50 protein-coding genes (1 of these 50 running past the window's edge) are annotated in these 57,671 nt (G+C 41.1%); 23 read left to right on the top strand and 27 right to left on the bottom strand.

What is annotated here, in order from left to right:
• From CXF95_RS30110 to ltrA (CXF95_RS25275), 5 genes are all read right to left on the bottom strand, one after another.
• Positions 1–142 carry the start of a hypothetical protein gene (locus tag CXF95_RS30110; RefSeq protein WP_198556704.1) on the bottom strand. The gene continues 323 nt to the left of window position 1, outside the view, so the window shows 142 of its 465 coding nt (coding positions 1–142); its start codon is at positions 140–142; the stop codon falls past the left edge of the window.
• Between the two features lie 200 nt (positions 143–342).
• Positions 343–2,988 carry a DUF3560 domain-containing protein gene (locus CXF95_RS25290; protein ID WP_101201266.1) on the bottom strand — a complete coding sequence of 882 codons (2,646 nt, stop codon included), beginning with the start codon at positions 2,986–2,988 and terminating at the stop codon, positions 343–345.
• Between the two features lie 842 nt (positions 2,989–3,830).
• Positions 3,831–4,529 carry a hypothetical protein gene (locus CXF95_RS25285; RefSeq protein ID WP_101201265.1) on the bottom strand — a complete coding sequence of 233 codons (699 nt, stop codon included), beginning with the start codon at positions 4,527–4,529 and terminating at the stop codon, positions 3,831–3,833.
• A 412-nt stretch (positions 4,530–4,941) separates the two neighbouring features.
• Entirely contained in the window at positions 4,942–5,931 is a 990-nt protein-coding gene (locus tag CXF95_RS25280; RefSeq protein ID WP_157828242.1) for a DUF4062 domain-containing protein, read from the bottom strand.
• Between the two features lie 151 nt (positions 5,932–6,082).
• Entirely contained in the window at positions 6,083–7,417 is a 1,335-nt protein-coding gene (gene ltrA, locus CXF95_RS25275) for a group II intron reverse transcriptase/maturase (RefSeq protein ID WP_101197890.1), read from the bottom strand.
• Positions 7,418–8,283: 866 nt separating this feature from the next.
• Here ltrA (CXF95_RS25275) and CXF95_RS25270 point away from each other — a divergent pair.
• From CXF95_RS25270 to CXF95_RS25255, 4 genes are all read left to right on the top strand, one after another.
• A complete protein-coding gene (locus tag CXF95_RS25270; protein ID WP_101201263.1) occupies positions 8,284–8,988 on the top strand; it encodes a tetratricopeptide repeat protein in 705 nt (234 codons plus the stop codon).
• Positions 8,989–9,832: 844 nt separating this feature from the next.
• Positions 9,833–10,792, top strand: a complete 960-nt coding sequence (locus CXF95_RS25265; protein ID WP_101201262.1) for a PHB depolymerase family esterase — start codon at positions 9,833–9,835, stop codon at positions 10,790–10,792.
• Positions 10,793–10,836: 44 nt separating this feature from the next.
• Positions 10,837–11,862, top strand: a complete 1,026-nt coding sequence (locus tag CXF95_RS25260) for an IS630 family transposase (protein WP_198556590.1) — start codon at positions 10,837–10,839, stop codon at positions 11,860–11,862.
• Positions 11,852–12,451: an SGNH/GDSL hydrolase family protein gene (locus CXF95_RS25255; protein WP_101201261.1), complete on the top strand. Its 600-nt coding sequence runs from the start codon at positions 11,852–11,854 to the stop codon at positions 12,449–12,451. Before CXF95_RS25260 ends, CXF95_RS25255 begins: the two co-directional genes overlap by 11 nt.
• Positions 12,452–12,618: 167 nt before the next feature.
• On the opposite strand, the gene CXF95_RS25250 is transcribed toward CXF95_RS25255, so the two are convergent.
• The 10 genes from CXF95_RS25250 to CXF95_RS29740 all read right to left on the bottom strand — a co-directional run bounded on the left by CXF95_RS25250 (position 12,619) and on the right by CXF95_RS29740 (position 20,070).
• Positions 12,619–14,220 (bottom strand): transposase, encoded by a 1,602-nt coding sequence (locus tag CXF95_RS25250; RefSeq protein ID WP_101199142.1) that lies wholly within the window; start codon positions 14,218–14,220, stop codon positions 12,619–12,621.
• Between the two features lie 92 nt (positions 14,221–14,312).
• On the bottom strand, positions 14,313–14,651 hold the full coding sequence (tnpB, locus tag CXF95_RS25245; protein ID WP_101199143.1) for an IS66 family insertion sequence element accessory protein TnpB: 339 nt from the start codon (positions 14,649–14,651) through the stop codon (positions 14,313–14,315).
• Positions 14,648–15,022: a hypothetical protein gene (locus CXF95_RS25240; protein WP_101200367.1), complete on the bottom strand. Its 375-nt coding sequence runs from the start codon at positions 15,020–15,022 to the stop codon at positions 14,648–14,650. Before CXF95_RS25240 ends, tnpB begins: the two co-directional genes overlap by 4 nt.
• A gap of 156 nt (positions 15,023–15,178) precedes the next feature.
• Positions 15,179–15,394, bottom strand: a complete 216-nt coding sequence (locus tag CXF95_RS25235) for a hypothetical protein (RefSeq protein ID WP_101201260.1) — start codon at positions 15,392–15,394, stop codon at positions 15,179–15,181.
• 6 nt (positions 15,395–15,400) lie between these two features.
• Complete coding sequence (locus CXF95_RS25230; RefSeq protein ID WP_157828241.1) at positions 15,401–15,616, bottom strand: hypothetical protein; 216 nt, start codon at positions 15,614–15,616, stop codon at positions 15,401–15,403.
• 314 nt (positions 15,617–15,930) lie between these two features.
• Complete coding sequence (locus tag CXF95_RS25220) at positions 15,931–16,239, bottom strand: hypothetical protein (RefSeq protein WP_101201257.1); 309 nt, start codon at positions 16,237–16,239, stop codon at positions 15,931–15,933.
• Positions 16,240–16,447: 208 nt separating this feature from the next.
• The gene (locus CXF95_RS25215) at positions 16,448–16,843 is read right to left on the bottom strand and encodes a hypothetical protein (RefSeq protein WP_101201256.1); all 396 of its coding nucleotides are present in this window, start codon (positions 16,841–16,843) and stop codon (positions 16,448–16,450) included.
• Positions 16,840–17,142: a hypothetical protein gene (locus CXF95_RS25210; RefSeq protein ID WP_101201255.1), complete on the bottom strand. Its 303-nt coding sequence runs from the start codon at positions 17,140–17,142 to the stop codon at positions 16,840–16,842. The genes CXF95_RS25215 and CXF95_RS25210 overlap by 4 nt, the downstream gene beginning before the upstream one ends.
• Positions 17,143–17,217: 75 nt before the next feature.
• Positions 17,218–17,436, bottom strand: a complete 219-nt coding sequence (locus tag CXF95_RS25205) for a hypothetical protein (protein WP_101201254.1) — start codon at positions 17,434–17,436, stop codon at positions 17,218–17,220.
• A gap of 2,472 nt (positions 17,437–19,908) precedes the next feature.
• The gene (locus CXF95_RS29740; protein ID WP_157828240.1) at positions 19,909–20,070 is read right to left on the bottom strand and encodes a hypothetical protein; all 162 of its coding nucleotides are present in this window, start codon (positions 20,068–20,070) and stop codon (positions 19,909–19,911) included.
• A 453-nt stretch (positions 20,071–20,523) separates the two neighbouring features.
• Between CXF95_RS29740 and CXF95_RS25200 the strand changes: the two genes are divergently transcribed.
• The 4 genes from CXF95_RS25200 to CXF95_RS25185 all read left to right on the top strand — a co-directional run bounded on the left by CXF95_RS25200 (position 20,524) and on the right by CXF95_RS25185 (position 22,642).
• Complete coding sequence (locus CXF95_RS25200) at positions 20,524–20,784, top strand: CopG family ribbon-helix-helix protein (protein ID WP_101201253.1); 261 nt, start codon at positions 20,524–20,526, stop codon at positions 20,782–20,784.
• Entirely contained in the window at positions 20,784–21,059 is a 276-nt protein-coding gene (locus tag CXF95_RS25195) for a type II toxin-antitoxin system RelE/ParE family toxin (RefSeq protein ID WP_101201252.1), read from the top strand. Before CXF95_RS25200 ends, CXF95_RS25195 begins: the two co-directional genes overlap by 1 nt.
• Positions 21,060–21,524: 465 nt before the next feature.
• A complete protein-coding gene (locus CXF95_RS25190; protein WP_101201251.1) occupies positions 21,525–22,037 on the top strand; it encodes a mobile mystery protein A in 513 nt (170 codons plus the stop codon).
• Positions 22,034–22,642 carry a mobile mystery protein B gene (locus tag CXF95_RS25185; RefSeq protein WP_101201250.1) on the top strand — a complete coding sequence of 203 codons (609 nt, stop codon included), beginning with the start codon at positions 22,034–22,036 and terminating at the stop codon, positions 22,640–22,642. The genes CXF95_RS25190 and CXF95_RS25185 overlap by 4 nt, the downstream gene beginning before the upstream one ends.
• A gap of 402 nt (positions 22,643–23,044) precedes the next feature.
• On the opposite strand, the gene CXF95_RS25180 is transcribed toward CXF95_RS25185, so the two are convergent.
• Together CXF95_RS25180 and CXF95_RS25175 are read right to left on the bottom strand one after the other, a co-directional pair.
• Positions 23,045–23,929 carry an IS1595 family transposase gene (locus CXF95_RS25180; protein WP_101197018.1) on the bottom strand — a complete coding sequence of 295 codons (885 nt, stop codon included), beginning with the start codon at positions 23,927–23,929 and terminating at the stop codon, positions 23,045–23,047.
• Positions 23,930–24,119: 190 nt separating this feature from the next.
• Positions 24,120–25,079 (bottom strand): integron integrase, encoded by a 960-nt coding sequence (locus CXF95_RS25175; protein WP_101201249.1) that lies wholly within the window; start codon positions 25,077–25,079, stop codon positions 24,120–24,122.
• Positions 25,080–25,318: 239 nt separating this feature from the next.
• Between CXF95_RS25175 and CXF95_RS25170 the strand changes: the two genes are divergently transcribed.
• The 3 genes from CXF95_RS25170 (at position 25,319) to CXF95_RS30105 (ending at position 28,176) form a co-directional block, all read left to right on the top strand.
• The gene (locus CXF95_RS25170; protein ID WP_101201248.1) at positions 25,319–25,975 is read left to right on the top strand and encodes a reverse transcriptase domain-containing protein; all 657 of its coding nucleotides are present in this window, start codon (positions 25,319–25,321) and stop codon (positions 25,973–25,975) included.
• A 492-nt stretch (positions 25,976–26,467) separates the two neighbouring features.
• Positions 26,468–27,709: a group II intron reverse transcriptase/maturase gene (gene ltrA, locus CXF95_RS25165; protein WP_232787564.1), complete on the top strand. Its 1,242-nt coding sequence runs from the start codon at positions 26,468–26,470 to the stop codon at positions 27,707–27,709.
• Positions 27,710–27,723: 14 nt separating this feature from the next.
• Positions 27,724–28,176: a hypothetical protein gene (locus CXF95_RS30105; protein ID WP_198556703.1), complete on the top strand. Its 453-nt coding sequence runs from the start codon at positions 27,724–27,726 to the stop codon at positions 28,174–28,176.
• On the opposite strand, the gene CXF95_RS25155 is transcribed toward CXF95_RS30105, so the two are convergent.
• On the bottom strand, positions 28,106–28,651 hold the full coding sequence (locus CXF95_RS25155; RefSeq protein WP_101201247.1) for a PEP-CTERM sorting domain-containing protein: 546 nt from the start codon (positions 28,649–28,651) through the stop codon (positions 28,106–28,108). The genes CXF95_RS30105 and CXF95_RS25155 overlap by 71 nt on opposite strands.
• 723 nt (positions 28,652–29,374) lie before the next feature.
• Between CXF95_RS25155 and CXF95_RS25150 the strand changes: the two genes are divergently transcribed.
• Both CXF95_RS25150 and CXF95_RS25145 read left to right on the top strand, forming a co-directional pair.
• A complete protein-coding gene (locus tag CXF95_RS25150; RefSeq protein WP_101201246.1) occupies positions 29,375–30,529 on the top strand; it encodes a transposase in 1,155 nt (384 codons plus the stop codon).
• Positions 30,530–30,820: 291 nt separating this feature from the next.
• Positions 30,821–31,312 carry a GNAT family N-acetyltransferase gene (locus CXF95_RS25145; RefSeq protein WP_101201245.1) on the top strand — a complete coding sequence of 164 codons (492 nt, stop codon included), beginning with the start codon at positions 30,821–30,823 and terminating at the stop codon, positions 31,310–31,312.
• Positions 31,313–31,826: 514 nt separating this feature from the next.
• Here the strand turns inward: CXF95_RS25145 and CXF95_RS30100 are convergent.
• The 3 genes from CXF95_RS30100 to CXF95_RS25130 all read right to left on the bottom strand — a co-directional run bounded on the left by CXF95_RS30100 (position 31,827) and on the right by CXF95_RS25130 (position 35,284).
• Complete coding sequence (locus CXF95_RS30100; protein WP_198556702.1) at positions 31,827–32,291, bottom strand: hypothetical protein; 465 nt, start codon at positions 32,289–32,291, stop codon at positions 31,827–31,829.
• A gap of 348 nt (positions 32,292–32,639) precedes the next feature.
• Positions 32,640–33,617 (bottom strand): DUF3560 domain-containing protein, encoded by a 978-nt coding sequence (locus CXF95_RS25135; protein ID WP_369809347.1) that lies wholly within the window; start codon positions 33,615–33,617, stop codon positions 32,640–32,642.
• An 89-nt stretch (positions 33,618–33,706) separates the two neighbouring features.
• Positions 33,707–35,284 carry an ArdC family protein gene (locus CXF95_RS25130; RefSeq protein WP_101201243.1) on the bottom strand — a complete coding sequence of 526 codons (1,578 nt, stop codon included), beginning with the start codon at positions 35,282–35,284 and terminating at the stop codon, positions 33,707–33,709.
• Positions 35,285–36,559: 1,275 nt separating this feature from the next.
• On the opposite strand from CXF95_RS25130, the gene CXF95_RS25125 reads away from it, so the two are divergent.
• Together CXF95_RS25125 and CXF95_RS25120 are read left to right on the top strand one after the other, a co-directional pair.
• Positions 36,560–37,024, top strand: coding sequence for a GNAT family N-acetyltransferase (locus CXF95_RS25125; RefSeq protein WP_101201242.1), 465 nt, complete (start codon positions 36,560–36,562; stop codon positions 37,022–37,024).
• A 72-nt stretch (positions 37,025–37,096) separates the two neighbouring features.
• Complete coding sequence (locus CXF95_RS25120) at positions 37,097–37,933, top strand: SDR family NAD(P)-dependent oxidoreductase (protein WP_101201241.1); 837 nt, start codon at positions 37,097–37,099, stop codon at positions 37,931–37,933.
• A gap of 330 nt (positions 37,934–38,263) precedes the next feature.
• Here CXF95_RS25120 and CXF95_RS30935 read toward each other — a convergent pair whose 3' ends face one another.
• The 3 genes from CXF95_RS30935 to CXF95_RS25110 all read right to left on the bottom strand — a co-directional run bounded on the left by CXF95_RS30935 (position 38,264) and on the right by CXF95_RS25110 (position 41,490).
• On the bottom strand, positions 38,264–38,737 hold the full coding sequence (locus CXF95_RS30935) for a hypothetical protein (protein WP_232788037.1): 474 nt from the start codon (positions 38,735–38,737) through the stop codon (positions 38,264–38,266).
• On the bottom strand, positions 38,734–39,072 hold the full coding sequence (locus CXF95_RS30930) for a MerR family transcriptional regulator (protein ID WP_232788036.1): 339 nt from the start codon (positions 39,070–39,072) through the stop codon (positions 38,734–38,736). The genes CXF95_RS30935 and CXF95_RS30930 overlap by 4 nt, the downstream gene beginning before the upstream one ends.
• A 573-nt stretch (positions 39,073–39,645) precedes the next feature.
• The gene (locus CXF95_RS25110; protein ID WP_101201240.1) at positions 39,646–41,490 is read right to left on the bottom strand and encodes a hypothetical protein; all 1,845 of its coding nucleotides are present in this window, start codon (positions 41,488–41,490) and stop codon (positions 39,646–39,648) included.
• Between the two features lie 723 nt (positions 41,491–42,213).
• Between CXF95_RS25110 and CXF95_RS25105 the strand changes: the two genes are divergently transcribed.
• From CXF95_RS25105 to CXF95_RS25090, 4 genes are all read left to right on the top strand, one after another.
• On the top strand, positions 42,214–42,732 hold the full coding sequence (locus CXF95_RS25105; RefSeq protein ID WP_101201239.1) for a hypothetical protein: 519 nt from the start codon (positions 42,214–42,216) through the stop codon (positions 42,730–42,732).
• A 99-nt stretch (positions 42,733–42,831) separates the two neighbouring features.
• Positions 42,832–43,194, top strand: coding sequence for a hypothetical protein (locus CXF95_RS25100; protein ID WP_101201238.1), 363 nt, complete (start codon positions 42,832–42,834; stop codon positions 43,192–43,194).
• A gap of 100 nt (positions 43,195–43,294) precedes the next feature.
• On the top strand, positions 43,295–43,762 hold the full coding sequence (locus CXF95_RS25095; protein WP_101201237.1) for a hypothetical protein: 468 nt from the start codon (positions 43,295–43,297) through the stop codon (positions 43,760–43,762).
• Between the two features lie 568 nt (positions 43,763–44,330).
• On the top strand, positions 44,331–44,639 hold the full coding sequence (locus CXF95_RS25090) for a hypothetical protein (protein ID WP_101201236.1): 309 nt from the start codon (positions 44,331–44,333) through the stop codon (positions 44,637–44,639).
• Between the two features lie 106 nt (positions 44,640–44,745).
• Here CXF95_RS25090 and CXF95_RS25085 read toward each other — a convergent pair whose 3' ends face one another.
• Both CXF95_RS25085 and CXF95_RS29735 read right to left on the bottom strand, forming a co-directional pair.
• Positions 44,746–46,383: an IS1634 family transposase gene (locus tag CXF95_RS25085; protein WP_101197715.1), complete on the bottom strand. Its 1,638-nt coding sequence runs from the start codon at positions 46,381–46,383 to the stop codon at positions 44,746–44,748.
• 419 nt (positions 46,384–46,802) lie between these two features.
• Positions 46,803–46,979, bottom strand: coding sequence for a hypothetical protein (locus CXF95_RS29735; RefSeq protein ID WP_157828239.1), 177 nt, complete (start codon positions 46,977–46,979; stop codon positions 46,803–46,805).
• A gap of 948 nt (positions 46,980–47,927) precedes the next feature.
• On the opposite strand from CXF95_RS29735, the gene CXF95_RS25080 reads away from it, so the two are divergent.
• From CXF95_RS25080 to CXF95_RS25070, 3 genes are all read left to right on the top strand, one after another.
• Positions 47,928–48,494 (top strand): PEP-CTERM sorting domain-containing protein, encoded by a 567-nt coding sequence (locus CXF95_RS25080; RefSeq protein ID WP_101201235.1) that lies wholly within the window; start codon positions 47,928–47,930, stop codon positions 48,492–48,494.
• A gap of 380 nt (positions 48,495–48,874) precedes the next feature.
• On the top strand, positions 48,875–52,531 hold the full coding sequence (locus CXF95_RS25075; protein WP_198556701.1) for a MopE-related protein: 3,657 nt from the start codon (positions 48,875–48,877) through the stop codon (positions 52,529–52,531).
• Positions 52,532–52,555: 24 nt separating this feature from the next.
• Complete coding sequence (locus CXF95_RS25070) at positions 52,556–53,740, top strand: hypothetical protein (protein WP_101201233.1); 1,185 nt, start codon at positions 52,556–52,558, stop codon at positions 53,738–53,740.
• Here CXF95_RS25070 and CXF95_RS25065 read toward each other — a convergent pair.
• Positions 53,737–54,012 carry a hypothetical protein gene (locus CXF95_RS25065; RefSeq protein WP_101201232.1) on the bottom strand — a complete coding sequence of 92 codons (276 nt, stop codon included), beginning with the start codon at positions 54,010–54,012 and terminating at the stop codon, positions 53,737–53,739. The two genes, CXF95_RS25070 and CXF95_RS25065, sit on opposite strands and share 4 nt — an antisense overlap.
• Positions 54,013–54,053: 41 nt before the next feature.
• On the opposite strand from CXF95_RS25065, the gene CXF95_RS25060 reads away from it, so the two are divergent.
• The coding region (locus CXF95_RS25060) for an Ig-like domain-containing protein (RefSeq protein WP_198556700.1) at positions 54,054–57,671 on the top strand (3,618 nt) is incomplete at its 3' end.

Genomic DNA, 57,671 nt, shown 5'->3' with positions numbered 1-57,671 from the left:
CTTTTCCGTTAATTTTATCTGCGTTTTTCTCGTAAAAATCGAGTAATGCTTCTGGCGCTTCTTCTATCATTATTATCGCGTGAAAATCAGCTAACAACATATTAGGTTGGTTAATAAGGGTTTTAATATCGTTTAAGTTCATGTTCAAAATCTCTCAAATTAGTTAAAAGGGGTATGTGTTTTTAGCGCCTAAGTGCGAGTGCACATGACTCTTGGCGACTAGGCCGACTAGGAGTAGGTGAATAATGCAACAAGAATAGTTGTGCTTAAGCGGCCTGCAACGAAGTGAAGCCACGAACAAAAATTGGTGTTGAATTAGAGGGCGCGATAGCCCTCCCGCGCTCATTCCTTGAGCGTATTTTCTATTTCTTCGATAACGATAGGCGCAATATTTAAAGCGCTGCCTGTGGCTTTTCTTACCCATGTATATGAGTAACGCGAAAACTTGAAAGAATAACGTTTAATTTTGGCCCTAACTGCCTCGGCTGGCTTACCATTTTTAAAATCAAAATGAATACGACCATCTTCGATAAAAACTTTTAGCTCGTCACTTTCGTGGTTAATTGGATCTCTATCTCGTAAGCGTTCTATACTTTCAATCCGTTTTTTTAACCGCCTTATTTCTGCACCATTATTGGTTAACTGATAACTAGCAAAACCGGTACGCCCTGCAAAGTCTCCTGTGTTTAGCGCCTCGATGGTTTTATCATTAAACCCAAGGCGTGTAAGTGCTTCATTATCGTTTTGCTTGATTGCTTTGTTAGCGGATTTCATGCGAATTTGTGTTGCTTCAAGCTCAATTAATTTTGCTCTCAACTTTTTAATAGCTTGCGGATCATCACTGGCAATCCCGCCAGTACCAACGCTCGCGGCTTTATCGCTAAGTTGGCCGGCCTTTGTGCTTTCTTCCATAGACTTATCAAATTTAGCGCAAAATTTAGCGCGATAATTACGATCTCTTTTTTCGCTATGATGACCGATTAAAATCGGTTGCCCAAAAGGTATAACCTCGGCCATTTTATGGCCTTGCTCCCAAAGTGCTGTACTTTTTTGGCTGGCATTCGCCGCCCGTTCTTCTAAACGGCCACGGCGGCTGTCTTGCTTATCGTCAAAGTTTACACACACAAACGGGTTTTCGTCGGTGTGCTTATCTTCTGCGCTTTCTGGCTTATCGATAACAATGATTTTAGTGTTAACACCTGTACCTGATCCTTTAAAAGAATTATCAGGTAAATCGTGTATTTCTGCGTTTAACTCGGTTAAGCACTCTCTAAACTGCACCGCTTTTTTATCTTTTCTAAAAAAAGGACTCGCTGACATAACCGCCACTAACCGACCGTTTGACTTTAAAAAATCATATGAATGTTGAACATGATCAATATCAGCTAGATTTTCAAACGGTGGGTTAATTAAAATTCTATCGTAGGCTTTAGTGTTAGTAATCTGTAACGAATCACCTTGAATAACCGAATAGTTTTTAGCGGTTAATATCTCGCAAAGTGTATGATTAACCTCATACGCTTCAAGGCTTAACGTGCTGTTATGCGCCTTGGCTGCGTCCAAAATATTACCGCTACCGGCGCTAGTATCAGCAAGGCTTTGATAGTCTTCAATCTGGGCTAGCTCTAACATAAAATCAGTAACCGGCTTAGGTGTTGGGAAATAACCGGCGATGTGGGTAAATTGTAAACCATCAATTTTAACTTTTAACGCTTCGCTGGCTTTTTCTTCAGGGCTTTTACCTGTTAGCAAATCCCAAATTGCTATGGCTTCGGCGCTATCGTGCAAACGTTCGCCGGTATCTCTGTAATAAGTATGATACCCGTTATTAACTAGCTCAGATTTGGCAGGCATCAAATCAAACACCGCTTTTTTTGTTTTAACGGTTTTCAATACATCGGGAACGTTACCGACTCGATGACATTGCGCCAGAGCAATGAGGGCTTTTTGTGTTCTTAATAGCTTCTCGCCCTGGCACCTTGCCCGATTAGCTTCAGCCAATCGCTTAGGCGTATTGGTTTGACGATCTGCAAAAAAACCATCAAGCACTTTTTGTTGTTTTTCTGCTAAAACGTCTAATTTTTCAGCTAATAAAACATCAACAACCGGCGCGGGTGCTTCTACTTTTACCGGCGCTTTGGTTTTGATTGTGGCTTGCTGCTTAGGTTGACTTGGCAACCGCATATAGTGGGTTATTGGCTTAACTGGCTGCGCTGCTTCTCTAACCGCAAACACTAAACCATCAGTGTCTTTTGTGGTGGCTGTTTTGCCTGTGTCAACATTGACGACTTTGAAAAAATAGTCACTTTCGATCTCAACATTACGAAAAATATCAAAGGTAAATCCATGACTAAAAACCCTGTCTGCACCTTCAAAATATCCTAAATAATCGCCATAATTACCGCTTGTTGTATTCGCTCTACAGTTAAAAATAGTCTCTACTTTTTCACCGATACATAAACCAGAATCATCCGCTTTGATCTTGTCTTCAGGGCTATCAATTAAACTCACTTGATGCTCACAAAACAAAGAACACATGGCGAACATTGAAAATTGTGCTTCTAGTGTTTTATCTTGGCCGGTTGATACGTCAGTCACTTCAACTTCACGCTTGCCTTTGATCGGAGCCGACCATACTTTGTATGAGGTTTCGCCCTTGTTAACGCTATAACCTTTTTCTTTCCACTGGTTAAACGTCATAAACAATTCAGCGTTTGCCGTTTCTTTATGTTCTGCGATCAAAATATCATTTACGCGCAAGCTAGCCGCCGCAAGTAATTCGTCTTGTGTTTTTGCTGTATCCATTGCCAACTTGATTTTTTGTTTAGCCAACACACTGCGACGGATCAATTCAGACTTTGCCGCTTTGGTTTTTGCTGAAGGTGCTTTTTTTCTTTTAACAAATTGCGATACTTGAGCTTCGCCTCGCAGAGATTTGCTTTTAGTGTTTGAATGGATGTTTGTTTCTAGTGAGGTAGTTGCAGGCATGATAGTTTTCCTTTGTTATTAATTTGTTTTGCTCTCTGTCGCTTCGTGATTTTTTTCACCTGGCCTACGATTAAATCCATTGCGGGAAGGAGGCCGCACGCGCCACGGCTTCATCGTGGGGAACGGGGGATTGACCGGCGCAGCTTTACAATTGAATTAATCGTAGGTTGGGTGACTCTCACTGAAAAAAGCGACAGAAAAGGAAATTAATAACAAAGGTAGAATAGCCTCAATACTTCACGGAACATCAATTCAAACATGCACTTTGCCCTTATCGGTTTAGCCCTGACCCAACCCGAAAGGGGGAAAACGCGCAGTTTTTTGCGTGATTTCATTGATTAAATTGGTGGCATGGTTCCTGGCTTAAGATACTCACTTTTAAGCAACTAACGCCCTACGGTTGTTGATTAACAGACGGTGTGCAAACGAGTTACAAATCCGTTTCGCTAATTTCGGATAACCATGACAAGCACATATAAACAGGAATTTAATTCATTAATAGGTGAGGGATATCATCCGAAGTCTTGAAAAGCAGACACAAAAAAACCTGCTTGGATGGCAGGTTTTTTGTATTTAGATAAACGTACATATCTACAGACAAGGTACTGTAAGAGAGTAATAATATTTTATATTCAACGGCTCAAATGTGCCATTTGGAGTCATTCGACATTAGATGCATTCCCAATTCGTGACTCAGTGCGTCACGAATTGAGCTGGACACACAAAGAGAAAATTTCAAGCAGAACACGCTATGTCTGCTGAACGCTCTTAGACGACAGAAGGCTTCAAGAGAATTTCTGACACCGCTTACTCTAAATTATATTTGGTCACTAAAAATTGAATTAGTTAAATCTAAAAAGCTGTTTCCGCTCGAACATGAGTTGCTTTTGGAGGACACTATAAGGAGGTTTGTTATGAAGTACTTTTATAAATGTCCCTCCAAAATTTGTTTCCTCATATTTTGTGACTCCAATTTCATCTATTCTTCCATCTCGTTTTAGGTCTTCTTGATTGATGTTTTGAACTTTGATGAGAGGAGTTCCAATAAGACTGACTAAGTCCATACTTTCAAGTTCCTCGCTTGTTATAAAGGAACTTATCCATCCCACTCTAACTAGATTGTTCAAATCTCCAATGTACATTTTCTGAATTAGGTCTAAAGATCGAAGAAAATCACTTTTTGTTAATTCAACATTGCTATACAGATATAGTGCCTGTGCTATGTATTTGGATTTATCTGCTTCATTTAGATTATCAATTGTAAGTAATAATTTCTCAGCCAGCTCTTCATTTGGTTCATATTTTAAAGCGTTCGTAATAGTAGTTAATTCTTGATTTGAAACTTTATTTACATCTTCAATAAACTTTGAGAGTTTGAACATAAAAAGTTGATCAGACACAGATTTCGTTGCTTGAGCGATTTTACAAAAGTGACCAAAAATCGGAATCTCTTTGATTAGCCCTTGCTTTTCACTGGTAATCAGGATTGCTTCATAAACTGCATTCCATTTTTGTAGCTCACCATATTGTTTAAACTTCATTTTAGCAATCTCCTAACCATTAACGATGATAGTGAGCTTAGAGACTTAAAAGAATATGGACAATAGCTAACTTATTTTGGTCAAAAAGACTTGAAGACGAACGACCAAGATTGGCTGTGAGATCAGCAGACATAGGATTGATTGAAACGCCACTGACTCCTGCAAGTTCTTAGCTATCGTTCAGTCTTAGATGGCTATTTGCTTTTTAATAAGAATTTTTCATCCAAAGGGGTCGTTCGAGTCTATTTTCAGTTTAGTGTTTATCCGGAATAGCGGTTTCCACAAACAAGATGCTGCCATGAAATTGCTTTTAAACATGGTAAGAGTATGAAATTATGGAAAAATTTCATACTAGCTGGAACGATTAAGTTGGAGCCTATCCGGACTTAACACGAGTTCCAACTAATACACTTTAGCCTACTAATGTATCTGTACGGAGTAGTTTCGGCTTGGATAAAAACTCTCGAATAATGTTTATGTCATCGAGTATCTCTTCATTACCACGCCAATGTTTCATAAGATCTTCTTCGTCAAACTCATCTGAAAGTATACTTAAATCATGAACAAGACCTTCCAATGAATCATTATCAGAAAAGCAATTTTTAGCATCCTCAAATTTAACATCATAATCTTCAACCAATGAACTAAATAGAGATTGATCCATTAATTTCCTGAATAATTTGTCGTTTGAAATGTTCTGGTGCTCCTTCTCAATAATATCATGGGCAGAATCGCCACCGACACGTTGGATTACCTCTTCTAGATATCTCTGTAAAGAATTATTAATACTACTAAGTTCACCAACCTGCTTTGATAGTGAATTCAATTGCTTATTTTGTGACTTATTTTCTAGCAATGTTCGAAAGTATCCAGACCATTGGGATTTGAGCCAGTTTTCTATTTCTTGTGGTTGTTCAAATTGGAAAAGTGGATTGTTTTTTCCTCTATTCAATATGTCATCAAGAAAATTAAATATATTTACCGAATCAACATGAGCGTAGTCTATAGTGGTGTTTATTCTATTTTTTTTAAATGTTTCGTATTCAGACATAACTGACTTTTCAACCAATATATATGTTGGTATGTCATGGCTATTTGCTGTTTCAAACTCTTTTCGAGTTACACTTTCATATCGTTGATAAAAATCTGAAGTAATACGAGAACTATCCGTTTCACTAGTAGCGGAACCATATCGACCGCCAATAATTAGTACAAGTATATCTGTTGATTCAGCATCTTTATAACATGATTGATCTAATGGCATTGATGGATCATAAGCAATTTTACCTTTTTCAGATAATGTAGCTTCATATCCCATTTTTGTGATAAAACTTGATACATATGATCTAATATGTTTTAAATCATAATATGTTGAACTGATGAAAACTCTTAACTTTGCCATATGCCAAGTCCTTAAAATAGCAGATGTTTTATATAATATTATCATCAAGTTAAACAACTAGGTGATTTAAAATCGCAGGCTAATCGGGTAGCCAAGGGTCTCTAACCCTCAGCCCCCACAACACCCTGCATGCGGCTCCGCACAGGGCGTTTCATTTAGGATAGTGAAGCGCAATCCAACCATCACGTAACGAATAAAGCCCTTCGGATTTTAAGTAATCAAGCGATAAGGCTTGATTGATCCCCGGAGTTTTCGCACTACGCCATGGCCCTTTACTGGTAATGCCACACGCAACCGCAGCTTGTACATGCACACCTAATCTCATTAAACTTCTGACTTTGGTACGTGGTCTTCGCCACTGCCGCCAATACGCCATTCTCACTCTGCGCCTGATCCAATGATCTAAGTCTACACATCGTTGATAGCTATTAGCGATACCAAAGTAGTTTATCCAGCCTCGTAAATATTGACTGATTTTAAAGAGTTGATAATGCATAGACACGCCCCAGTTACGGTTCGTTAACCGCCGAACTTGCTGTTTAAACTTCAGCAAAGTCTTCGGATGCCATTGAATGCGTCCTCTGTTGAATGTGAATCCAAGGAATTTGCTTTCACTGGTTTTAACGACGTGGCTTTTGGTCGTATTAACGACCAGTTTCAAACGGTGACACAGGAACCTGCTGATACTACTCAGCACACGCTTGCCCGAACGCGGCGTCTTTACCAAAATGGTAAAGTCGTCCGCGTATCGGGCAAACTGATGGCCTCGTTTCTCAAGCTCTTTGTCCAGAGGGTCGAGCATGATGTTGGACAGCAAGGGTGACAACGGCCCGCCTTGTGGTACTCCTTCTCGGCTCTCCACGTAAAGCTGGTTATCGATAACCCCAGCTCGCAGATAACGTTTAATCAATTTAAGTAGACGTTTGTCCTTCACTTTGTAGCCAAGGAGCGTCATAAGTAAATCATGATTAACGCGGTCAAAGAACTTAGACAGATCAACATCGACTGTAAAACGGCGACCCGTTTTAATGATGCTTTGTACCTGTTTCACCGCTTGTTGCCCATTTCGATTTGGCCTGAACCCAAAACTGTTGTCTGAGAAGGTCGGGTCGAAAATAGGCGTAAGGACTTGAGCAATGGCTTGTTGGATCACTCGGTCAACGATGGTCGGGATACCTAGCTGACGTTTACCGCCATCTGGTTTATCTATTTCCACACGCCGAACGGGTGAAGGTTGGTATTGACCTGAGCAAAGCTCAGACATAATACGTTTCCAGTTTCCATCCTTTGCCCAAGCGGGGAAGTCATCAATGGACATCCCATCAATGCCAGCGGCCCCTTTGTTGGCTCGAACTCGTTTCCATGCAGCCAAGATATTGGCTGGACGAAGAATAAGCCCAAGTAGATCTGCACTAAAGGCTGGCTGCTTGTCGGTACGCTGAGTCACGTCACTACCGGACGGCATTCGTGTATTCAAGTCTGACAAGGCTCCTCCTTTGTTCTAAATGTTCGGACCTTCACCGTGTCCCAACCATTACGATGGGCATTTGGCTAATATGTCGTCTGCTGACTTCTGCTTAATCACATGACGGCTTACACCGTTATGCGCTATCGGTTTTCATCTATTTGCTCTTTCCAGTCGATGACACTGAAAAGCCAAGGCACTTGTATACCAGAGCCTCACTGGTTAGTTACCGATCGCTTGTTAAGCAGATCTCCCCAGATAAAAGCATGAACTTTCTTTGCACTGCTGCATCATTTACGGTGGCCATTAGATCACGTGGTTTCGTCGTCTTGTGCCAACTCACCTCTAGCCTACGCCTCATATGATGTTCTTGTTCATCAGCTCGCAAATTTGCGTCCGGCTTCCTCCAGACCAAGCCTCGCGGCTAAGCCCTTGCCATTCGCTAGTAGTTAACGTTTAATAACGGTAAGTTATATAAACGGTGATCTTCCTACAGAGGACTTTCACCTCATTAGTTCGTGCCCATGCTGGGCGTACACAAGACGTTCAAACGGACAAAAAACAGTTGGCTGTTTCACTCCGTTCACAATTTTAGCCAACAATTTTTTGCCGCTTAACTTGGCATTAATGTCTGCTTTAGAGCTATAGCTCAATCATAAACCGAATGTCCCCATGTCCGCAATTCGCTCAAACCAGTCTAATCTAGGATGAATGTTTATTACTCACCCACAGGTACGTAGATCGAGCTTTAGATAAGGCGGCTATCCGTGAAGCTACTTGTAATAAAAGAGTAAATAAAATACCGAAAAGCCACTTGTAATGCAACGGTAAATAAAATACCTTATTATCTGAAAATCAATAATATTAACCTTGGAAGCTGTATTGTTATGGATAGCCCCTGCAAATTTACCAATCTAAACACCCCGATAATTAACCTCATAAAATACCTGATAGTTACCGCGTTATTTACATTAGCCGCTCCTGTTCTTGCTGATGATTGCAGATTTAACCCAAAGGAAAAAGAGAAGTCTTTAGCTATTTGTCGCAAAGCCGCTGAGAAAGGATCAGCTTATGCACAATACATTATGGCCATTTTGGGGTCGAGGGATGATGATAAGCAGGCCACTTACTGGTATACCAAAGCTGCGGAGCAGGATTATTCGAACGCTCAATACAAACTGGCTTTTAGGTATAGCAATGGTGAAGGTACGGCAAAGGATGATAAGCAGGCGCTTTACTGGTTTATCAAATCTGCGGAACAGGGTAATTCGCGAGCTCAAAACCAACTGGCCCTTATGTATAGCAATGGTGAAGGTACGCCAAAGGATGATAAGCAGGCGTTTTACTGGTACACCAAAGCCGCTGAGCAGGGACATGCTAGCGCGCAATTGAATCTGGGTTTTAAGCATGCATTTGGTAAAGGCACGCTTAAAGACAGTATATTGGCTTATGCTTGGTATAATGTTTCGGCTTCACAAGGAAATGAGCAAGCTACTAAAAATAGAGGCCTCATCGAAAAAGACATGACGCCCGACCAAATAGCCGAAGCTCAAAAGTTATCCAGAGAGTATTACGCCAAATACGTAAAGTAGTGCCTTTGTTATTGTTATTCGTCTAATGTGACAAACAACACGTAATTGAGGCAAATAGGGTCCTATTTAACATAATCACCCTTACACGAATAGGTGCTATTGGCTTCGACCCTTTATGCCATTGTAACCATCAAAAGTAATAGTTTTACGGAGTGAAATAGGCTGGTATATGGTTATGAAATAATTGGTCAATATAACCACTTTCCTGTTTTAAGCAGTTCAATGTCTATTGTTCATATTGAGGGGAAGATCAGTTTTAGGTGAAGGTATTACCGTTTACGCCGGTCACGTAAAATTTTATTCCTCACGTTTAGGAAGTGAGCTTACGGGAGCATAGCTTGACTTAGGCTCACCTTTAATCTGTGGGCTACAGGCATCTTTTGCTGATGCCGAAAAAGCACAGACCAACATTATAATGTATATGTAATGGATATTGCTCACGCATCAGGAGCGTTATCGCGCTATGCCAGTTGTTTTAGAGGTCAGTGCTTAATATGAAACAGTTTACGTTATCCCAGTTTTGCTCAATTCCGTCAGAGACAAAGGCGCTTAGCCTGTGTGGGTGTTGTGGAAGGCAAGACACGGGATATACCTGAACATCTTCAAATGCAGATACTAATCATCTATTAAAAAATTACAACTGATGGTTATTTATAAACTATTTTAGCTGTATATCGAACTTATCCATAAAGTGTCTCTCTATTATTACACTTGCATGAGCCACAAGTGATGTATTTAGGAGTAGCGGCTCGAATGAGCGAGCAGAAAATCGAGCTAGATAAAAAATAGTCAGGCAGTAATAAAACAAAGCCAAATACACTGGCTTTTTTGATAAGGATTAAATATGAGATTGTTGGCTTTAGTGTTGTTCTTTGTATTAAGTGCCTGTGGGGGGGGCGGTTCTTCAGAATCAATATTGCCAGCTCCTCAGATGGGTACTATGCCGGTGGTGCCAGAAGTCCCCCTATCTGAACAAAGGTCCATCACACAAACTATTAACGGCCAATTAGTCGATCGTACCTACCTTGTCAGCTACCCAGAGGGTGTATCAGAAGACGAGTACCCCGTGGTGTTCTTTTTTCATGGTTCTGGCGGCACAGGTGAGGGCTGGTTGGATAATAATAGTGATGTTTCTAGATTAATTGATGAGGGCAAATTTATTGGAATTTTTCCTGATGGTTACGATAAGCGCTGGAATGTAAGTGGCGAAACTAATGCAGATGATGTTGAATTCGTTAGTCTAATTATTGGTGAACTCGACGGTTCGGAATTATTTGATGTGAATAAAATCTATGGCGTCGGCATCTCTAACGGTGCAGGGCTAGTTAATAGAATCGCTAAAGAGACCACTCTTTTCAAGGCAATTGCGCCAATCATTAGTCAACAAACAGTGACTATTGGCGAAACTTTTCCGTCCAGGGCTGTATCGGTTTTTCAAGTCAATGGTACCGAAGATGATTTAATTCCTGTGAATGGGGGCAGTGGTGTTGGCGATAGTATTTTTATGTCTGCGCAAGCCAGTGCAGAGAATTGGGCGTTAAATTTTAATTGCAATATGACCCCGACCATTCAAAATAAAACGTGGGGAAGTCTAGCGGTTAAGCAATACACCTTCGGATCATGCCTAGATAATCAAAAGGTTAGATATTCAATAGTTGAGGGGGCGGGACACACCTCGGAGTTTGGTAAAAATGTTGATTTATATAGTCTTATTTGGAGTTTTTTCACTGCGACTGATAATGACCGAGCGGCACGTAACTATAAAATTCTAGCATTGGGTGACAGTTATACCCGTGATCAATGAAAATGCTTGATTTTGTCTGATTTGAGGATCAGGCTGTACCTATGATTGATATTTCCCTTACACCCGACCAAAAAACCGCGCTAGAAGCGAGACATACGAAAGCCCGTGATGGAAGGGAGCGTGACCGTATTAAAGCGGTGTTGTTACGCAGTGAAGGGTGGACCGTCGCTAGAATTGCACAAGCCTTGCGTAAGAGTGAAGCCAGCATTACACGCCATATCGGTGATTACGCCAAACGTCTGAAGCTCAAGCCTGCGGGTGGTGGCTCTGCCAGTCATTTAAATACTGAGCAAACCCAGCAATTGGTTGCACACCTGTCAGATATCACTTACTTACACACCCATCAAATAGTGGCCTACATTCAAAAGACGTGGAAGATTACCTATTCAGTGTCTGGGTTAAATAAATGGCTCCACCAAAACGGCTTTAGTTACAAACAGCCTAAAGGTGTGCCTCATAAATTTGATGAGCAAAAGCAAGCTGCGTTTATCGAAGAATATGAAACGTTACGGGATAGCGTATCGGATGATGAGCCTATTTTATTCATGGATGCAGTGCATCCTACTCAAGCGACCAAGGTGACATCTGGATGGATACGTAAAGGGGTAGATAAACCCATTGAAACCACAGGCAGTCGCACCCGAATGAATGTTGTAGGCGCGATCCGGTTAAATCATTTAGCTGAAGCGGTAGTGCATGATTACGAGACTGTAAATGGCAGCACCATCATGGATTTTATGGAGCACCTAAAGCAGAGGTACTTAGCAAATAATACGCTTCATTTAGTGCTGGATGGGGCGGGTTATCATCGTTCCAAGGAGGTGAAAGACAAAGCGGCTGAATTAGGAATTACACTGCATTATCTGCCCCCATACAGCCCTAATCTGAACCCCATAGAGCGATTATGGAAAGTCATGAATGAATATGCTCGCAATAATCGATATTTCTCTAGCGCAAAGGAATTTCGACAACACATTCGGCATTTTTTTAACGTCACCCTTCCGGATATTGCTGACATATTAAACAGTCGGATAAATGATAACTTTCAGGTACTAAAACCTGCAAGTTGAAGTAACTTGGGTATATACTATTGGGGAAAGTGTTTGTGACACTTGCCGTTTTCCAGAGCAGTTAAAAGAGAGATTAATATCAGAGTATGCAGATAGAGATGAGTTTAGTTTGCAGATTATTGCTCAGACTGGTTGGAACACGACGGATTTAAAAAATGCGATTACGACTGTAGACCCTGCCAGTAATTTTGACTTGGTAACGCTACTTATTGGCGTCAAAAATCAATTTCAAGGTAAGCCCTTTGAAGTGTACGAGACAGAGTTTGCCGAGCTTGTTGATTCGGCAATCTCTTTAGTCGGGGATGATGCTAGTAAATTAATTGTGGTTTCAATACCTGACTATGCATTTACCCCCTTTGGGCAGAATTTTAATCCGACCGCTACAAGCGCTGAGTTAGTCCTATATAATGACTTTGCGAAGGAATACTGTGAGTCAGTTGGACTATCATACGTCTACATAACAGATATAACGCAGCAAGGATTAGAGACCCCTTCATTAGTGGCAAGTGACGGCCTGCATCCGTCAGAGCTCGCATATACTAAATTTGTAGAGCGTATTCTGCCGCTCGCCTTAGCCAAAGTGGACTAAGTTATTTTGTAATTTAATGACCAATGTGCGATGTAAATATTGTTTTCATCGTTTTTTCCTTATGCCGCTTTAGATTTAATTTTAGCGTTAAATATGTAGTGAGCTACGGGAGCATAGATTGACCTAGGCAAAAAGCCTACGTCAGCCGATGTTTATTGGGATCGTGCTTAGCTATTTTCCTGATAATTCCAGGGTAAGTATTTTTCGGGATGGGCCTTAGCTTGTGCTTGCTCCCGTTGCAGTAGCGTAAAGTAATCCATAACGTTGACGCCCGCTTCCATACCGGTTGCTATCATCGAGGTGATGACATCTCCGATTGTCGCGCCCAGTAATGTTTTATGGAACATCGCGTTTTTTCTGTCTCTCACTACAATTTTCAGCATCGCTTCGATGCCGTTATTGTCGATTTTTGCACCGGGCACGCTGCAAAACAGGCTCAGTCCTGCATAGTGTTTGATAAAGTATTTTATCGCTTTGCCTAAGCCACTGTTTTCTTCTACTGTCTCGTTTGCCAAATGGGTTTCACCCCACAATTTAATTTCTGCCATGACGGGCAACGAATGCGTTTGGTGATATTCAAGCCGTTTGGCTACGCTCAGTTGTTGCTCTTCTACGTGATGTTCGTGTGACCAGATCTCGCCATAGCGCGTTAAAATATGTTCAACTTCTTCCGGGAAATGGTTGATCACATCAACAAACTGCCGCCTTGCATGGCTGTTACATAACGATCCCATGGTTTCCCTCACCGTCGGGCGGTTGCTGGCAAGTGCGTCACTCATAATAATGGGCTGTGCACTGGATTGACTGCGGTTTTGTAAGATGCTGTCAATAAATTCACCGGCATGGCCGATATTGGTTTCGAATAACACGATGTGTTGATTGTTCTTCGTGGTAGCGATAACACCCGAGGTATACACACCACTGCGTAGCTGCGTTTTATCACTGTTACGTATTTTTTTCTCAATGGGCTTAGCATCCAGAATTCGGTGTGTGGTGTCATCAATGGCGTAATGCACGGCATCCGCAGACAGATTTAAAAGGTGGTGAAAGACCGGATAAATGGCATTGCACACCAGCTCAATCTGGTCAAACACCGTTGATGCGCTGATCTTCACGCCCAACAGCTTTTGAATACTGCTCTGGCGGTAAAAAGGTAACCCCGCGAAGTACTTGTAGATCGCCATCAAGGCGCACGCGGAATAACCGTATTTTCGGGTCCCCGGGCCCTCTTGCAGTACGTCCGGTGGCAGCTCCGCCGTGAAATAAGCCCCACATGTATTGCAGCGAACTCGCTCCATCACATGCTGCTCGGGCGTAAACGGACTGTGGCCGGTGATCCGCAAGAAACTGCCTGGCTCGGTTTTATATACCTTACCGGTGAGGCATTCTGGGCAATTATCCCCTTTACTGATGGTGGTTAACGGGTGAATAACCACGGTGGGTTTGACCGGCGTAAATCCCTTATCTGAAGAGGCGCTGGTCTGGCGCTTGTTACCAGGCTTTTGAGGCTTGGCGGGCTTTTGCTTTTTTGGCGTGACATCCGATTGTTTCTCAGATGATTTCTCTATTCCCAGCAATTTTCGTAACTTATGAATAGTAACGTTATGATGCGTTAAACGGTCCTGCATACTCGCCAACGTCAGCAACGCATCCAATAACAACTGGCTGTCTTGCTCACTTAACGCCAGGGTGTTTTCCTTGGCCTCAGTCACGCGGGCTATCAGCGCTTCCAGCGCCTGACCATCAATATCTGTAAAAGGTTTACTCACTGTTTCGCTTAGCCGTTTGTTGTGTGTGGATAGGAGATTGGCAGGCAGTATGATCTCATTAATTGAAAATACAACCCGCTCATGACGCTCATTTATGTTGCCGTAAATGATCGCTTAAGATCAGGCTTGACGGGGCTTAGAAGTTGACGCAACTGCCTGGCCTCAAACGGATGAACAGGTGAATTAACGGTGGGCCAGCATTGAAATTTACCCTTAGATAAACGCTTGGTCATCAACCAAAATCCTGTGCCATCATAGGCGAGCGTGCGGATCATGGTTTTATTGCGATTAATAAACACAAATAAGATCCCGCAACGAGGCTCGTGCGTCAGCCTGCTACGGCAAAGCGCCGCTAAACCATCAATCCCCATGCGAAAGTCAGCAGGCTCAGTGGCGATCAGGATAGGCGTTTGGGCCGTTAAATGGATCACGATCTAACTTCCTGGATCATGGCGACGAGGAAGGCTTGGGAAATATCACCCGAAAGGGTTAATGCTGCACCATTACACAACCGAAGCTCGACACTGAGATGCTCGTTAGCAACAGGCTCCCTCGCGCCTTGCCCAGGTAAGCGAATAAAATCAGAGGATGTTGGGCTTGGTTCAACGGCTTCACGCCATTGTTTCAATTGTGTGCCACTGATCCGCAGCATCGCGGTGACTTTACTGGACGAGCAGTGTTCGAGTAGATCAACTGCTTGTTGGCGCAGTGCTTGTGGGGTTGCAGAACGGCGACTAACCCGGTTTTTTCGCCACAGCTCAAATGCTTCAACGATCTGATTTATTTTTTTAGCGATTGCCATATTTTCATCTTCAATGAATAAGTTGCAAACATTAAACCAGATCAAATTTACGAAGTTGCGCTATGAAGTGGTAAGCTCACTATCACTGGCAAACGCTATACTTGGCAGTAGTAATGCCAAGGCAAGAATTAAGGTTGTTTTAGTCATTTTTGTTCATTACTCTTTTAAAAATCTTCGAAAAACCCGCAGTCCTACATTTTCATTCTCACCCGAATAATATGCCAACCCTACACCAGCGAAAACGCTACAAAAAAGAATCAAAGAACCTAACCAACCAACAACAGTCAAGTTAATTAAGTATACAATTGCAATGATTAATACAGCGTGTAAGAACATGTCAGCCGACATAAGTAGATGAGGGTATTTATTCATGGTCGTTTATTCCTTACTCGTTAACTTTTTAATATGGCTTTGATATTTAAAGAACGTAAAAATTAAAATAATACACCCAACACCTAATGGGTCATTCATCCATGCAAATTGACCAGTCCAATTATTAACGATGTAAACAGCAGATCCAAACATACCTGCAAGTGTAACAACTAAAAGAAACAATGCTTTAAAATCATGTTTCACAAGAGTTCTACTTTTCATATTCATTTATTCCTGTTTCGTATTTTTAAACAACACATGTTTAGTGATTAGAAATGATTCGATTGCCTCCAATATAAGTATTTTTATCTGAACCCACGGGAAATTCATACAAACTGCGGACATAAAAAGCAATATGAGTATTCCAATAAATACCGCACTACTAAGTGCAAAACTTGTTGTGAAGCCTAAACACATGTAACAAAGCAGCAAAAAGAACAAGCATGATGTCGCCATTACATGACCCTTGGTACGTTCTTTTTCCCTGTAATTTTTGTCATTTTTCAATTTGTAAAAATCATTATGAAAAAACATTTTTATTCCACTGTTGAAATTTCTTCTTCGAGCTTTTCACTGCAAGCGAGAAACCAATCTGTTCCTTTAATAACTTTATTCTTCTTGCAGGACGGGCAAGTGCCCTCACCCCTCAACATTAATTTCTTTTCTTGTTGAGATCTCAAAATTAATTTTAGCGGAACAAAAATCGAAACAACGCTTATGAAAACAAAAATACCTGTAAACAGTTGATGGCCATAAAATAGGCTTAAAATGAGACAAAAAAGCAAAGCAAAGTCAACATGCTTGTACGTGTGATCTAACACTGCATGCATACCAGTTTTAAACATAATTAATTCCCCCTTTTGAACCTATTCCTTATTCAACATATAACGGACAGTTAAGAACAGTGGTATGAATTCTTTTATTAAAAAAAAGAATAAGTCCTAAAACTATCAATACCCACTTCATTTGACGCAAAATCACCTTTTTCGATTGATTGATACAAGGCAACAACACCTAGAATAAAAACCAGTAAAATGACTCGAAGTACATTCTCTATTCCCTTGTTTTGCAGTCAAAATACGAAGCCAATTTGTCATAACCTTCTTGTTCACAACAATTTGCCAATACCGCAGAAGTCTTACGCTTCAAAATTAGATATGAAGGTATCCAGCCAAATAAAGCCCCAAGAGATAACCCATTGAAAAATAATCTATCTCTCGGAATGTCACCAAACACTCCAAATGAGGCCAGAATAAGAGAGGTTATACCCAACAGGAAAAGTGAAAATCCAATATGTCTATTTCCTAAATAACAAGTTACCAATGGCAATCCGCAAACCAAGCCAGTGAAGAATGAAATATTAGACCAATCATTTCTGAATTCATAAATTCCGTACAATCCTGACGATAGAATAAATACAATAATTAATGTGATAAATTTAAAGTTCATAGACGTTTACTTACTGCTCTACCAAACTTACCAAATGATTTTATTGTTTGATAAACCAATCCAATCACCAAAAATGGCAGCAAAATGAACATTATGAGGCTTGAAAATATAGTGATAAAACCTTGAACTATTTGCTTAAATGGCGATGGTAAGGTCACACTTGAGATAACAGGGGCCAAGTCTTTCATTAAGTGTGAAAGAAAATGTCCAATGATGAAAAAAAATGCCAGAATTATGAGTAAGACGCATGTACCAACTAGTAAAGTCTTAATTTCGTCAACAAATTTATCGTTTACCATTTTTCTATTCCTTGTTTAACTAAATTCGTTTAATTTCAATAAAGATTATACTCGTGTACACGATATGCGCAAGTTTTATTTACCGAAATAACTGTTTTCTTTGGCAAATTTATACATATCAATAACGCCTTGCTTGGCGGTTCCTGATTTACTAATGAGATCGGTCTTCATCTGCCTCATATTTTCAGCAGCTTCGGTAGTGTCGGCAGTGCTAATCTCGACACGAAACAACGGCTCACGCCCTTTTTTGTTGTATGTGATGTCTTTGGAAACTTTATCTTTTTTGTCAGTCACGTTTTGATACCTTTAATCAATATTGGTTAATGTTTAAAAAAGCAGACTGTATCCGCTCAAAGTTGGGGTCAATATACTCCAAAGCCATAATGGGATTTGTAATAAATAGAAAAAGGCACTCACTAAAGAATATATAATTAAGCTGAAAGCTTTATGAGGATGCGGCTAATTCGCTTTGTGTTTTGATGTAATACGATAGCAAAGCTCCACACAATCCTTGTCTTTAAAGGTAATATCTATGTTTAATGCGTTATACAGGTTGTCTTGTATGTCGATTAGCGTCCACCGTTGTTCTGGTGATTCTGGCGCACCATCTCTTATGGTTTGATTTACCGCTGAGTTTTTTGACCATATTTAAAATATGCTAAATGGTAATTATAAGTAATATTTAGTTTAGTTAACGAATAAAAAAAACGGCTACAGCAGCCAAAAATTAAATGAATAAATATTTATCTACAGAAACGAATACATCAATTAGCAAGTAAACAATAAAACCCCCGCATAAGTAGGTAGAAGAACATAGAAAAGACAAGGAAAAAGAGGGGCGAAGTCCCTTTTATTTTCCCGCGCAGCGATTTTTTTTGGTTAGAGGTAAAGAGTATTTATTGGGTGATGCTGTGTCACACTTTTTGTGTATTGAGATGCTCCCGCCTTGGTAGTGACAATGAAGAATGGGGATGCCTGTGACGTGTCATAAGCGCTTTAGGCGACAGCCTGCGTTGATACTGCTCAGGCATTGCCATATTGTCACGAGTCTACCAAGGCGGGAGCCGCGATAAGAACAATGTGACACTGTCACATTGCAAAGCCCTGGGACATCGCCGGGGTAAACCAAACCCACTCGATGGGCGCAATGCTTGCCCGAAAACCTAGTGCGTAGTTTGTACCAGGTTAGCGGATAGCAAGGAGTGTGAACAACGGAGTAACCTTAGAAACTGGCCTCTAGCCAGTAAGCACTTGCGTTAGTGGCAGTCACCCGAAGGGCGAAAACAGACCGTTTTTTGGTCTGGTTAAGTGCGCAGCATGACACAACGGCGTGAAGCGCAACGCCCATAGTAGACAACTACAAATGCATCCCACTAATCAACACTGCCCTACCATTGTAACTTCAGCGAAAACAGGCGAAGCCTGGTTGAGTAATGAGCGTGAATACTTCACTTGGCGCTGACGCAGCCATCAAACAGTCTGCGCTTTTTGCAGTCTGTTTGATGATAAGCCAGTCAGAAGAAGCCAAGAGAGGTAGTAACCAGCCTTATTAACTGGCCCCTGGCCAGTAGCTCTTGCGTTAGTGGCAGTCACCCGAAGGGCGAAAACAGACCGTTTTTTGGTCTGGTTAAGTGCGCAGCATGACACAACGGCGTGAAGCGCAACGCCCATAGTAGACAACTACAAATGCATCCCACTAATCAACACTGCCCTACCATTGTAACTTCAGCGAAAACAGGCGAAGCCTGGTTGAGTAATGAGCGTGAATACTTCACTTGGCGCTGACGCAGCCATCAAACAGTCTGCGCTTTTTGCAGTCTGTTTGATGATAAGCCAGTCAGAAGAAGCCAAGAGAGGTAGTAACCAGCCTTATTAACTGGCCCCTGGCCAGTAGCTCTTGCGTTAGTGGCAGTCACCCGAAGGGCGAAAACAGACCGTTTTTTGGTCTGGTTAAGTGCGCAGCATGACACAACGGCGTGAAGCGCAACGCCCATAGTAGACAACTACAAATGCATCCCACTAATCAACACTGCCCTACCATTGTAACTTCAGCGAAAACAGGCGAAGCCTGGTTGAGTAATGAGCGTGAATACTTCACTTGGCGCTGACGCAGCCATCAAACAGTCTGCGCTTTTTGCAGTCTGTTTGATGATAAGCCAGTCAGAAGAAGCCAAGTGAGGTAGTAACCAGCCTTATTAAATGGCCTTTGGCCAGAAGCTTTTGCGATAGTGTCGGAAACCCGAAGGGCGATAACCTGAACACGCGCTTTTTGTGATCAGGGTTGAGTGCGCAGCATGACAGAATCGGTTGCGTAGCAAATCGCCCTGCCCTTGCTATTTGTAGCCATTAATATATTACAAACAACAATCCAGCAGCTAAGTAAATACCAAACCCAGAACCAACAAAAACCCAACCAGTAACGAAATAAGAAGAATAACCAAAACCGAAAAGAGGGGCGCAGCCCCGCTTTTGGTCATCAACGCAGTGTCACCTTATCGCTGGCCAATGGCCAGCCGCTTTTGTGGTAAAAATTGAACAAGCAGCAATTGAGGATATTATTTTATTGCTACATTTAATCATCATCCAGCGATATGTTTACTTTTCACAAAAATAGTCTTTAATTAAAGTGCTTGAGAGTTCCTTACAAGCGTTTCCATGTAGCTGTACTGCCCTTGGATTAGTTCCCCAAGGGCTTTTATTTATTATTAGACTGCGTCATCTGGCGACGGCTAGATGATTGGCTTTACCGCTTGAGAAATCATGTCGTTAAGAGCCAACAATGCCGTTGCTTATCTCTGTAAACTTCATCAATAAATCCACATTATCATCAAAAAAATCTAACTCTAGGTCGCTGGTTGAGATTTCATGCAAACGGAAAGCAATGTGAAACGAGCCATCATCACTTGGCACCAAAGTGCACGTATCCATTATCTCAAACTCATCCCCTACCCTCTACACAAAAATAATCCTTCCGCGCATTAACAGCTTGGGTACGGTCTAGGTAGTGGCTTTCATTCCAACTATTGCATTAGCGTCTTATCATATTAATTCCTAGTTGTAGTGGCTCGAAAACATAAACCCTAGGACTTGATTACATCCAGCAAGTCTGGCTCAAATTAAGTAAAAATAAGGTAGGACGCGGGCTTGCAAACATAATTCTCGGCTCACTTTATTTGATAGTAATAAATAGTCCAATAAATTAGTACTTTAAATATTTGATTACTTAAACCAGTTTTATGAACTTGAAAGACCTTGTTCTATCTAGCTTCAAGTTTTAGTAATAAAGTTCAAATAAACGGGGTATATTAAAACTCTCTCCTTGTACTTTTTGCATCATTATGATTAACTTTGATGCATTAAGATTGCATCGACGGAGTTATTATGGAAACTAAAGTCATTACCGCACACGTACCTGTGTCTCTAGCAGAGAAAGTTGATTTATTGTCAAATCGATTAGAGCGTTCTAAAGCTTGGGTGGTGAAACAAGCTTTAAGTGCCTGGATTGATAATGAAGAAGAACGTCATCGGTTGACGTTAGAAGCACTGGCTGATGTAGATGAGAAAAATGTAATTGATCACCAAGCTGTGCAAGCTTGGGCTGATAGCTTAACTACGGACAAGCCACTATCAACACCTCGATAATGGAAATTAAGTGGACAGAAAAGTCATTGTCTGATTTAAGCCGTTTATACGCTTTTTTAGCATCTGTAAATAAACAGGCGGCAGCCACCACAATTCAATCTCTAACAGCTGCGCCTAAAAAAGTAATTCATCAACCCCGATTAGGTGAAAAGCTTGAGGAATATGAGCCAAGGGAAGTGAGGCGCTTGCTCGTTGGCCACTACGAAATGCGATATGAAATTGAAGGTAACTATTTTTACGTACTTCGAATTTGGCACACAAGGGAGCATCGATAATGTTAAATGAACAACAATAAACGGCACAACATGTTGCACTAAAAGCCAGCGTTGAGCAGTTACAGTGCAACGCTAGCAATAAAGTAATAAACCTTCGCTTAATTATTAGCGAGTACCTGTCTGGCTCCAGTGAGCCGACAGTCGAGACACTGTATCTAATTAAGGGCTATCCACTTAGCTCGACCCACCACTACATGTTGTGTTTCCTTTCTTTTGTCATTTAGGTCTTATTGGTACGCTTAATTGACATAACGGATTGTACGTAATTTCCATCAAGTGCGATGCTCCCCCCCCCCACTCTTCTCAGTAAGTGTCATAATTTATGATTACATTGACAGGATTGATGTAACTAAATATGATTGCATTGATATGTTTTACGTAATCTAATATGATTACATTAGCTTTGTTAATGTAATTTAAACGGGTGACGTTAGTTATTCGTGTAAGTATTGATGGGAGGTCATTATGAAACGATTTAAAACAATAGGGCCAGCTTTTGTGGTTCGCTCAATGGTTCAAGAACAATACAAAGTAATAGCAAATTCAGCACAGAAGGTTGCGGGGCTAATTACTATTCCCTCAGAGGGATGGGTGCGAACTATACGCAAAGCATTGGACATGTCCGGTGCCCAGTTGGGGAAAAGACTCAATCTAAGCCGAAACCGAATTTCTGTTCTTGAGAAAAGAGAAAAAACGGGAGACATTACACTCAATCAATTAAGAGACTTGGCCGAGCAGCTTGATTGTAAGTTAACCTATGCGCTTGTTCCCAAAGAGCGAATAAACATTATATTAGATAAACGTGCTGAGTACTTGGCAACAAAGCAGTTGAATAGTAATTCACAAAATATGTTCCTAGAAGCACAATCTATCGATGAAGAACAAAAAAAATTCTTGATACAAGAGCAAAAAATCGCACTTCTAAGAGCCGGTGGACGCGAACTGTGGAAGCAACAGATAGAAGAAACTAAGAATTGAGCTTATTAACAGAAAATCCCGATGGAGCCACACCACTAACGGCTGATGATATTCAAGGGTTGAAACACCCTCACGTACAAACCAGAGGCCAACTTAATGGGTTGGAAGCGGCTAATATACTACAAGGTCAAATTTGGTTGGGTAATATTAAAACACTAACCGTAGATGACATATTTAGTCGAGACTTTGTAAATGAACTTCATAAGAAATTGTTTGGTGATGTATGGCAATGGGCAGGAGCATTCAGGCTACGTGAAGTTAATATAGGCATTGAACCTTCACACATACCCACAAGGCTTCATGACTTCTTAGAGGATGCTAAATGTTGGGTAGAGTATAAGCATTATTCAGAGCTTGAGCTTTGTGCCAGGATTCAACATGGACTAGTCTTCATTCATCCGTTTGTAAACGGAAATGGTCGCCATTCCAGAATAATGACCGATGTGGTGAGAGTTTTTTTGTTAGATAAACCGCCACTAAAGTGGGCGAATGCTAATATTGATGATCAAGGGATTGAAAGAAAGGCGTATTTGGAAACGCTTTATGCTGCGGATAGAGGTGATTTTTCTAAAATGGTCACGTATCTCCAAGAATTGGATAACTAATGGAATTTATTATTAGCCACGAGCTAATAATGAAAAATTGAAAGAATACTACTGATGAAAACAAAAATTCTATGCAGCCTACATGTAGTGTATGGCTGAGAAGAAAAAAGGGCTTCTACAAGTTATTGAGTTATACCATTAGGCCCAAAATAGCATAAGTCTGAGCTACTACAGATATTTAATCTGACAATTGGGATGAACGGAGCCTCATTAAACCTGACAGACTCTAATAGGGCGAAAAGCGGTCGTAGTTCAATCGGTATATATTGATCTCTTTTTAAGGTTTGTCGAAATTATCGGTTAGTATCCTAATGGCAGGTGATCCGACATTTATAATGTCTCATATTGACTTAAAAGTATGTGCTTTTGATAAACATATATAAACATGCTTCTCCATTTAACTCAGGTTGATTTTAAAGGAGTATGAATAATTGCCAAGTTTAACAATCGATTAGGTATTTGTTTTTCCACAAAACGGCGATTATACCGATAACAAAACTCATTCAAGTATTCTTGTAAGTAATTACCCGTAACGCCATGAAACGTGCCCAACAAAAACGTTTTCAAATTACCTATCGCGATATGAACCCAAGGCAACCATTCGTCTACCTTTTCACTTGGCGTGACTCTTGGCTCATGTTGCTGTGTTTTATCTATAATATTTAACGCAGGATAAGCATCCGTTCTGACATGCTGATTAGCTAAAAGGTGATGTGATACAAATTCTTTTACTGTTTTAAAATTCACATTTTTAACCGCTTTCATTGCGATAAACCCTGCCTTTTTATGCTTGTTTTCACATGCTATGATAATGGGGGTTTTCCCTTCTGCTCCACGACCACGCTTGCCTTTGTGCTTACCGCCAACAAAGGCATCATCTAACTCTATTGTGCCCGACAATCGGTAGAGGCTATCCCTGTGTCCCATAGCCGCTCTCACTTTCGTTAACATAAGCCGAGCAGTCTTCCAATTCACTTCAATAAGCTTGCTTAGCCTTAACGCTGAAATACTGCCTTTGTCTGAGCCTATAAAATACAGTGCCCAAAACCATTTGAGTAACGGTAGATGACTACCATGAAATAAAGTACCTGACATCACCGATGTTTGCTTATGACAATGGCTGCATTCGGTTAATTCTCGGCAGTGAAGGTCAATCCCATTGTCGTGACCACATTGAGGACACATAAACCCATTAGGCCACTTCATTTCCTTCAGATACTGGAGACAATCTTTATTCGTTCTGAATTGCTGTTGCCACGTTAAAAAACTGGCTTCTGGCGTGTTCATGTTCGAACTCCCTTAAACTGTTTATTTTCATATACAGTTTAGTTCATGCCTGAGCAAAGTGGAGAAGCATGTATATAAATATCAGGGAACTCACATTTCCCAATAGCAGACATTGTCAGATCTAAGACTAGTTCAGCATTTAGGGGCTAAAGTCAGTTCTTCAGGTAATTTTTAAGCTGTGTAGCTGAACCTAAATTTTATCCATAGGGCTTTGTGTATTGCCAAATTTAGTCCCAATCACATGTGTATAAATTTCTGTTGTTTTAACATCGGCATGACCTAGTAAGTCTTGAACCGTTCGAATGTCAGCGCCACTTCGTAAAACCTGGGTAGCAAATGAATGTCTAAATGTATGGGCTGTTATTCTTTTAGCGATATCTGTTTTTATTACAGCTTGTCTTAACTGCTTTCGATAAGCGGTTTCATGAATATGGTGACGACAGACATACTCGTCATAGGGGTATACACACCGAACAGAAGAAGGAAAAACGTGTTGCCACGACACATCTTTGGCAGTATTACCATATTTTCTGATGAGTGAGGCAGGCAATGATGTCAATCCATGACCTTGTGCAACATCGCTCTTGTGGATCTGTTTCGCGTACTCTATTTGCTTTATCAAGGCGTCATCAAGAGTTTTTGGCAGCAACGAATATCTATCTTTGCCACCCTTACCTCGGAATATAAATACAGTATGGTTGTCAAAATTAATATCTTTTACACGTAACTTTAGTGCTTCATTTATTCGCAAGCCGCAGCCATACAGCAAAGCAGTAATAAGCCAATACTTACCTTTCAAATGCAATAACACTTGCCGTACTTCCTGCTCACTTAATACACAAGGCATGCGTCTTGGTTGCTTGGTAAATGAATAAGCTAAGCCTACTATTTCTCGCTTTAGGATGTGTTTGTAAACAAAAATTAATGCACACAAAGCCTGATTTTGAGTCGAACTACTAACCTTCCTCTGATTTGCGAGATAGGAAAGGAACGGCTCTATCTCTGCATTACCCATGTCATTAGGATGTCGTTTGTCATTAAAGTAGATAAAGTTGCGTATCCAAAACAAATACGATTTCTCAGTTTGCAAACTATAGCGTCGAACGCGGAGTTCAGCCCTTATGCTTTCAATAAAAGGAGATTTTGGCACGATTATCACACTTCAATTAACTGTATATAAAAAAGGGCTATCCACTTAGCTCGACCAACCACTACATGTTGTGGTTCCTTTCTTTTGTCATTTAGGTCTTATTGGTGCGCTTAATTGACATAACGAATTGAAAAAATTAATGTCTTCTTAGAGCGAAAAGCAGACAAACAAGTTAATCATCTTAAGGACGGGAATTCCGACAAAGCCGTCATTAGCACTTAGAGTTATATTGGTGCAATTTGCTACTAAAACCCATATTTAGGAACGTTCCCGCCAATGCCGATATCTGGCACCTGCGTTTTCACTGGCACACTATCCGTGGTGAGCTGCTGCAAACACTCAACAAACAAGATTACACCTTCATGCCGCTCAGTGTGGTCACCAAAGCCGATGGTGAAAGTATTCATTTGTGGTCATCACAAGATGCGCTGGTATTAAAGATGTTAGCCATGGCCTTACCGGAGGCATTAGCATTATCCTCACTGTGTACTCATATCAAAGGCCATGGGGGACTAAAAGCCACCGTGAATGACCTACACGCAGCGTTGCCGGATTATCGCTACGTGATGAAAACCGATGTGAAGGGCTACTATGAGTCGATTGACCATACGATATTGCTCCGGCAATTGGATAAAGACATCACCGACCCTTTTATCTGGCGCTTGTTAGTGCAGTTTGTGAAACGTTCCGTTGAAAGAGGCGGTACGTTTAAGTCTATACACTGCGGTATATCAAGAGGCTGCCCCTTATCACCGATTATTGCGGCGTATTACTTAAAAGCCTTAGATGAGCAGATGGAAGGTGACACCCGCTATTTTTATCGCAGGTTTATGGATGACAGTGTGCCACGAAGGCGCAAAGAAGGACATTGTCCTTCATGCAGCTATGCTGCATAAAAGATGAGGGTTTGGCCCCTCGAAGCCGCCATGCAGGTGGAGGCTTCAAACCACCGTAAGCTGCGTCGGTAAAGAGCCGGGGTGGTGAGCGTTACGGAAAAGGCAAGGCTCGATCTTGTCAGGTGAGTTTCAAGGAGACGAATGCAAATGAACCATTATTGAAGTGTCGAAAATGTAGGGACGAGTGTCAAAACCGAGGGGTCGTCGTTACCTCGGGATAAGTCTAGCGGAAACCTGATTATTGGCTAGGCGGCCTCCGGCATGAAGATGGCGTGAACTTGAAACAGGCTTTTATGTGGAACGTGGGAACCTGTCGCCCTGATGATAAGGGAGAAACACAAGTGGTAGCCCCATAAGTGTGAGAGTACCGATGCAGGGCACAGGGGCGGAGCGACCCGTAGTAGTGATGAAGCTTTTGTAATGAAAGTGGAGCGAAGGGGAAGCATCGATCAGCTTGAACTAAAGAAAACAACCGGAAACGGGAGGATTGGATTGAAACAAGCAAAGCCGTTTACTATTTCCAAACGACAAGTTTGGGAGGCATACAAACGGGTCAAGGCCAACAAAGGCGCTGCCGGAGTTGATCGCCAGACGATCGAAAAGTTTAATGGGGATTTGAAGAATAATCTTTATAAGCTCTGGAATCGTCTGTCGTCAGGCAGCTACTTTCCATCCGCCGTCATGCGGGTTGAAATACCCAAGGATGATGGACAGATGAGGCCTTTAGGGATCCCTACAGTGACTGACCGCATTGCGCAGATGGTAGCCAAACAATTAATAGAGCCTGAGTTGGAACAGCATTTTCATTCAGACTCTTATGGTTACCGTCCAAAGAAATCGGCACATGATGCAGTGGGGCAAGCACGTAAGCGCTGCTGGAAAAGTGACTGGGTACTGGATCTTGATATCAAAGGCTTTTTCGATAATATCGATCATGAGCTGATGATGAGAGCAGTGCAAAAGCATGTGAAAGAAAAGTGGGTACTATTGTATATAGAGCGGTGGTTAAAAGCCCCGATTGAAATGCAAGACGGCACACTGGAATTTCCGGAGAAAGGAACACCGCAAGGAGGCGTCGTTAGCCCCTTGTTGGCTAACCTTTTTCTCCATTATGCATTCGACCAATGGATGGTTCGGGAATTCCCGAATGTTCCCTTTGAGCGCTATGCTGATGATGCAGTTTGCCATTGCAAGAGCCAGTCTCAAGCGCAGCAATTGAAGCAAAAGCTGGAAGCCAGAATGAAACAAGTGGGTTTAGAGCTTCATCCTAAAAAGACGAAAGTTGTCTATTGTAAAGATGATGACAGGCGAGGGGATTATGCAGAAGTCAGTTTTGATTTTCTGGGTTATACCTTTCGCTCTCGCCGTTCAAAGAATCGGTGGGGGAAACACTTTATTAATTTCACTCCGGCAATCAGCAACAAGGCTGCAAAAGCAATCCGGCACAAATCACGTGATTGGAACTGGCCATTACGAAGCGACAAAGCACTGGAAGATCTTGCCCGAATGTTCAATCCGATCATTCAAGGTTGGATCAACTATTATGGACGTTACTACAAGTCAGCGTTATACCCGACCCTTAAATGCTTAGATCGTCGTCTCATTATGTGGGCGACGCGAAAGTATAAACGTTTACGCAATCATCGAAGACGAGCAGCGCAATGGTTAAATCGTATTGCGCATAAGCAACCTTGGTTGTTTGCTCACTGGCGATTGTTGTACGCGAAGGCTTGATTGATAAGAGCCGGATGAGCGGAGACGTTCACGTCCGGTTCTGTGAGAGCCTGAGGGGGCAGTTCCCTCGGGCTACTCGACTCATCATATTAGCAAAAACTCGCTGGCACTTGCGCAAAGCGGTGAGAACCGTCAATCAACACTTTAATCAATTAAAAGTCGAGCAAGCGCCGGATAAAACCTTTATTGGGCGTATTGAAAAAGAATTTGATTTTTTGGGTTATCGATTTGGCCTGCCAGAATTAGGTTTAGCAGAAAAAACGATATCTAACGCGGTTAATAAAATACGTCAGCTTTATGAGCAAAAGCAAACGGCCCCCAAAAGAGCCGCTATGCTTGATGACTATATTACCCGATGGTTACGATGGGTAGTTGCAGGGCTGGATGACAAGCCGATTAAGATTGTTTTCTGTATCGAGCAAATGACAAGCCCGCTAAGCCCAGCGACACCAATAACACCGAATTAGGCTCGGGGACTGTCACGCGATTTACAAAACTTATACTTAATTCATTCGTCACGTCATCTTTTAACGCGCTAATTAGTATATTCTCAGCGCCATCTACAAATTTGAGATATGCATCTCCGAAATAATTCCCCTCAAACGATCTCACGTCATTAAAAGAATATGTCACTTGTTTAAATAACGTGGACTCAAACATTGCAAAAACAATTTTGTTATTTAAAACCTGAAAATTATTTGAATCAACGATCCACCCCGCATCCTTAACAACGTCCACACTTACACTATTCCCATCGAGACTTGTTAACACGACCCCGGTGGCTCCCTGTGGCCCGACCTCGTTCGTTAACCCCAGTATCTCGCCGCTAATTTTACCATTACTAGAATCCCACGAAAAATCAAATATTAACGTCGCATTGGCGACGCCCATCCATCCCGTTAACGCTATTATTGCTAAAATTTTTGTAACTTTATTAATCATATTTATCCCATTTATATATAAATTTATTATGAATGTACCGCGCTTAAAAAACCTTGCAAGGATAAAGCCACATAATCAAAACCAATCTAATTCAATAGCTTATGATTACCTTACAATAATTGTTGGATTGATTGTGTAAATTAATCTGACAAAAAGTCGCTAAAGTGTGCGTATTCAATATAAATTGGAACACTTAAAAAAGGCGTCGATTGATAGTCCGGTAACGCGGTGTGACCTTGCTATATTACACCGCCTAGACGTATGTCCGGTGAATGCTCGAAAGAGCCGGATAGTCCATAAAAACTGACTGACAGGTGATGTCGACTAAATTGGTCAGTGATAAATCACCAATTTTTGACGAAATATCCAGAGTTTAAATTGTGTAAAAAAACTGACAGTGCGCTCTGATTAGAAGGTTCTGACTGTCAGTAGATCGCTCATTGCCTTCAGTCACATTTGATTAATCGTATGATGATTTTGCGCTCAATATAGTCTGATAGTTCGAATTACCTTATGACCGCTATAGGTCGATTTAAGCCTTTTCTAGACTAGAACCTTATGTCGGCTTTTGGCACTAAGCAGTCCTTAAAGGCTGCGTTTTTGTTTCTACATTAGGTCAGCAAAGTGGCATCGAGATTAAATCTAGTAAACACAACATGTAGTGGTTGGTCGGGCTAAGTGGATAGCCCTTATAAAAAAACAGTGTTTAACTAGTATTGCTCTATGACTAGTCCAACAGTGCAAAGCTTTTTACAACAAAGCTTCCTCAATTATCAAACAACGCATGCTATGCCTCTTTACCAGCTTAAAGCGGCGCAGCAGCTTATGGTGTGCCGTACCCAGACGTTAGGAGGCCATGCGGTTTATTGTGAAGATGGCCATCTAAATGGTGTGTGGTACAACAGTTGTAAACATCGAAGTTGCCCACAATGTTGCGCACTTAAATCAGCCCAGTGGCAACAAAGAGCCGAAGCCCTATTACTTGAATGCCAGCACCATCACTGGGTGTTCACGTTACCTCATGATTTACATACTATTTGGCGGTTTAATCGCGCCTTTTGCCAACTATTATTCTTTCGCTGTGTACGAGAAACGCTGCAAAAACTCAGCCAAGACCCTCGTTATTTGACCGCCACACCTGGTTACATACTGGCATTCCATTCGTGGGCAAGAAACCAAGTGTTTCATCCGCACATTCACTGTGTGATAAGTCATGGGGGGCTCGATAAGACGGGCCATTGGCAAACACCTAAACGCCAGTCATTTCTGCCAGCCAAAGTGATGATGCAGATATTCAGAGGAAAGTATTTGGCAGGCATTAAAAAAGCCTTGGCGTCAGGAGACTTAGTTGTCCCCACCAATGAGACAAAGCAGCGAGTCATCAACTTGTGCAATAAACTGGGACGCACAGATTGGATACTTCATTGCGTACCCGCTTATGAGCATGGCGTGGGCGTAGCGAAATATCTGGCGAGATATATAAAAGGTGGAGCGATTAAAAATAGTCAAATTTTAAGGATAACGGAGCACAGTATCAAGTTTCGGTATAAAAGCCATCAAACCAAACAGACCGAATATCTGACATTAACGCATGCGCAATTTATGCAACGATTACTGTCACACATCGCTATCCCGAGAAAACAACAATATCAAATGTTGGGTTTATACCATGGACGCAGTCGAGCAAAGCTGAATGTTGCCAGAGAGCAATTAGGGCAAGTAGCCGTAGAAAAAATACAAGAAATCGATTGGCAAATGTTTATGGACAGTAAAGGCATACGGGCGCTTTGTGAAACCTGTGGCAAACCGCTGATGCAACTAAGGGATTTGGATCAAGAAGGTGAAGTCGAACAATTGAAAATACCGAGCATTCACTAGCAGTAAAAACTTGTTTAAAGACAGGAGAATGTTGCGTGCCTGTTGTTCATCATAATGACAAATAATGGCTTGTAGGATCAGATAGTTCGAATGTAGACTTAGGTCAAATTAATGAAAGTTTGTCGCCTATCCACTTTAAAACACCATAGGTTGGGAGAGTGGCAAACTTAACAAAAAGCTTAACCGACTAATTTCACTGTCACAGTTTCTGCAAAGAGACGCAAAAACTCCGCCAGCAAAATTAGTCGGTTAGCTTAAGCGTTATATGTTTTTTAAAATTAAGGTGTTAACTTGAAATTAAATATTAGACATTTTGATCAATCAGATCTCAAGGATTTAGCAGAAATTTATAGTTATGCTTCTGTAACAGAGAATACGTCTCAAGTTCCATTTTTAAGTTCTCGTGATGTAGATAAATTTTTTCAAAGTCCAACGGATTACATATTGATCGCCGAATTAGATGATAAAGTGATTGGACATGTAAGTCTTATTTTGTCAAATAAGCCAAGAGAAAAACATTCAGCATCGTTAGCTATTGCTGTTCATCCAGATAGTCATGGCAAAGGTGTTGGGAAGCAGTTACTTGCAGAGGCTATTAATCAAGCTGACAATTGGTTAAACATATTACGCTTAGAATTAGAAGTTTATCCTGACAATGAAGCTGCATTATCCCTCTATCAAAAGTTTGGTTTTAAAGTTGAGGGTGAAAAAAAATGTTGTAATTTTAAGGCTGGAAAATTTGTCGATTTACTCATTCTAGCTCGTTTAAATATATCTGTGTAATCAACACATAACAAGCAATTCAACAAGGACAAAAAACAGCGGGCTTTTGTCACTTCGTTCCTATTTTAGCCCACTATTTTTTGCCCGTTAATTGGGCGTTAATGTCCGCTTTCAAATTTTCACACTCAACTTTTAGCTGCAAATGCAAGTGTGCTTTGCTCATTTTAGATTTATAAAAAATCACTAAAAACGTCCGGTTTGTTCATTCTTGCCCTTTTGTTTGTGAGCCAGAATACTAATTTAGTAGCAACAATTAGTATGATAGAAGAAAACGCCAATGGCACCTTTTGGCACAAAGTTCTCCTTCAGGTTTAACGCTCGACTGACCGCTTTTAGGCTCTAAGCTGCCAGTCGGTCACTAGCTAATAAGCTAGCAAAAGTATGACACTTTATTGTCGGCCTACAGTAAACCTGGGACAAAACCTTAAACACTATTACCAATAGTGTTCAATCTACTAAATTATGTATTATTTTTTACCTCTAAATTCTGGCACGTAATGAGGTATTGAAATGGTTATAAGTATGGTTTTAAATCGTCCTCGATTTGCTTAACTGGTACAGCACATTCAACAGATGTTCTTTTTACAAACTCAAAATATCTATCGGCCCCATCATCACTAGAGTCCATTAACTGTAAAACTCGACTAGCACATTTTGTTTTGACAGATAATTTACTGACTCTTTTCAGTAAAGCGGCTGAAAAAATCACTTTTTGACTTACACCTGAAAAATAACTGGATACCCAACAATCAGAGCTAAAAACGAATAATACTTTAGGCTCTGAATTTCGAGCATTCGCAGCTAACGCTTCATCTGCTTTTGATCTTACAACCACCACTTTTCCGTTAATTTTATCTGCGTTTTTCTCGTAAAAATCGAGTAATGCTTCTGGCGCTTCTTCTATCATTATTCTCGAGTGAAAATCAGCTAACAACATATTAGGTTGGTTAATAAGGGTTTTAATATCGTTTAAGTTCATGTTCAAAATCTCTTGAATTAGTTAAAAGGGGTATGTGTTTTTAGCGCCTAAGCGCGTGTGCACATGCCGTTGGCGACTAGGCCGACTAGGAGTAGGTGAATAATGCAACAAGAACATTTGTGCTTAAGCGGCCTGCAACGAAGTGAAGCCACGAACAAAAATTGTTGTTGTATTAGAGGGCGCGATAGCCCTAATTTTTTAGTCCTGGCACGTAGTGTGTTTTAATAAAAAAGTAAAAAGAGTAGTGAAAAAATCAATCTTATTATTTGTGCTTATGCGGCCTGCAACGCAGTGAAGCCACGAACAAAAAATAAGATTGATTTTGAGGGCGCGATAGCCCTCCGGCGCTCATTCCTTGAGCGTGCTTTCAATTTCTTTGATAACTGTAGGCGTAATATTTAAAGCGCTGCCTGTGACTTTTCTTACCCATGTGTCTGAGTAACGCGAAAACTTGAAAGAATAACTTTTAATTTTGGCCCTAACTGCCTCGGCTGGCTTACCATTTTTAAAATCAAAATGAATACGACCATCTTCGATAAATACTTTTAGCTCGTCGCTTTCATGATTAATTGGATCTCTATCTCTTAAATTTTCTATACTTTCAATCCGTTTTTTTAACCGTCTTATTTCTGCACCATTATTGGTTAACTGATAACTAGCAAAACCGGTACGCCCTGCAAAGTCTTCTGTGTTTAGCGCCTCAATGGTTTTATCATTAAACCCAAGGCGTGTAAGTGCTTCATTATCGTTTTGCTTGATTGCTTTGTTAGCGGATTTCATGCGGGTTTGTGTTGCTTCAAGCTCAATTAATTTTGCTCTCAACTTTTTAATAGCTTGCGGGTCATCGCTGGCAATCCCTCCAGTGCCAACGCTCGTGGCCTTATCGCTAAGTTGGCCGGCCTTTGTGCTTTCTTCCATCGACTTATCAAATTTAGCGCAAAATTTAGCGCGATAATTACGATCACTTTTTTCGCTATGATGACCGATTAAAATCGGTTGACCAAAGGGTATAACCTCGGCCATTTTATGGCCTTGTTCCCAAAGTGCTGTACTTTTTTGGCTGGCATTCGCCGCCCGTTCATCTAAACGGTCGCGGCGGCTCTCTTGCTTATCGTCAAAGTTTGCACAAACAAACGGGTTTTCGTCTGTGTCGTTACCTTCGTTGGTGTCGGGCTTGTCTATAACAATTATTTTGGTGTTAACACCTGTACCTGATCCCTTGAAAGAATTATCAGGTAAATCGTGTATTTCTGCGTTTAACTCTACTAACCACTCTCTAAACTGTACCGCTTTTTTATCCTTTCTGAAAAATGGACTCGCTGACATAACAGCGACTAAGCGCCCCTTTGATTTTAAAAAATCATATGAATGTTGAACATGATCAATATCAGCTAGATTTTCAAACGGTGGGTTAATTAAAATTCTATCGTAGGCTTTAGTGTTAGTAATCTGTAACGAATCACCTTGAATAACCGAATAGTTTTGGCGGCTAATATCTCGCAAAGTGTATGATTAACCTCATACGCTTCAAGGCTTAACGTGCTGTTATGCGCTTTGACTGCGTCCAATATGTTACCGCTCCCCGCGCTAGTATCAGCAATGATTTGATTGTCTTCAATCTGGGCTAGCTCTAACATGAAATCAGTAACCGGCTTTGGTGTTGGGAAATAACCGGCGATGTGGGTAAATTGTAAACCATCAATTTTAACTTTTAACGCATCGCTGGCTTTTTCTTCAGGGCTTTTACCTGTTAGCAAATCCCAAATTGCTATGGCTTCGGCGCTATCGTGCAAACGTTCGCCGGTATCTCTGTAATAAGTATGATACCCGTTATTAACAAGCTCAGATTTGGCAGGCATCAAATCAAACACCGCTTTTTTTGTTTTAACGGTTTTCAATACATCGGGAACGTTGCCGACTCTATGACATTGCGCTAGTGCAATAAGCGCCTTTTGTGTTCTTAGAAGTTTCTCACCCTGGCACCTAGCTCGATTAGCTTCTGCTAAACGCTTAGGTGTATTGGTTTGACGATCTGCAAAAAAACCGTCTATGTTTTTTTGTTGTTTTTCTGCTAAAACGTCTAATTTTTCAGCTAATAAAACATCAATAACCGGCGCGGGTGCTTCTACTTTTACCGGCGCTTTGGTTTCGATTGTGGCTTGCTGCTTAGGCTGGCTTGGCAAACTCATATAGTGGGTTATTGGCTTAACTGGCTGCGCTGCTTCTCTAACCGCAAAAACTAAACCATCAGTGTCTTTTGTGATGGCTGTTTTGCCTGTGTCAACATTGACGACTTTGAAAAAATAGTCACTTTCGATCTCAACATTGCGGAAAATATCAAAGGTAAAACCATGACTAAAAACCCTGTCTGCACCTTCAAAATAACCTAAATAATCGCCATAATTACCGCTTGCTGTATTCGCTCTACAGTTAAAAACAGTCTCTACTTTTTCACCGATACATAAACCAGAATCATCGGCCTTAATTTTGTCTTTAGGGCTATCAATTAAACTCACTTGATGTTCACAAAATAAAGAAACCATAGCGAACATAGAATATTGTTCCTCTAGGGTTTTATCTTGGCCTGTTGATACTTCAGTCACTTCAATTTCACGCTTGCCCTTGATCGGGGCCGACCATACTTTGTATGAGGTTTCGCCCTTGTTAACGCTATAACCTTTTTCTTTCCACTGGTTAAACGTCATAAACAATTCAGCGTTTGCCGTTTCTTTATGTTCTGCGATTAAAATATCATTTACGCGCAAGCTTGCCGCCGCTAGTAACTCGTCTTGTGTTTTTGCTGTATCCATTGCCAACTTGATTTTTTGTTTAGCTAACACACTCCGACGGATCAATTCAGACTTTGCCGCTTTGGTTTTTGCTGAAGGTGCTTTTTTTCTTTTAACAAATTGCGATACTTGAGCTTCGCCTCGCAGAGATTTGCTTTTAGTTTTTGAATGGATGTTTGTTTCTAGTGAGGTAGTTGCAGGCATGATAGTTTTCCTTTGTTAATAATTTGTTTTGCTCTTCTGTCGCTTCGTGATTTTTTTCACCTGGCCTACGATTAAATCCATTGCGGGAAAGAGGCCGCACGCGCCACGGCTTTATCGTGGGGAACGGGGGATTGACCGGCGCAGCTTTACAATTGATTTAATCGTAGGTTGGGTGACTCTCACTGATAAAAGCGATAGAAAAGGAAATTAATAACAAAGGTAGAATAGCCTCAATACTTCACAGAACATCAATTCATAAATGCTCTTAGCCCTTAGATTTTTTAGCCCTGACCCAACCCAAAGGGGGAAAACGCGCGGCTTTTTTGCGTGGTTTCATTGCTTGCAATTGGTGGCATGGTTCCTGGCTTGAGAAACTAACATTTAAGAAACTAACGCCCTACGGTTGTTGATTACCGGACGTTGTACAAACGAGTTGCAAATCCGTTTTGCTAATTTCGGATAAGCTTTTAGGCACATATTGTGAGGAATTGAATTGATCAATGTGTGGGCCTAGCCCACTACTTGATGCTGCCAAATATTGTATAAATAGTTTTAGGGGCAACGAACCTGATCGCGCCGACTTGATTATATTCGCACCTTCCGACTCACATTAACTGCGAATATGGCTGATACCTGATTCACAATCATTAATAATGGACGCAGTTTAAGTGAGAATGGACTTACAAACATAGCCGACTGACTAACTCACTTTCTTTGAGAACTAAGAACTTACTTACATGGCCCTACAAAGATATTAGTGTTGGCGTTTTGGTACTACCTAGCATTGAGGTTCCATTTAAGCTTAATTAATAATTACCTAAATTATAAATAAAAACCGCAAAATAATGCGGTTTTCTTAACTCTAGGTTCGTGAGCCACGACACTAGTCACACCTTTCAGCGGCCTTTTGTAATCTATATCACAACGGCCAGTCGCTATCATCGACAATATGTTTCGTTGATGATTAAAATCACAGATCGAGCTGACAGACGGCCATGTGCCAAAAGCCGACATAAGGCTCTAGTCTAGAAAAGGCTTAAATCGACCTATAGCTGACGTAAGAGAATTCGAACTATCAGACTATATTGAGCGAAAATTCATCATACGATTAATTAAACGTGACTGACGGCAATGAGCGACCAACATTCGTTCGTCTTGGCTAAGGCGTATTGCAAGTACACTCTATATAGCAGACGGTCAGCCAACTGACATAAAACACTATTAGTAAGGATTGCTGATCTACAGTAAAGTTATAAAAACATTTCCAATAGCTATATGAAAATAGAATTCAGAAAAGCCAAAAACAAAGATATCAATCGATGTATTGAAGTAAGAGGACTTACTAGTGACAATCAATTTACCAAGAACGATTTAGCCGCGATTGGTGTTAGTGCTGTGTCATGGTCTTCATTGATTGATGATTCTGAAATAATTGGTTTTGTCGCCTTAGATAAAGATATTGTCATCGGGTTTTGCTTTGGTGAATCTGCTACAGGAGAAATACTGGTGCTGGCAGTTCTATCTGGTTATGAAGCACTTGGCATCGGTAAAGAACTTTTGTCCCTTACGAGCTATCACCTATTCACTTTAGGTCATAAAGAGTTATTCCTAGCCGCATCAGCAACGCCAGTCGTTAGATCATACGGTTTCTACAGACGTGTAGGTTGGCAACCGACCAATACTTATAATAACGATGGCGATGAAATATTAACACTTAGTAAATACGATGTTGGATGTTAATAATTCGACATCTCTATGCATCGGATGCCGAAATCTTGTTACACATTGAGTTTCGTGCGGTTAGAGAAATAAATGAAACCATTAATAAATAGCGTCGCATTGGTCACTGGTGCAAGTAGGGGCATAGGAAAAGGCATTGCTTTGTCTCTTGGGGAAGCTGGCGCTAAAGTATATATCACTGGCAGAACAGTAAATGAGGGTGAGTCAGCTTCAAAATTACCAGGTACCATATATCAAACAGCCAAGGAAATAACAGAAGTAGGCGGTGAATGTATCCCTATTCAATGTGACCACCGTGACGATGTTCAAGTCGAATCTGTCTTTGACACAATTACCCAAAACGATAATAGATTAAATATTTTAGTTAACAATGTTTGGGGCGGATATGAACATTTCACAGACGGCACAGAGTTTTGGAACGAGGGCGAGTTTTGGACGCAACCAAGCGCTCGCTGGGACGCTATGTTTCAATCAGGGATCAGGGCACACTTTATAGCAAGTCGACTTGCTGCTCCTCTTTTGGTAAAAAACCAAGGTTTAATAATTACCCCTTCTTTTTTTGCAGCACAACGCAATGATAAAGGCGTTGCTTATGGCACTGCTAAAGCCGCTACCGACCATATGATTGCATGTATGGCCGAGGAGTTGAGAAAATACAATGTTGCCGCTATTTCGCTTTACCCCGGTATTGTTCGTACTGAAGCTGTTATGAAAGCCGCTGAGCATATAGATTTATCGAATTCTGAATCGCCCCAGTTTATTGGGCGTGCAGTTGTCGCGCTCGCCTGTGATAAAAGCATCATGAAAAAATCAGGTAAAAAACTGGTTGTCGCTGATTTAGGCGAATATTATGGATTTAGAGACATAGATGGTAAACAGCCGAGGCCAATAAGCGCAGATGATATTTAGAATTAGTGGACGACTAATAGTACCTACATGCAGCTTGCCACATGTTAAATGTACAATCTTAAACGTGTCTTTCTGCTAACCTGAGTCATTCAATACGCTAATGGCGAACTGCCAAAATTGGCAACGTACTGCCCGATTATTGACTAGCTGGTTGGAGCGATCAGGAGACAGTCAGTGACGACTTCTATAACAATTTTACTGCCAAAGGGGACATACGCCGTTCAAATTTCTATGGGGAATTAACTGCCATTTGCTTCTTTATTAATACATGCAAAGATGGAGGCGCAGTTGCGGCGCCCCCAAACATAGCCATGACATAAAAATAATTTTTTACCTCAAGTGAACGTACTCTTCTTCATTATCTTTCAGGATATTTTCGGTAAAATAATCCATGGCATCAAAATAGTGTTTTGCCATGCCTTTTTGATACGTCTCATAGATATCAACGACTACTTTGTCTTTTCTCGCTTCTGCATTTGCTGCTCTTATGAACTCGTAGTTAGCGCCCCAAAAATCATCGATAGTCTTGTAGAACATGCTATTCATCATGACATACGCATCTTTCATAAGGGCTTGTACTATTCCATCGTGTACGGGTAGGTGGGTAACTTTCATATAATGCTCGGTCCACTCATCAGCCTCGTGTTTAATATCATGAATTTCATCATTTGATATTTTACCGTAAGCTTCGAAAATCTCTTCACCTTTTTCGTCCTGCTTTATTTCAGATTTCCATTCATCCACTTTCACTTGTGGTAATCCCTTTAACATTACATCTAGATTTTCTTCACCCTTTACCATCATAATTGATACCTTGATACCTTGATTCGTTTAATCATTTTGTCAGTGTTTTCACGACGTTGTATTAGTAGCTCTTGCTGTTTCTGCAAAGCACTTAACAAGTCAAAGCTATCAGCATGAATGATGGAAGCAATATCCTCTAAACGCATATCCATTTGTCGATAGATAATGATTTGCTGCAACAATGCAGCATCATAGTTAGAGTAAAAACGATAGCCGTTACTATCCCTTTTGGCTTTGAGCAAATTTTTCTCGTCGTAGAAGTGCAAAGTACGCACACTTATGCCACTTAATTTACTCAGCTGTCCCACGCTGTATTTTTTTTCTCTGCCATTCATTTTACTGATTACCAATGCTTATCAATTACTAACATAATTATCCTGAAGTATTACCTTAGGTAAGGGTCAACACTTTTAATTTAAACTTTACTAGTTTTCTAATTATTATATTTCATTGTTATCTTTCGTTAAAACAATAGAGCCTATTTAGTATTGAAAATGGGAGTGATTTGACAAAATAGCTACGTCTGCTTTCTGCTAGAACCGCTAAGTCAAGCAGAGAGTCTTGACTGGCGGGTATTGGCACATGGCCGACGGATAGAGAACGTTCCTAAAGATGGGTTTTAGTAGCAAAATGCACCAATATTACTCTAAGTGCTAATGACCGCTTTGTCGGAATTTTTGTCGTTAGCAGATTGGCAAAAATCGACCTAAAGCGGTCATAAGCGAATTCGAACGATCTGACTATATTGAGTGAAGAATCATCATACGATTACTCAAACATGAATGACGGCAATGAGCCTAATACCGGACAGTCGAGATTCAAAAATGTACTAGAAATTTGTTCAATAAACGACTGTTGGTAAGCCGTTCGGTGAACGATCACTAATAGCAAAATTCAGATAAAATTAATTATTCTGTCCATTTATAAATACCGGCTGACGTACCACCATAAACCACACCACTTTTAGTCGCAAATAGAGACAATGCCATCGGGGCTTTTAAGTCTTGTGACATCGAATCCCAAGAAGCGCCATTATTCTTTGATTGAAAAAAACCACGATTGTAGGCAGCAAGATAGATAGTTTTATTGACCATCACAATCGACCAAGCAGAACGGATAGGCTTCTCACCAAAGCCACTATTAGCTTCTTCCCAACTCTGACCATTGTCCTTTGAAAGAAACATTCCTCTTCCAGTAACACTCGCAAGCAAATGTCCATTTCCTATTTTTGCAAAATTCCAAACATATAAGTCTTCATGAGAGAGGTTCCAAGTTTTACCATTATCATCAGAACGATAAATTCCCTCTCTTGTGGATACCAACAAGTCACCATTATTCGCTTTAATAATCGAACGTGCAGCTAGCCCTTCCGGTATTGATAACGTTTGCCAATTTTTTCCTTTGTCATCAGAGTATTTTACAGGTTTACGTAAATCCAAAGCATACCAGCGGTTGCCGTCAACGAACAAATTAACAAGGTATTGACCGTCTAAAGAGACTTCTTGCCAGCTTTGGTTCTGATTTTCGCTGATCAAAAGGTTACTCTCTGCTGTGCTGAGAAGACCATTATTACTTGTTTGTTTAAAGTCGGATGCACCCAATTTAATATTTGGTTCGAGCCAGACATTGGTTTTTGATTTCAAGCGCCAGATTCCATTTGAAGTAGCAGCCAGTAGATCTAGACCATTTGTTTCATATATGGAAAATACATCCCAATTTCTAATCCCTGCGCTAACAGAAGTCCAATTTTTCAAGTCTTTGCTATGCCAAACACCAGCTCCTTCAGTCCCAATATATAATTCGTTCTTATTATTGAGTAGCAGGTGGTTAGTCTCTGTACTGGTAAAGTTTGTTGAAAACCACGTTTCACCAAAATCTTGTGATATATACACACCACTTTTATCACCATCGAACGCAGCGGTAGCTGCAATCAATATTTCGTCTTTTAAAACCAATGAATTAACGGTTACTGAAGAGGGTAATCCAGTACCGAATTTCTGCCATATATTAGATTTTTTGTCAAAACGGAAAACTCCTGATCCCGGAGAACGGAGTGTGCCAGTAGAAGCAAGCAAATGGTTGTTCACCAAACTAACTTGTGAAACCGTTATTCCGTCATCAAAGCCGTCATTTCGTAATGCCCAAGTTTTGCCCAGATCTGTTGAAACATACAAACCGTTATTTGTACCAGCATATAAGTGCCGATTGTTTGGTGAAGATAAACTCCATACCTCTAATTCAGCTAATGCAGTAGGTTGCCAACTCGAACCATTATCTCTGCTTGTGTATACGCCTGCAATTCCTTCTCGACTGATTGACGAAGCAAATAGGGTATTCCCGATCGATATTAAGTCCCAAATGTAAAAGGCGTCAGATAAACCTACTCGTTGCCAGTCCTGCTCATTGGGGGTTACTTTTATTAGCCCATTTCTATAGGTACCTATAATCAATTGTTTGTTAGGTGTTTCTATCAATGAGAGAACTGCAATACTCTGGTCTGTAATCAATTGCCATGATTTACCATTATCAGATGAGAAATAAAGACCTGAGGATGTGCCTACATATAATCCATCATTTGTCGACAAAAGTGCTCTAGAACTTCCTGTTGCATTAGGCTGCTCGATTGGTACCCAACGGCCCGTAATTGGGGAATTTGAATCACCAGCATGGGCAAAGTGATTAATGAAAAAAAGAACAAACAAGTAACTGAGTACCGTATAACAGTACCTTTTAAAATTTAAAGTTATTTGCATATAAACACTCCATGTTATTGGTAAATCAATTAAAAAATATCGTGACTATTACTAACGATTTAGAAATAGCTTTTAAAGAAATTGCTTGCGTTTCGATTGACCAAAGTAAATGACGATAAACATTTTTGCAACGATGCATTTTGAAATGGTGACTGATGCTTTGATGAATTTATCGCCCTATGTTCGAAAATGATTGGTTTGTGGCTCCACTGTGCGCTTTCTTGGGAAAATAGAGCATTGAATCAGTCAGCTGTGAGCCTAAAAGCGGTCGGTCGAGCGTTACACCTGAATTAGTACTTTGTGCCAATAGCCGTCATTCGCCACTGATTTTGTAATCGCAATAATTTTCCATAAAGCGGTCTCTAAATCAACTGTATATAAGCTCAGGTATAATGAGATTTAGTAAATAATGCCTATTTCGCTTCCTATTATGTAATTTTGACTGGTCTCACTTTCTTTTTCTCAAAAACGCTAAGTCATTCATTTAATTATGGAAAATATTTTATGCATAGTATTTAATAGGAAGCATAAAAAGTCGCGTTAAAGTCAGGCTCCTTTTGTTTTTGCAATGCTTTGCGGTTTGGATGGCATGATAGTGAAAAACATTTAATAAAATCAAAAGGTAAGCACTGAAAGTGACGGAAATAAAAATCAAATCGAGAAGTTACATATACGACATGCTCGATAATAAGCGTTAGCTACTTTAATCAACATGGAGATGTTATGAAAAAATTTATACTGATTACGTTTGTATTGTTACTTTCAAAAACTGCAATTGCTTGCAACGATGAGCAAAATCTAAATGGAATAGTAAAATCATTCGAGAGTGCAATAATCAGCAAAGACAAAAGCAAATTCTTGAATTTATTTGTAGACGGAACGGTTTCTTGGGTTGGCGTACACACTAAAAGTGATTATGAAAACGAATTAAAGTGGGCAAATTCAAAAGAAGGAATAGAGTTAAAGCGGAAAATTGGGGATAAATTTCGTGAGCCAGCTAAATATAGATACAGTACCCCTGAAATATTTATAGATTCTATAATAGATAATCCTAAAGGGCAGAGAGAAGAAATATCTAATATAAAAATTGTTTGTGATGGCGAGATAGCAGCCATATATTTTGATTACATATTCTACGATGGCGATAGGAAAAGTAATTCAGGAAAAGAGAACTGGCAACTTATAAATACGGGGAATGGCTGGAAAATCAATGCAGTTAATTTTTCAATATTTAGAGGCTAAAAAAGTAGCTAACAAAAACATCATGGTGGGAATTTTACTCGCTGAAAAAGCGCTCCTAAAATCCCCATATGTTAAGCGTTATGTACTTAAGGGACAAAAATGAAATCTTGGGATGAATTGACAAATATTCAGAAAGCCTTTGTTGGTATTGCGTTTATTGTTGCAGCTGCGCTTTTGCCTGAAATCGCGTTTTTAGTTCAATTTGGGGGCATAGAATTAGCATTTGCTCTTGTTATCGCTACTTTTACGCCATTTTTAACTTGGTTAAGTGCAAAATATTGTGCGTTCAAAGAGATGGTTACAATCGCACATATTGCTTATAGGCATAGTGCATCAGCTAAGCCTGCGGTGTTTGCAGTGCAAGCATCTTTTTGTGTTGCTGCAATATTATTCACCGGCTCTACAGTCTTCGCGCTTAGCTTTTTCATGCCATCATTACTATTAAATGGGGCCTTAATATAAACGTACATAACAAAAACATAATGGTGGGAATTTTACTCGCTGAAAAAGCGCTCCTAAAATCCCCATATGTTAAGCGTTATGTGTTTAAAAGAGTTAGTCGATGTATCGAAATATATTAAAAACAATCATTATATTATGCTTTCTTTCAGGTTGCGCTGAAAGAGTCATTGATATTAGTGATAAAGAAGGAAAAATTGTAGGTGGTTGTAATGCTGGTTTTGATTGGCATTTCTATGGCCTACAAGATTCTATTGATTATGTGTTGTATGAATGCGCGAAAGATTCAATTGCTAAAGGTTACACAATATCTGATGAAAGGTTACTCACTATTGACTTTACACTACCAGATCCTCCAAAAGGTCAGTCGTGGAATAAAAAGTTAGCGATGAGCCAATTTCATAGTGGTAAAATAACGGAAAGAAAATTAGGTTATATTCTTGCAGCAACAGAATTTGAATACATCAGAGTTATATGGGCTGCCGAAGATGACTTAGCTAATGGAAAAATAACTGAGGCTGAATTCAATAAAATATATAAAACTGCAAAGCTAAAATGGCTTGGTGAATAAAACACATAACAAGCTGTTAAACAAGGACAAAAAACAGTTGGTTTTTGCTCCTTCGTCGCTAATTTTAACCAACTATTTTTTGCCTGTTAACAGGGCGTTAATGTCTGATTTAGAGCTATAGCTCAATCATAAACCGAATGTCCCCTATGTCCGCAATTCGCTCTTAAGGGCCATTCACGGTTTGATGGTAACTAACTTAATCGAGCGAACCACTGCCATTCAACACCAGTTGAATATTTGGCGGTAAATCGATTTAAACGGTAAAGAAATAGAATCTTTAACATTGCACCCAATGGCCGCTCTGGAAGTTATCGTCGTCATCGTCAATTCACTATTGTTAGTCGTGTAGAAATGGAAACATGCGCTGCGAATTACCCTTGTGGTATATGACTAGGAAGGACCCATTAAATCACCTGTATATTGCTGGCGCTAGGCTCAGTGCTTTAGTCTGCTTTCAAATGTAAAGCGGAAGAGTCACCGACAAAGAGCAGCTTAAAATATCAAGTTTGCGGTTTCTCATTTTCTGGCTAAAATTTAACCGGCAAGTGATTAATCGAACGGAATGATGATGACAAACATCGGAGTTAAAGGTAAAAAATACGCATTACAGGACACTATTGATAAGCAGGAGTTAATCAATTGCCTGCTCAGAGAGTTAGGAGTCGTTAACACTAGGACAAAAAACCGGTTAACGCTGTCTTTTATGGGTGAAATTGAGGGGGATTGGGAGATGGGAGCTGAACCAATTCAAAGTAAAGCCTCTAAAGAACGACCAAGTATTATTGATGCTGTGAATGACGAGTCAGAACAGCAAAAATTGATTGTCGAAAAGCTGCCAGAAAACCAGCCTGTATCTGTAACGGTCATCGAACCGTAAAGAATGGAGTGAATCGGTGTCACATACCAACTTTTACCAGCGTATTATCGCTGTGTGATTGCTCAAGATAAATGATCGCCAAATCAACACTGCCAACTGACATTGATCAGACCCCCACGCTACTTTTTTGAATATTATACAAATGCAGCGAATGGCCTCCAATCAAATTAATGATTTTTGTCCTTAGTTTATCGAATCCATCTAAGTAAGTGCTTGTTTTATCATAGGTTTCTTCAGGCTGAACGAGGTTGATACCCTCGAAGCATTGAAACACCCAGCGCAGTGTGGGGGTAGCAGAGGGTATGTTAATCTGGTTTGGGATGGTTTCATTGGCTTTTTTCATGCTCGCGCGCATGCGTCGTTGCGCGATTGAGTAAACCAATAAAGATAAGGTCATGATCATTAACAATGCGTCGATACGACTAGGCTTTTTGATGAACAAGGATGACACAAAAAACAGTGGGTCTTTTAGGAATCTAAACCCTCTTTCTACCACCGATTGCGCCTTGTAATGATGCAGAATTCCCTCAGGTGATAGCGCTTTTTCGTCGGCATTTGTGGCGAGTATAAAGCATGATTTTTGTTCAATAGCATGTTGAATTGCTTTATCATTTAGCTCAACCACCGCGCTCGTTTGCCATACAATTTGTTTGACTGGTGCATCTTTTTTAGGTCGGCCTTTTCCCTCGTAAACCTTGTGTGCTATGCAGTTAAGCTCAGTCAGTTGGTGATACTTTTGTCGCTTGTTAAGCGCGGCCAACGACTTCAGTGCGTCCTCTTTGCAAGTGAAGCGCTGGGCTTGCAAATGAAATAACTCTTTGTCTAATTTTTCCTTGGCGCGGTCGGCTTGTCTGCCAATCGTTTTTGTTGCACGCTCACCTGCGGCTTTTGAATTGACGACTATCCAGCGCTGTTTAATATCCATGTGCTCTACTTCATTCACTGTGTACTGGTAGTTGTCATCAATAGTCGTCCATTCTTGCGCAGTTAGGGCTTCTGTAATGAGTGTTTTTTCTAGTTTAATAGTGGACGGGATAAGCGTAATAAACGTCAGTTGCGATAAGAACTCAGCATTGTCTTTATGGTAAAGCTTACAGTCAGCGACCAAGTAGTTAGGCTTGGGCGCAGTTTTCACCATCTTGACCAGCGCCTTAGCGCGCTCTTTAAACACTTTTGTATCAGCGCTATTACCATCCCAATTTTTAACGGCCAAGGGTATTCCTCCGTCTTGACTGACAATCATTTCTTGTACAACTTGTTTTAAATCAGGGCGATGCGCTTTGCTATGACCGTGTGTAATTCTGATAACATGCTCGTCACAGCCTTCCTCATCATGCGCATACTCGCCGGTTAACGAATGACTTGTGGTATCAAGGGATTTAAACTGGCAATCTACAGCCTCTATTTCGCAGGCCTGATGCGATACCAAGGAAAACAGACTTTCACAACCAAAGTCATAACATTGGTCCAGTGTTCGGCCTAGTTTATGGCGATTAAAGTGAGATGCCTCAACGCCTTCACGAAATAGATGCTCCATCGGGAGATTGGCAAAAAACTGAGGGCTAAGCGTCAAAGGGCGATTACAAAACCCCAGGCCATTCATTATCATGCCCTTTATCGCCTCGCCCGGGCTAATTTCTTGAAGATCATCTTGCGGCAAATGCTTATCTAACAAAGGCACCATGTTTAAGTCGTCGATAACGCCAGCAACAATGCCATGGTGGTCTAACCGTTTGATTTTCATTGTGATTTCACCCTCAAAAGTTGAGGTGATATTGTACTAAACCCGCGATCTTGTGGGAAATATTATAAATAGAAATTATTCAATTTGGTCTGATCAATGTCAGCTGCCAAAGTTCACATCAATCATTCTTTTGCCATGGGCTCTAGCTTCATCAGAAGAACGTAAATCAATTAACATAAGCCAAGTTTTCACTAACACGGGAGGTGGGCAATACTGTGACATAATTTTCATTTTGATTAGAAATAGATTGAGCATCTAATCTACGGTGCGGCTATTTATTCGTCAAATATGAAAGCCTTATAAGCAACCAAATATTGACCGTCGTCAACATTAACAAATACTCGGCTGCTTGATGTTAGCTATTGTTAGTATGGCGGGTGCTTCTGTAATCAATTCTGAGGTGCTTTAGGCTGCTTGTATTAAAAAATGCGATTTAAAAGGGTCAGTACTTCTTCAAGAAGGTGGGTCTGCTCTGTAACGAGTTTGCGAACCTTTACTTTTTCTGGTAACTCCTTTAGTTCTTCATCGATAAGCCGCTGTTTTTCAACTGCGTCATCTAATGCAATTTTCAAGACTTCAATTCCGATGTTGCTCATAACTATAACTTCCCTGTTATCAATCAAATGAATATTTATTGTAGAACAGATTTTTAAAAAGTGCCTTGAATTACTAGGCGCACTGATTGGTTTACTTTAGTTCAGTTGCCATCCTAAGCCCTTTAAGGGGCTTCGCTCAACCACAACATTACTTAAAACCACCAGAGCTTTGAAGGTTACCGTAAAGTTGCCATCTGCAAGGGCTTTGATTGGCGATAATACGGCTGTTGAAGCTAGGGATATACTAGGGTTCTCAAGGGCTTAGTTTTCGTGCTTAACATTGCATACTAAACGACTCAAATGTGCCATTAGCGGCGGTCCTGGGCAACTAAGCCCATTTCAATGAATTTTCCTTAAAAACCAAGTTTAACGAAGCATGCTCAACACTGTTCTTAGTGAGCGAAAGATAGGGAGGTATTTGCAAACTCTGCTGCTGGTGATTATAAGTTGACCACCCTACCCCTAGGAACAAGAATAAGGTTAAAAACCATATTAAATATAGATATGTCTTGTTCATCCTGACTCTGTATCAATTCCCAATATGCTAGCCAGCTGAATTTTTTAAGAACATCAGCAAAGAATAAATAACTGCTTTACTAAATTTATAGTTGCAAACCACTAAAAGTCCTATTTCAGTTTTATTTTTATCCCCTGTCTGTTTTTTTACCCTCCTTTATTTAACAATCATTATTTAAACTTATGAAAAATCGAGCTTTTACTTTTCACTCTCCTTTAGAGTGAATTTTCATTCCCATAGACAGGAAAATTATGTGTCACGTTATTTTACATAAATACACCTTTAACAATATTTCAGCAAAACTCTTGAGAGGAATAATCCCTACAGGTCTTATTTTTACTGGGGTAGCATGTTTTATGAATTAATTTGCGCATGTACAAATCTTGAGCAATACTGTAACGAAATATATATTAACAAAGGGAAATGAAGATATGTTTATTCGCAAAACTGCACACTCTAAAACTGCACACTCTATTATTCGTAGGCTTTTATTGTTAACACTTTTATCGGTCAGTTATTCAGCGAACGCTGTGTATATTGAATACGAATTAAATCTCGTTAATGGCAATACCTACCAATATGATTACACCATATTTAACGATGATATAGCCGCGGGCATTGAAGAATTTGCGATTTTCTTTGATTATAATACAACGGAAAATTTGGCTGTGGTGGCATCCCCCGCGGTCTGGGATAGTCTCGTTATTCAACCAGACACCGGTCTTCCCGATGACGGATTGTTTGATTCTTTGGCTCTTGCTTCTCCTATCTCTCTGGGAGGTAGTCTCGGTGGGTTCTCAGTACAATTTGACTGGTTGGGCTCAAACAGCGGGCCTGTAGCGCAGGCGTTCGAGGTATATAATCCTTCAACATTTGCTGTATTGGCGTCAGGTAGCACGCTTTCTAGTGTGCCAGAGCCAGCATCACTGGCAATGATACTTATTGGACTGTTGTTAATAAAAAGACAAGTGGTCTACAGTAATAATACGACCACTTAATAAAAATATGACGTTTTGATTGGCGTCGTCTATAACTAACAATTAATATAATAAAAAAGTAATTGAAGATGAATTTTGTTTGCAGTAAGAGTTTTAAGGAATGTTAGCAGTATCTAATTAGAGCTTGTCGTCCCAGCTGTTCGCTGTAGGGCCAAAAACATATCTACGTAACTTCCGGAAGCCGACCTTCTTGGCCTCCAACAAATAGAAAATCGAGAAATTAGGCAATATGTAGTCTGTGCTTAATGTTATTTATTTTTCATCAAAATAATGATTTTCATATATTAGCTTTTGATATCTGACTCGTTCAAACATGTATTGGAAAAGCTGCCTTTAAATAAATGATGATCACTAAACGATAAATGCTTGGGAAGAGTAAGATGCGTATTGGAAAAATACTATTATTATTGTCGGCATTTTTTACGTTCTTTGTGCATCCCGTACTTGCAGACATGCTGGTCGAGGATCTGACGCAGCTTAGTTCCAAACGGGTTAGTCGGTATGTTAGCGAATTTGAGTATATCGTTAACATTACCAACGAAGGCCTTAACGCAGAAAACATTTCCTTAAGTGTGACCAGTTCACTGGCACCCACCACCATTGTCAATGGTAATATAACCTTTGCGAACTTGTCCGCTGGCGAGTCAGGCGCAAGTAACAACAGATTGATTTTCAGGCACGACCGCAGAATACCCTATGACCCAGCAGCCCTTAATTATGCCTTTAATTTCGACGAGGTCACAGGTACCGACAATGACAATGACGGGGTAACACTCGAAGCTGGTGACTGTGATGATAACAACCCAGCAATCAATCCAAACTCCCAAGAGATAGCCGATAACGGCATTGATGAGGATTGTGATGGGGAAGATCTGGTTACACCGCCGGGGGACGCTGACCAAGACCAAGATGGCTTTACCCCGAATGGTGGTGACTGTAATGACAACAACGCAGCGATCAATCCAAACGCCCAAGAAATAGCCGATAACGGCATTGATGAGGATTGTGATGGGGAAGATCTGGTTACACCGCCGGGGGACGCTGACCAAGACCAAGATGGCTTTACCCCGAATGGTGGTGACTGTAATGACAACAACGCAGCGATCAATCCAAACGCCCAAGAAATAGCCGATAATGGCATTGATGAGGATTGTGATGGGGAAGATCTGGTAACACCGCTAGGAGAAACCGACCAGGACGAAGACGGCGTAACGGTTGAGGCCGGTGACTGTGATGATAACAATGCCGATATCTATCCCGGCGCCACCGACATCCCCAACAACGGCATTGATGAAGATTGTAATGGTGCAGATACACTACTTGCACCTGTCTTTTCAGTTAAAATTATCTCACCCCAATCTCTAGCTACGGTTGGTGCAACCCCCATTCAAGTTGACGGTACGGTAGATGATGATGCGGTTATTTTAACCGTCAACGGCGTTGAGGTTGTACACAGTGGAGGTCAATTTTCTGTAGATGTAGCCCTTGAAGAAGGTCTCAATACTATTCTCGCCAGAGGCAGTAAAAATTCTCAGCAGGTCACTGATAGCATTTCAATTTCGCTCGATCAAACCCCACCTTTTGTGACTATTGAGTCCCATAAAGATGGTCAGGAAGTTTTTTCAGATAAGATAACCATAACCGGCCTTATTAACGACATAGTTAGAGGGACGATAGAGCAAACTCAGGCCAATGTGAGCGTAAATGGCATTTCGGCTTCGATATCCAACCGCAGTTATGCCGTCATGGAAGTGCCTCTGAGTGAGGGTGAAAACACCATCACCGCGACCGGTTCAGATCAGGTTGGCAATGTAGGTAGTACTTCCATCAAGGTGAACTATTCAGCTCCTCAGGGTAGACGACTTTTATTGGTAGATGGACAAAATCAGAGTGCCACCATCAATACGGTATTGCCAACCCCCTTGGCGATACAAGTACTGGATGACAACTTAGCCCCTGTCGCCAATCAAGCTGTGGTTTTCAGAGTAACACAGGGTTCAGGCTTAGTTGGAGCAGGATCAGCTGAGGAAGGCAGAGCTGTGGCAGTTGATACAAATGCCCAGGGCAACGCAGAAACTACGTTTTTGCTGGGCTCCCGGGTTGGTGTGGCCAATCATAAAATTCGAGCCCAAGTTGTAGGTTATGACGATGAATTGATATTCAACGCCAGTGGCACAGGAAAATCAGGAAATAAAATCAGCATAAACTCAGGTAATAATCAACGTGGTGCTGTTGGTCAAGTATTAGCCGAACCGTTAGTGGTGGCAATAACCGATGACGGCGCAAATGTCGTGGCTGGTGCCAGGGTCGAATTTACGGTTACCAAAGGTGAAGGTTTGCTGCAAAATGCCAGTAAAATCTATGAAACCACGACAGATAGTGATGGACGGGCAACCACTGAACTGACACTTGGTTACCTGACAGGGATTAGTGCACAACGGATCACCGCGAAATTGCTAGACGCAGCACCTGGTGCCTTGCTAACGGCCGGTTTTAGTGCAACTGGTTTTGTCGCTGCTCATCCAGGTGACACCCTTATCAGTGGTGTAGTGTTAGACAATCAAGACCAGCCCATTCCAGGAGTAACTATTCGTATAGATGGAAGCAACAGGGAAGATCAAACCGATACACAAGGTCAATTTCAAATAACTCAGGCCCCAGTCGGGCCGGTGCATTTAATTGCCGACGGCTCAACTGCGGCTCCCGAACTTGGGGAATTCCCATCACTATCATTTAATCTTGTTACCATTCCAGGCGTAGACAACCCACTACGGTCACCTATTTACATGGTGAAGTTAAATACACAAAACGCAGTGAATGTAGGGGTAGAAGATGTGGAGTTAACCCTAGATAAATATCCGGGCTTCAAGTTAGAAGTAGCCAAAGGTTCAGTTACCTTTCCGGATGGCAGTAAAGAAGGTTTGTTGTCAGTCACTCAGGTAAACGCGAACAAAGTGCCCATGGCACCGCCCAATGGTATGCAACCACAATTTATTGTGACTATTCAACCAACGAATACCCGGTTTGATCCCCCAGCTAGGCTGACATTACCCAATATGGATGGCTTCCCACCTGGTGAGCAGGTGGAAATGTATTCCTATGACCACGATCTTGAAGAGTTTGTATCTATTGGTTTAGGCACCGTCAGCAATGATGCAACCTTAGTTACATCAAACCCTGGTGTTGGGGTAATCAAAGCGGGTTGGCATTGTGGCAGTCAGCCTGGCGGCGCAGGTTGTGCTCATAACTGCCCAACTTGTCAGGACTGCGACGGCGATTGTAACTGTGTTGTTGCTGATGGCGACCCGAGGGCTCAAGAGCAGGATGTTGAGGGAGATTGTAAGTCCCCAGAATGCCAAGGCGGGAACGTTGTGCAAATTAATGATGATAGCGACATTCCACAGGATGAGGATTGTAAAACTTGTAACGCAGGAAACGTTGAAGAGGCGCCTGACGGCAGTAATCCTGCAGATACCCAATCATGTTGTTTTGAAGGGGGAAAGTTGGATAAATTTGGACAGACGGTTGGAAATATATCTGATGGGCCACTTGAGAATATGTGCCCGCAGCGAACACAGCATGGAAGTCTCCCACATGAAGTTGACGGTTGTAGCGCGCCAGTCGGCGATAAAGACAACCCAATGAATAACATCCCATATCCTTATGGTTTATTAAACATTAGCCCCACAGATTTTGGGCAACCGTTAGGTACAATTGCTAATGCAGGTTTAGCTGGGCCATTGGCGTGCAATCAACATGATATTTGTTATCAAACCTGTGCCGCACCAGGAACCGATTTATCTACATCTAGAAAAGTGTGTGATGACGGCATGAAAACACGAATGGATAACACCTGCAGTGCTGCCTATCCAGCAACATGTCCCAGCGGACTAGGTATTTTGGAGTGTACATCTTATTTTCTACAACGCTCAGATTGCTCAACATATTCCAGTTCATATTATGGTGTATTGAGAGCTGCAGGATTCTTTGCCGCATATAAAGAGCGTCAAGAACAGTATTGTCAATGCTGTCCGTAACCCCAAGAGCGATAAGTTGAGAATATGAAAAATCTAAAACTAATAAAATTTACTAAAGTAACTGCATTGTTATTGTTCAATGTACTCTCATTTTATGCAGCCTCTAATGTTAATTCTTTACCAGGACTGGTTTTTCAGAATTCTTTAGGTGAAATGGCTGAAGGTAAAAATCTACATTCGTTCAATGTGACCAATAACGGTGTCGACTTGATTTGGAGTGTTGATTCAGAGATTAAAAATAAAGCTAAAAAGACGATTAATTGGACAGGTTTAGATTTAAATGGAAACGTGATTTTTGAGAGACAAATATTTAATGAGGCACAAAATGTTGAAGAGGAAGGACTGGATACCTCTGCTCCTCAATTTGCTAATAATATTTTTTCAGATCAAGAAAGGCTTTACCTACCCTTAATTACAAATAAAGGGAATACCAAGGTTTTCGAGTTTTCGAAGAAAGATACCAAAAGCAATCCTGTTAAAGTGAAAACGCTGTCAAATAAACCATTGGATATAAGTAGTGTTGTTTTAGATAGCTCTAATAATATTTTATTTTTTGCAAATAAAGGACTGCAACCGTTTTTTGTTAAAGATGATGGAACACAAGTGTTTAAATTTTCTTCTGCTGACATATTAGATAAACAACTAAACATCATAGACTTTGTAGAAGAATCCAGTGGAGATTTATTATTGTTTGGAGAAATTATTGAAGGTGATAAATCGAGAGTATGGCTGGCAAGAGTGACGGATAAAGGTGAAATTATTGATCAAGAGTTTTTTAGTGGAAAACCACAGAGTATGGTTAAGAACAAAAACCAGAGTTTCGCTTTACTTATAGATGAAGTTATTAATCAAGAGCACGTTATTTCATTGGTGAAACCATCTAAGTTGAAATTGAAACCCGAGTGGTCAAGAGTAATATTTACGGAAAAATATTTTTCGCCTAGGCTTGATGTTCTTACTTCTGAAGATGGTGGATATGTTCTTGCTGGGGTTAAGGATAGAGGACTTTGGATTTCAAAAATAGATAATTCTGGAAATTCTGTTTGGACTTATTCACGAAATCCCACAGATACAACAGAGCTTGAAATTGTTAAAGATGTGCGTTTTAGTTCTCAAGGAAATAAGTTTTTTATTGCTTATAGTGCTTTTGTTTTAGCGGGTAGAACGCAGAAAGAAGTGATAAGAATATTACGTTTTGATGAAAATTAATTTGATTCTTTTTTATATAAAATTAATGCGTTGATAGCACAGCTAACAATAAATGTAATAGCAAATAACCATGCTGAAGATACACCAGACAAGGTGAATAAAAATGTACTTAATAAGCTCCAAGGTAATCCTAGAGCAAATATTAAAATACCGGCTAGTTCTATTTGTCCGCCGCTTAACATACTAGATATTGGAATATAAAGAAAAGCGAGCACACATAGAAAAATATAAATTGAAGTTAATTTGTAATATTTAAAAAATTTAAATTTCACTAACTTAAATCCAATACGTTTTTAATGGATGGTGGCTGAATATGCTAACACAATTGATCATTAGGTCGTTATTAACTTTCGCAGTATTGTCAGTTATTTCTTTCAACGCTATTTCGCAGCTAAATGAGAACTGCATCGTTAATGTACTCAATCGCACCATCCAGGTGTCTGCTGATGGCGGTTGGTCGTTACCTAACATCCCTTCCAATCAAGGCAACATTCGAGCGCGTGTCACCTGTATCGACCCTGCAACGGGAGTGACAAGTTCAGGTCAGACCGATTTTTTCCGGATCAGTGAAAACGGTATTACCTACGTCGGTGACTTTCATTTTGACGTAACCAACCCCCCCCCTAAATCCATTGATTTTGCTAATACCACCCCCGTTTTGTTAAACAGCATGGGTGCTGACTTTCAGTTAATACTCACCGCCACTTTGAGTGATGACAGTACTGTAGACGTTACTAATGCGACATCAGGCATTAATTATTCCGTTACCAGCTCAGCTGTAGCAACAGTCTCTAGTAATGGTTTAGTCACTGCCACAGGTAATGGCACTGCACTTATTATTGCTCGTCTGGACGGAGCCTTAACGTCCAGAGTTTTTATGGTTACTACCGCCGGTGATCTCGATGGTGATGGTTTACCAGATGAATATGAGACCCAAAACGGCTTAAATCCCAATGATCCTATAGATGCATTAGAAGATCAGGATAAAGACGGTTTATCCACCATTGCAGAATTTAATCTGGGAACGAACCCCAATGTCGCCGACACTGATGGCGACGGCATTAAAGACGGCGAGGAGGTGATAGCGGGTACAGATGGATTTATCTCTAATCCACTTCTGGCAGATACTGATGGTGATGGGTTATCCGACGGAATTGAAGTGTTGGTTGGCTCAGATCCTGACGACATAAATGATGCTAATTATACTGCAGCGTTAGTTTCACTTAGTTCTTCACCCGCCAATGTTGTCCTGACGTTTAATGGTATAGATAACGAAGTAAGTACCCAACTAAACATTACTGGAACCCTAGTAGATGGTTCTGAATTAGTTCTAACTAGCTCAGCTGATACTACATACTCCTCCAGCGATTTAACCATTGTTAGTTTTGGGGCTACTCCGGGCGAAATATTCGGTGGACAGGAGGGCTCTGCCGTCGTCACAGTTGAAAATAATGGACGCTCAACACAAGTCCCCGTGACAGTTGAGACCTTTGAGCCTAAAGGCATTTCTAGTATAACCTTCAGCGGAACCGGTGTGGACACTGATGTGCAAGGTGATTACGTATACATAGCTGCCTCAAGTGGCGGCCTGCACATAGTTGATACAAACGACAAAGAAAATCCAACTATTGCCTCAAGCTTTAACACCACTGCAGGCGCGCTGGATGTCAAAGTACAAGGTCACACAGCCTATGTGGCAGTCGGTACTGCCGGCCTAGACTTGGTTGATGTCAGTGATCCTATGCTCCCCGTCCTTCTGTCAAACATAGATACAGGGGGCAGTGCCGTTGATTTGGCCATACAAAATGGTTATGCCTTTGTCGCAACCCAAAGTAGTGGTGTTGAAATTATAGATGTCAATGATGCTACCAAGCCTATTAGTACTGCTCTTATTGAAGGTATTGGCAGTATTGTAGGGGTTGATGTTAGCTCTGACCGTCTGGTGATGGCATCAAGTACGACCTTATATGTCTATGACATATCCGATATTAACTCTCCGGTCCGCCTGGGCAGTATCAACATTGGTAATATTCGTGCGGTGGTAACTGATGGTGAGTATGCCTACCTTGCGGCTTACACCAGTGGTTACAAAGTCGTTAACATTACCGACCCTATGGTGCCTGTTTTAGTTGGGGGTCAGGCGAATTTTTATCCTAGTGATGTAGAGCTAACCAATGGCTTTGCCTTTTTCTCGGACATTCTGTTCGTCAACGCCGTACCCTTTGTTAACCTGTCAGACCGTGAACAACCGATCTACCAGGGTGCGATAGATATCCGTCAATTTGGTGATAGGGACGCAACCGGGCTGTCACTGGATTCAAGCTATGTTTATTCCACCGGCAGTAACCGCTTATATATCTCCCAGTATCGCCTGATCAATGACAATCAAGGCATAGCACCACAAGTAGCGATTGATTACCCACTGGATAATGCATTAGTAGTTGAAGGCCGGCGTTTTATTGCTCGTGCCACTGCCACCGACGACATTGCGGTTCGGGTGGTCAACTTTATGTTGGACGGTACCCTGATATTTTCAGACACCACCGCCCCATACGAAGTACCGGTAACGGTAACCGGCGCTGCAGATACTGTCGAACTTAGCGCTAGTGCCGTTGATTTAGGCAACAATTCATCGCAAGCTTTAGTGACCCTCAGGGTAGAACCCGACACCGATGGGGATGGTTTAGGCGACGGTGAGGAGGCTGACCGTTATGCGACCGATCCCTTACTCGCCGATACGGATGAAGATGGTTTAAATGATGGAGAGGAAGTGGCTATTGGCTCCAATCCACTAGTCAAAGATACTGATAGTGACGGCATAGAAGATAAGGCTGAGGTAGACGCAGGGACTGACCCTACCAACCCGGATATAACCCCTCCTACGGTACTCACAACCGATCCGGTTTCTGGAAGCGAAGACATTCCGGAAAATACCTCGGTCAGTGTAATCTTCAGTGAGCCGCTGCGAAGTAAATCGGTTAACGAAAGATCGCTGATTTTGTTAGCTGACTCTGGCGGCACTTTCGAAATACCCGGAACCCTGAGACTGGTCTCTAACAATACCGAATTGTTATTTACTCCGGATAGTCTGTTGCCAGACTTCACCACCCATACCATACAAATTAGTGGGGTTAGAGACGACGCAGGCAACCCAATCGTTGATTTTGAGGCCAGTTTTAAAACTGGGAACTTCGTAGATACGTTACGCCCGGCTGTAATAGATTCGAATCCGGTAGCCAACGCCACCAATGTGCCGCTAAATTCCCAGCCTATTGCACTGTTATCTGAACCGATCGATCCTGATACGGTTTCACCCACTAGCTTCTATGTGCAAGATACTTTGATAAACCAAAGAGTTGATGGCGTCATTATTTTAGCTGACGACAAATCGTCTTTGACTTTCGTGCCAAATACTCAGTTATTGGTGGGCAGGCAGTATTATATGTACCTGACCTCCGGCATAAAAGACTTGTTCGGTAATACCTTGCCTGCCACTGTCAAATATTTCACTACTGGGTTCACCCCGGACACGCAGGCACCACAGATAAGTCATACCACTATATTTGATGAACAAGACAACGTTCCTACCAATGTAAGTCTTAAGGTTAATTTTTCAGAATCGATCAATCCCTTGTCGATGCAAAATATTCATCTGGTAGACAATCTTGGTGATCTTGTATTTGTAAACCGTTCACTTAGTAGCAACCGAATGACCGTCACTCTGCAACCTGGCAGTCCGTTGCAGGCTAATACGCGCTATCAATTACAAATAGACTCCATTGAAGATCTGGCTGGAAATTTAACCCCAAGCGCTATTTTCTTAGACTTCACAAGCGCTGGCGGGGCTGATACTACTGCAGGCACACTAATTTCCCGCAACATACCCAATGGTGCGACAAACATACCGCGAGATGCTGTTTTTGAGGTGACT

The organism is Paraglaciecola sp. MB-3u-78 (assembly GCF_002835935.1).
Taxonomy (GTDB): Bacteria; Pseudomonadota; Gammaproteobacteria; order Enterobacterales; family Alteromonadaceae; genus Paraglaciecola.
Note: the sequence above shows the minus strand (reverse complement) of the source record. Positions and strands in the feature narration are given on the sequence as shown.

What these genes read in the sequence shown, in the direction of transcription:
- CXF95_RS25240 (WP_101200367.1), bottom strand. Translation starts at nt 15,022, where the DNA reads ATGGCAATCGCTAAAAAAATAAATCAGATCGTTGAAGCATTTGAGCTG.
- CXF95_RS25190 (WP_101201251.1), top strand. Translation starts at nt 21,525, where the DNA reads ATGAAACGATTTAAAACAATAGGGCCAGCTTTTGTGGTTCGCTCAATG.
- CXF95_RS25100 (WP_101201238.1), top strand. Translation starts at nt 42,832, where the DNA reads ATGAAATCTTGGGATGAATTGACAAATATTCAGAAAGCCTTTGTTGGT.
- CXF95_RS25075 (WP_198556701.1), top strand. Translation starts at nt 48,875, where the DNA reads ATGCGTATTGGAAAAATACTATTATTATTGTCGGCATTTTTTACGTTC.
- CXF95_RS25265 (WP_101201262.1), top strand. Translation starts at nt 9,833, where the DNA reads ATGAGATTGTTGGCTTTAGTGTTGTTCTTTGTATTAAGTGCCTGTGGG.
- CXF95_RS25130 (WP_101201243.1), bottom strand. Translation starts at nt 35,284, where the DNA reads ATGCCTGCAACTACCTCACTAGAAACAAACATCCATTCAAAAACTAAA.
- CXF95_RS25210 (WP_101201255.1), bottom strand. Translation starts at nt 17,142, where the DNA reads ATGGTAAACGATAAATTTGTTGACGAAATTAAGACTTTACTAGTTGGT.
- CXF95_RS30100 (WP_198556702.1), bottom strand. Translation starts at nt 32,291, where the DNA reads ATGAACTTAAACGATATTAAAACCCTTATTAACCAACCTAATATGTTG.
- CXF95_RS25085 (WP_101197715.1), bottom strand. Translation starts at nt 46,383, where the DNA reads ATGAAAATCAAACGGTTAGACCACCATGGCATTGTTGCTGGCGTTATC.
- CXF95_RS25110 (WP_101201240.1), bottom strand. Translation starts at nt 41,490, where the DNA reads ATGCAAATAACTTTAAATTTTAAAAGGTACTGTTATACGGTACTCAGT.
- CXF95_RS25080 (WP_101201235.1), top strand. Translation starts at nt 47,928, where the DNA reads ATGTTTATTCGCAAAACTGCACACTCTAAAACTGCACACTCTATTATT.
- CXF95_RS25125 (WP_101201242.1), top strand. Translation starts at nt 36,560, where the DNA reads ATGAAAATAGAATTCAGAAAAGCCAAAAACAAAGATATCAATCGATGT.
- CXF95_RS25235 (WP_101201260.1), bottom strand. Translation starts at nt 15,394, where the DNA reads ATGAATAAATACCCTCATCTACTTATGTCGGCTGACATGTTCTTACAC.
- CXF95_RS25070 (WP_101201233.1), top strand. Translation starts at nt 52,556, where the DNA reads ATGAAAAATCTAAAACTAATAAAATTTACTAAAGTAACTGCATTGTTA.
- CXF95_RS25270 (WP_101201263.1), top strand. Translation starts at nt 8,284, where the DNA reads ATGGATAGCCCCTGCAAATTTACCAATCTAAACACCCCGATAATTAAC.
- CXF95_RS25220 (WP_101201257.1), bottom strand. Translation starts at nt 16,239, where the DNA reads ATGTTTAAAACTGGTATGCATGCAGTGTTAGATCACACGTACAAGCAT.
- CXF95_RS25215 (WP_101201256.1), bottom strand. Translation starts at nt 16,843, where the DNA reads ATGAACTTTAAATTTATCACATTAATTATTGTATTTATTCTATCGTCA.
- CXF95_RS25120 (WP_101201241.1), top strand. Translation starts at nt 37,097, where the DNA reads ATGAAACCATTAATAAATAGCGTCGCATTGGTCACTGGTGCAAGTAGG.
- CXF95_RS25155 (WP_101201247.1), bottom strand. Translation starts at nt 28,651, where the DNA reads ATGATTAATAAAGTTACAAAAATTTTAGCAATAATAGCGTTAACGGGA.
- CXF95_RS25290 (WP_101201266.1), bottom strand. Translation starts at nt 2,988, where the DNA reads ATGCCTGCAACTACCTCACTAGAAACAAACATCCATTCAAACACTAAA.
- CXF95_RS25280 (WP_157828242.1), bottom strand. Translation starts at nt 5,931, where the DNA reads ATGGCAAAGTTAAGAGTTTTCATCAGTTCAACATATTATGATTTAAAA.
- CXF95_RS25195 (WP_101201252.1), top strand. Translation starts at nt 20,784, where the DNA reads ATGGAAATTAAGTGGACAGAAAAGTCATTGTCTGATTTAAGCCGTTTA.
- CXF95_RS25105 (WP_101201239.1), top strand. Translation starts at nt 42,214, where the DNA reads ATGAAAAAATTTATACTGATTACGTTTGTATTGTTACTTTCAAAAACT.
- CXF95_RS25090 (WP_101201236.1), top strand. Translation starts at nt 44,331, where the DNA reads ATGACAAACATCGGAGTTAAAGGTAAAAAATACGCATTACAGGACACT.
- CXF95_RS25200 (WP_101201253.1), top strand. Translation starts at nt 20,524, where the DNA reads ATGGAAACTAAAGTCATTACCGCACACGTACCTGTGTCTCTAGCAGAG.
- CXF95_RS25180 (WP_101197018.1), bottom strand. Translation starts at nt 23,929, where the DNA reads ATGAACACGCCAGAAGCCAGTTTTTTAACGTGGCAACAGCAATTCAGA.
- CXF95_RS30935 (WP_232788037.1), bottom strand. Translation starts at nt 38,737, where the DNA reads ATGATGGTAAAGGGTGAAGAAAATCTAGATGTAATGTTAAAGGGATTA.
- CXF95_RS30105 (WP_198556703.1), top strand. Translation starts at nt 27,724, where the DNA reads ATGAGCGGAGACGTTCACGTCCGGTTCTGTGAGAGCCTGAGGGGGCAG.
- CXF95_RS29740 (WP_157828240.1), bottom strand. Translation starts at nt 20,070, where the DNA reads ATGGATACGTGCACTTTGGTGCCAAGTGATGATGGCTCGTTTCACATT.
- CXF95_RS25095 (WP_101201237.1), top strand. Translation starts at nt 43,295, where the DNA reads ATGTATCGAAATATATTAAAAACAATCATTATATTATGCTTTCTTTCA.
- CXF95_RS25285 (WP_101201265.1), bottom strand. Translation starts at nt 4,529, where the DNA reads ATGAAGTTTAAACAATATGGTGAGCTACAAAAATGGAATGCAGTTTAT.
- CXF95_RS29735 (WP_157828239.1), bottom strand. Translation starts at nt 46,979, where the DNA reads ATGAGCAACATCGGAATTGAAGTCTTGAAAATTGCATTAGATGACGCA.
- CXF95_RS25150 (WP_101201246.1), top strand. Translation starts at nt 29,375, where the DNA reads ATGACTAGTCCAACAGTGCAAAGCTTTTTACAACAAAGCTTCCTCAAT.
- CXF95_RS25135 (WP_369809347.1), bottom strand. Translation starts at nt 33,617, where the DNA reads ATGTCAGCGAGTCCATTTTTCAGAAAGGATAAAAAAGCGGTACAGTTT.
- CXF95_RS30930 (WP_232788036.1), bottom strand. Translation starts at nt 39,072, where the DNA reads ATGAATGGCAGAGAAAAAAAATACAGCGTGGGACAGCTGAGTAAATTA.
- CXF95_RS25230 (WP_157828241.1), bottom strand. Translation starts at nt 15,616, where the DNA reads ATGAAAAGTAGAACTCTTGTGAAACATGATTTTAAAGCATTGTTTCTT.